The organism is Oceaniovalibus guishaninsula JLT2003, from assembly GCF_000299575.1.
In the GTDB taxonomy this organism is placed as follows: domain Bacteria; phylum Pseudomonadota; class Alphaproteobacteria; order Rhodobacterales; family Rhodobacteraceae; genus Palleronia; species Palleronia guishaninsula.
Map to the genome: position 1 here is coordinate 1 of NZ_AMGO01000010.1, position 45,558 is coordinate 45,558.

At 68.2% G+C, this 45,558-nt stretch carries 43 protein-coding genes, 1 tRNA gene and 1 pseudogene; 20 read left to right on the plus strand and 25 right to left on the minus strand.

Features of this window, described 5'->3' with window-relative positions; genetic code table 11:
* Positions 1-1,734 (minus strand): annotated as a pseudogene (locus tag OCGS_RS14995) (hypothetical protein); the annotation flags it as partial.
* Between the two features lie 513 nt (positions 1,735-2,247).
* Positions 2,248-5,028: an aconitate hydratase AcnA gene (gene acnA, locus OCGS_RS03370; RefSeq protein WP_007425819.1), complete on the minus strand. Its 2,781-nt coding sequence runs from the start codon at positions 5,026-5,028 to the stop codon at positions 2,248-2,250.
* Positions 5,029-5,224: 196 nt separating this feature from the next.
* Between acnA and OCGS_RS03375 the strand changes: the two genes are divergently transcribed.
* Positions 5,225-5,929 (plus strand): DUF1223 domain-containing protein, encoded by a 705-nt coding sequence (locus OCGS_RS03375; RefSeq protein WP_007425820.1) that lies wholly within the window; start codon positions 5,225-5,227, stop codon positions 5,927-5,929.
* A gap of 7 nt (positions 5,930-5,936) precedes the next feature.
* On the opposite strand, the gene OCGS_RS03380 is transcribed toward OCGS_RS03375, so the two are convergent.
* From OCGS_RS03380 to purB, 4 genes are all read right to left on the minus strand, one after another.
* Complete coding sequence (locus OCGS_RS03380; protein WP_052026117.1) at positions 5,937-6,872, minus strand: lysophospholipid acyltransferase family protein; 936 nt, start codon at positions 6,870-6,872, stop codon at positions 5,937-5,939.
* Positions 6,873-7,334: 462 nt separating this feature from the next.
* A complete protein-coding gene (locus OCGS_RS03385) occupies positions 7,335-8,390 on the minus strand; it encodes a flagellar motor switch protein FliG (RefSeq protein WP_007425822.1) in 1,056 nt (351 codons plus the stop codon).
* A 117-nt stretch (positions 8,391-8,507) separates the two neighbouring features.
* Positions 8,508-8,666: a hypothetical protein gene (locus OCGS_RS15000; RefSeq protein ID WP_007425823.1), complete on the minus strand. Its 159-nt coding sequence runs from the start codon at positions 8,664-8,666 to the stop codon at positions 8,508-8,510.
* A gap of 85 nt (positions 8,667-8,751) precedes the next feature.
* A complete protein-coding gene (gene purB, locus OCGS_RS03390; protein ID WP_007425824.1) occupies positions 8,752-10,059 on the minus strand; it encodes an adenylosuccinate lyase in 1,308 nt (435 codons plus the stop codon).
* 136 nt (positions 10,060-10,195) lie between these two features.
* Here purB and OCGS_RS03395 point away from each other — a divergent pair, with 136 nt between their 5' ends.
* Entirely contained in the window at positions 10,196-10,801 is a 606-nt protein-coding gene (locus tag OCGS_RS03395; RefSeq protein WP_007425825.1) for a biotin transporter BioY, read from the plus strand.
* A 57-nt stretch (positions 10,802-10,858) separates the two neighbouring features.
* Here the strand turns inward: OCGS_RS03395 and OCGS_RS15290 are convergent, their stop codons facing one another.
* The 4 genes from OCGS_RS15290 to OCGS_RS03410 form a co-directional block, all read right to left on the minus strand.
* Positions 10,859-11,020: a hypothetical protein gene (locus OCGS_RS15290; protein ID WP_193372849.1), complete on the minus strand. Its 162-nt coding sequence runs from the start codon at positions 11,018-11,020 to the stop codon at positions 10,859-10,861.
* 137 nt (positions 11,021-11,157) lie between these two features.
* Positions 11,158-12,168 (minus strand): type I glyceraldehyde-3-phosphate dehydrogenase, encoded by a 1,011-nt coding sequence (gene gap / locus OCGS_RS03400; RefSeq protein ID WP_040610451.1) that lies wholly within the window; start codon positions 12,166-12,168, stop codon positions 11,158-11,160.
* A 135-nt stretch (positions 12,169-12,303) separates the two neighbouring features.
* Positions 12,304-15,027 (minus strand): methionine synthase, encoded by a 2,724-nt coding sequence (gene metH / locus OCGS_RS03405; protein WP_007425828.1) that lies wholly within the window; start codon positions 15,025-15,027, stop codon positions 12,304-12,306.
* Positions 15,020-16,066 (minus strand): homocysteine S-methyltransferase family protein, encoded by a 1,047-nt coding sequence (locus tag OCGS_RS03410; RefSeq protein ID WP_007425829.1) that lies wholly within the window; start codon positions 16,064-16,066, stop codon positions 15,020-15,022. Before OCGS_RS03410 ends, metH begins: the two co-directional genes overlap by 8 nt.
* 239 nt (positions 16,067-16,305) lie before the next feature.
* Between OCGS_RS03410 and gdhA the strand changes: the two genes are divergently transcribed.
* Positions 16,306-17,655: an NADP-specific glutamate dehydrogenase gene (gene gdhA / locus OCGS_RS03415; protein WP_007425830.1), complete on the plus strand. Its 1,350-nt coding sequence runs from the start codon at positions 16,306-16,308 to the stop codon at positions 17,653-17,655.
* 68 nt (positions 17,656-17,723) lie between these two features.
* Positions 17,724-18,566, plus strand: a complete 843-nt coding sequence (locus OCGS_RS03420) for a fumarylacetoacetate hydrolase family protein (protein WP_007425831.1) — start codon at positions 17,724-17,726, stop codon at positions 18,564-18,566.
* Here OCGS_RS03420 and OCGS_RS03425 read toward each other — a convergent pair whose 3' ends face one another.
* On the minus strand, positions 18,567-19,352 hold the full coding sequence (locus OCGS_RS03425) for an enoyl-CoA hydratase (protein ID WP_007425832.1): 786 nt from the start codon (positions 19,350-19,352) through the stop codon (positions 18,567-18,569).
* 58 nt (positions 19,353-19,410) lie between these two features.
* Between OCGS_RS03425 and OCGS_RS03430 the strand changes: the two genes are divergently transcribed.
* Positions 19,411-19,845: a PaaI family thioesterase gene (locus OCGS_RS03430; protein WP_007425833.1), complete on the plus strand. Its 435-nt coding sequence runs from the start codon at positions 19,411-19,413 to the stop codon at positions 19,843-19,845.
* Here OCGS_RS03430 and OCGS_RS03435 read toward each other — a convergent pair.
* The gene (locus OCGS_RS03435) at positions 19,838-22,141 is read right to left on the minus strand and encodes a DNA topoisomerase IV subunit A (protein WP_040610453.1); all 2,304 of its coding nucleotides are present in this window, start codon (positions 22,139-22,141) and stop codon (positions 19,838-19,840) included. The two genes, OCGS_RS03430 and OCGS_RS03435, sit on opposite strands and share 8 nt — an antisense overlap.
* A 130-nt stretch (positions 22,142-22,271) precedes the next feature.
* Between OCGS_RS03435 and OCGS_RS03440 the strand changes: the two genes are divergently transcribed.
* From OCGS_RS03440 to OCGS_RS03465, 6 genes are all read left to right on the plus strand, one after another.
* Positions 22,272-22,709 carry an SH3 domain-containing protein gene (locus tag OCGS_RS03440; RefSeq protein ID WP_238538215.1) on the plus strand — a complete coding sequence of 146 codons (438 nt, stop codon included), beginning with the start codon at positions 22,272-22,274 and terminating at the stop codon, positions 22,707-22,709.
* Positions 22,710-22,750: 41 nt separating this feature from the next.
* Positions 22,751-23,587: an SDR family oxidoreductase gene (locus OCGS_RS03445; RefSeq protein WP_007425836.1), complete on the plus strand. Its 837-nt coding sequence runs from the start codon at positions 22,751-22,753 to the stop codon at positions 23,585-23,587.
* A gap of 58 nt (positions 23,588-23,645) precedes the next feature.
* Positions 23,646-23,852: a twin transmembrane helix small protein gene (locus tag OCGS_RS03450; RefSeq protein ID WP_007425837.1), complete on the plus strand. Its 207-nt coding sequence runs from the start codon at positions 23,646-23,648 to the stop codon at positions 23,850-23,852.
* Between the two features lie 2 nt (positions 23,853-23,854).
* Positions 23,855-24,427 carry a cob(I)yrinic acid a,c-diamide adenosyltransferase gene (locus tag OCGS_RS03455; protein WP_007425838.1) on the plus strand — a complete coding sequence of 191 codons (573 nt, stop codon included), beginning with the start codon at positions 23,855-23,857 and terminating at the stop codon, positions 24,425-24,427.
* 88 nt (positions 24,428-24,515) lie between these two features.
* The gene (locus OCGS_RS03460; RefSeq protein WP_007425839.1) at positions 24,516-25,277 is read left to right on the plus strand and encodes an electron transfer flavoprotein subunit beta/FixA family protein; all 762 of its coding nucleotides are present in this window, start codon (positions 24,516-24,518) and stop codon (positions 25,275-25,277) included.
* On the plus strand, positions 25,277-26,203 hold the full coding sequence (locus tag OCGS_RS03465; protein WP_007425840.1) for an electron transfer flavoprotein subunit alpha/FixB family protein: 927 nt from the start codon (positions 25,277-25,279) through the stop codon (positions 26,201-26,203). The genes OCGS_RS03460 and OCGS_RS03465 overlap by 1 nt, the downstream gene beginning before the upstream one ends.
* A 653-nt stretch (positions 26,204-26,856) precedes the next feature.
* Here OCGS_RS03465 and OCGS_RS03470 read toward each other — a convergent pair.
* Positions 26,857-27,702: a DUF6473 family protein gene (locus tag OCGS_RS03470; RefSeq protein WP_040610455.1), complete on the minus strand. Its 846-nt coding sequence runs from the start codon at positions 27,700-27,702 to the stop codon at positions 26,857-26,859.
* Positions 27,703-27,863: 161 nt separating this feature from the next.
* Here OCGS_RS03470 and OCGS_RS03475 point away from each other — a divergent pair, with 161 nt between their 5' ends.
* The gene (locus tag OCGS_RS03475) at positions 27,864-28,739 is read left to right on the plus strand and encodes a 3-hydroxybutyryl-CoA dehydrogenase (protein ID WP_007425842.1); all 876 of its coding nucleotides are present in this window, start codon (positions 27,864-27,866) and stop codon (positions 28,737-28,739) included.
* Between the two features lies 1 nt (position 28,740).
* Here OCGS_RS03475 and OCGS_RS14470 read toward each other — a convergent pair whose 3' ends face one another.
* The 3 genes from OCGS_RS14470 to ypfJ all read right to left on the minus strand — a co-directional run bounded on the left by OCGS_RS14470 (position 28,741) and on the right by ypfJ (position 30,295).
* On the minus strand, positions 28,741-29,169 hold the full coding sequence (locus OCGS_RS14470; RefSeq protein ID WP_007425843.1) for a hypothetical protein: 429 nt from the start codon (positions 29,167-29,169) through the stop codon (positions 28,741-28,743).
* Between the two features lie 87 nt (positions 29,170-29,256).
* Positions 29,257-29,340: transfer RNA gene (locus OCGS_RS03485), tRNA-Leu, on the minus strand.
* A gap of 112 nt (positions 29,341-29,452) precedes the next feature.
* Complete coding sequence (gene ypfJ, locus OCGS_RS03490) at positions 29,453-30,295, minus strand: KPN_02809 family neutral zinc metallopeptidase (RefSeq protein ID WP_007425844.1); 843 nt, start codon at positions 30,293-30,295, stop codon at positions 29,453-29,455.
* A 99-nt stretch (positions 30,296-30,394) separates the two neighbouring features.
* Here ypfJ and OCGS_RS03495 point away from each other — a divergent pair, with 99 nt between their 5' ends.
* A complete protein-coding gene (locus tag OCGS_RS03495; RefSeq protein WP_007425845.1) occupies positions 30,395-30,898 on the plus strand; it encodes a disulfide bond formation protein B in 504 nt (167 codons plus the stop codon).
* Here the strand turns inward: OCGS_RS03495 and OCGS_RS03500 are convergent.
* The 7 genes from OCGS_RS03500 to OCGS_RS03530 all read right to left on the minus strand — a co-directional run bounded on the left by OCGS_RS03500 (position 30,895) and on the right by OCGS_RS03530 (position 37,864).
* Positions 30,895-31,491, minus strand: a complete 597-nt coding sequence (locus OCGS_RS03500) for a nucleotidyltransferase family protein (protein WP_007425846.1) — start codon at positions 31,489-31,491, stop codon at positions 30,895-30,897. The genes OCGS_RS03495 and OCGS_RS03500 overlap by 4 nt on opposite strands.
* The gene (locus OCGS_RS03505; protein WP_007425847.1) at positions 31,488-32,780 is read right to left on the minus strand and encodes a branched-chain amino acid ABC transporter permease; all 1,293 of its coding nucleotides are present in this window, start codon (positions 32,778-32,780) and stop codon (positions 31,488-31,490) included. Before OCGS_RS03505 ends, OCGS_RS03500 begins: the two co-directional genes overlap by 4 nt.
* Positions 32,777-33,787, minus strand: a complete 1,011-nt coding sequence (locus OCGS_RS03510) for a branched-chain amino acid ABC transporter permease (protein ID WP_007425848.1) — start codon at positions 33,785-33,787, stop codon at positions 32,777-32,779. The genes OCGS_RS03505 and OCGS_RS03510 overlap by 4 nt, the downstream gene beginning before the upstream one ends.
* 31 nt (positions 33,788-33,818) lie before the next feature.
* Positions 33,819-34,646 carry an ABC transporter ATP-binding protein gene (locus OCGS_RS03515; protein ID WP_007425849.1) on the minus strand — a complete coding sequence of 276 codons (828 nt, stop codon included), beginning with the start codon at positions 34,644-34,646 and terminating at the stop codon, positions 33,819-33,821.
* 57 nt (positions 34,647-34,703) lie between these two features.
* Positions 34,704-35,477 carry an ABC transporter ATP-binding protein gene (locus tag OCGS_RS03520; RefSeq protein ID WP_007425850.1) on the minus strand — a complete coding sequence of 258 codons (774 nt, stop codon included), beginning with the start codon at positions 35,475-35,477 and terminating at the stop codon, positions 34,704-34,706.
* A 102-nt stretch (positions 35,478-35,579) separates the two neighbouring features.
* Positions 35,580-36,770, minus strand: a complete 1,191-nt coding sequence (locus tag OCGS_RS03525) for an ABC transporter substrate-binding protein (protein ID WP_007425851.1) — start codon at positions 36,768-36,770, stop codon at positions 35,580-35,582.
* Between the two features lie 92 nt (positions 36,771-36,862).
* The gene (locus tag OCGS_RS03530) at positions 36,863-37,864 is read right to left on the minus strand and encodes a GlxA family transcriptional regulator (protein ID WP_007425852.1); all 1,002 of its coding nucleotides are present in this window, start codon (positions 37,862-37,864) and stop codon (positions 36,863-36,865) included.
* A gap of 116 nt (positions 37,865-37,980) precedes the next feature.
* Here OCGS_RS03530 and OCGS_RS03535 point away from each other — a divergent pair, with 116 nt between their 5' ends.
* Complete coding sequence (locus OCGS_RS03535; RefSeq protein ID WP_007425853.1) at positions 37,981-39,354, plus strand: class II 3-deoxy-7-phosphoheptulonate synthase; 1,374 nt, start codon at positions 37,981-37,983, stop codon at positions 39,352-39,354.
* Between the two features lie 9 nt (positions 39,355-39,363).
* Here OCGS_RS03535 and OCGS_RS03540 read toward each other — a convergent pair whose 3' ends face one another.
* Positions 39,364-40,032 carry a PAS domain-containing protein gene (locus OCGS_RS03540; RefSeq protein ID WP_007425854.1) on the minus strand — a complete coding sequence of 223 codons (669 nt, stop codon included), beginning with the start codon at positions 40,030-40,032 and terminating at the stop codon, positions 39,364-39,366.
* A gap of 154 nt (positions 40,033-40,186) precedes the next feature.
* On the opposite strand from OCGS_RS03540, the gene OCGS_RS03545 reads away from it, so the two are divergent.
* From OCGS_RS03545 to OCGS_RS03560, 4 genes are read left to right on the plus strand one after another with little or no spacing between them, the layout of a single operon-like run.
* The gene (locus OCGS_RS03545; RefSeq protein WP_007425855.1) at positions 40,187-41,086 is read left to right on the plus strand and encodes a YicC/YloC family endoribonuclease; all 900 of its coding nucleotides are present in this window, start codon (positions 40,187-40,189) and stop codon (positions 41,084-41,086) included.
* Positions 41,076-41,741, plus strand: a complete 666-nt coding sequence (gene gmk / locus OCGS_RS03550) for a guanylate kinase (RefSeq protein ID WP_007425856.1) — start codon at positions 41,076-41,078, stop codon at positions 41,739-41,741. Before OCGS_RS03545 ends, gmk begins: the two co-directional genes overlap by 11 nt.
* The gene (locus OCGS_RS03555) at positions 41,738-42,268 is read left to right on the plus strand and encodes a gamma carbonic anhydrase family protein (protein ID WP_007425857.1); all 531 of its coding nucleotides are present in this window, start codon (positions 41,738-41,740) and stop codon (positions 42,266-42,268) included. The genes gmk and OCGS_RS03555 overlap by 4 nt, the downstream gene beginning before the upstream one ends.
* 7 nt (positions 42,269-42,275) lie before the next feature.
* Complete coding sequence (locus tag OCGS_RS03560; protein WP_007425858.1) at positions 42,276-43,448, plus strand: trans-sulfuration enzyme family protein; 1,173 nt, start codon at positions 42,276-42,278, stop codon at positions 43,446-43,448.
* A gap of 13 nt (positions 43,449-43,461) precedes the next feature.
* Here OCGS_RS03560 and OCGS_RS14730 read toward each other — a convergent pair whose 3' ends face one another.
* Entirely contained in the window at positions 43,462-43,680 is a 219-nt protein-coding gene (locus OCGS_RS14730) for a hypothetical protein (protein ID WP_083848186.1), read from the minus strand.
* A gap of 363 nt (positions 43,681-44,043) precedes the next feature.
* Here OCGS_RS14730 and OCGS_RS03570 point away from each other — a divergent pair, with 363 nt between their 5' ends.
* Positions 44,044-45,075: a substrate-binding domain-containing protein gene (locus tag OCGS_RS03570; protein WP_040610471.1), complete on the plus strand. Its 1,032-nt coding sequence runs from the start codon at positions 44,044-44,046 to the stop codon at positions 45,073-45,075.
* Between the two features lie 54 nt (positions 45,076-45,129).
* Positions 45,130-45,558: phosphate ABC transporter permease family protein (locus OCGS_RS03575; RefSeq protein ID WP_040610459.1), on the plus strand; the 429-nt coding region annotated here is incomplete at its 3' end.

A 45,558-nucleotide genomic window follows, 5' to 3' on the forward strand; every position in this document is an offset into this window, starting at 1 on the left:
TTCATGAAGGTGGAGGTCGACTGAATCGTTGCGTGGATGACCCTGCGGGTTATGGCGGCGCGGAGCTCCGGGTCGTCGATCTCGTCGTCGGTGCCGAGCCGTCGGTAGGCGGCGCGATAGCGCCGCGAAAGGATCGCGAAGCCCACGGTCTTGTCGATCTCGTCGGCCGTCTGGATGGGACTGTTGACCCACAGGCGCGGGAATGCGGCTGAGGCAAGGTTCGGCCGCACCCACGCGATAGGGAGGACTAAGGTTCGCGGAAGTCCAGCTCTGTAGTGCTTCCCGCGGCATCAGGTGAGGGTGCATCCCGCGCCACTCGGTGAAACTCTCCGAAAACTGCGCCTGCTTCTCTCGGATGCGGTCGATCGGCGTATCTTTCCTGAAACCGATGACTGCCCATTCGAACCTGCCGCGAGGATTTCCTCGCGGAAGATGTGCGGCACGACCCGGGCCATCTGCCCCTCCCTCTCGCCTACGAGCGTGAGCTTGCCTCTCGGGATCATCCACCTGAGACAGGCAAGGGACACCGCTTCCGTATAGGTATCGCGTGTCATAACGCCACCGAGGGCGTTCCGGCTGTCGCGCTCGTGCTTCACGAAGTTGAACCAGTGATCGCGCAGGTGCTCGATCTCGTCTGCCCGAGTGCTGGCCGCCTGCGTCGCCATGTAGGCCTCTGGCGATGGCCCTTCTCCGGCAGCATCGAATGCCTAGGCGGTCCGGCCCCACGAAGTGGCGCAGGCGCTTCTTTGCAGCGGAGAAGAGCGCCGGCTCGTTGAACCGCACCGTCGGCCGCTGGAAGTGGAGCAGCGGCGCGGTGAAGGTGCCTTTCGAGTTCCGATACTGCTTGCGAAGCGTCGAGCCCCGAGCGACGCCGAAATAGGCGTCCTCGATGACCTCGAGCGGGTCGACGGTCGGATCGAAATCCACATCGCGGCGGAAGACATGGCCTGACCGGATGTCAGCGCCGACCGGGCAGTTCAGCTGCGTGATCTTTCGGTCGATCTTCGTCTGCCAGTTCACGCCGACGGCGATCTCGTCTTGGGCGATGCGGGTGTGGGTGTATGGCTTGCCGTCCTTGATGCGCTGGCGTTCGACGCGCTTTCGCCAATCCGCGAGGTGCGCCCGTTCGCAGGCCAGGAGGGTCCGCTCCAGCCAGAAGATGCGATCATAGAGCCTTGGCATTCCCGGCACCGTTTCGCCTCTCGGTGTCCGCAGAATGCGGCGGATATCGTGAAGACCGGTGCCGTTGGCCAGCAGGGACAGGATCTCGATCTTCTCGTTGGGCTTCTTCCGGCGACGATGTTCGCTGGAGACCGTGAAACGGGCGCCAGGCAGTCCCTTGCAGGACTTGTGGATCACCCTGATGGAGCGTGCCCGGGGCACCGCCCCCTTCTCGTGTCCGACCTTTCTCGACGGCTTTCCGTTGGCGCCGTTGGAGATGAACTCCTCGGGTTTCTTTAGACAGGCGGTGCCGCAGTAGGGCCCCTCCAAGGCGCCGTTCTGGGCCCATAGTCGATGTCGCTCCTCTTCGTAGGCTTCGTTCGACAGCAGCCTCGTCTGGACGCCACACTCCGAGTTGCCCCGGAGATGCTGACAGATCAGGACACGACCGTCGTTCCAAGCACGAGGATCACCTGCGAACTCGAACGCGTCCGTCTCTCGATGGAGGTTGCTGCCGCTCTCGGCGTCGATCTTGCAGCGACCGACGCCACGCGCGATCGTGCGGTCGGCCATGGCCGCTTTCAGCCGCTTCTCAGCCGCACCACGCCCGATGAAGGCGCGCCTTGTCGGTGCCGGTTCGATTCCGTAGTTCCCGCAATCGGGATCGCCGCAGCAGTTGAGATTTGTATTGCCCCGAGACGCGAGGCTATACTTGCGCGAGCATGAGGTTCTCGAGGCGCTTCACCTTGTCCGGTCCTTTCGTCCGTTTCTGGGTCAAGAGCTCGCGCACCTCCAAGATTGGTCGGTCTGGCCAATGACGAAATCAGGCGGGCGCAAGAGAGCGCTCGCCGCGGGACGTTCGGACTTCCCGCGATTCCGCCTGTGATGGCGGAAAAATCAGACGTGATTAGGGCGGAAAAACAAAAGCCTGCCGACCTATCGGTAGGCAGGCTGACAGGGCGCGTGTCCTACAGTGCGGAATGGCTCCGGTTCTGCCCCGGCCGTTTTCGTTCGCGGCACCGAAAGCGGCAACGAAAAAGGCCCCGGACATCGCTGTCCGGGGCCTTTCGCGGTCGGATAGGCCGGTCAGGCGGCCTTGGCCAGGTTCCGCAGGACGTAGTGCAGCACGCCGCCGTTCTCGACATATTCGATCTCGATCCCGGTATCGATCCGGGACTTCAGCTCGATCTCCTTCGTGCTGCCGTCGGCATAGGTGATCGTGCAGGGCACCAGCGCGCCGGGCCGCATGTCGCCTTCCAGCCCGGCGATGTCGATGGTCTCGTCGCCCGTCAGCTCCAGCGTCTTGCGCGTGTCGCCGCCGGTGAACTCGAACGGGATGACGCCCATGCCGACCAGGTTCGAGCGGTGGATCCGCTCATAGCTTTCGGCGATCACCGCCTTGACGCCCAACAGCGCCGTGCCCTTGGCCGCCCAGTCGCGCGACGATCCGGCGCCGTATTGCTCGCCCGCGACGATCACCAGCGGAACGCCCTTGTCCTGCCACGCCATCGCCGCATCGTAGATCGACGTCTGCTCGCCGTCCGGCCCCTTGGTATAGCCGCCTTCGACCCCGTCCAGCATCTCGTTGCGGATGCGGATGTTGGCGAAGGTGCCGCGCATCATCACCTCGTGGTTGCCGCGGCGCGATCCATAGCTGTTGAATTCACGCGGCTGCACCTGCCGTTCGGTCAGATACTTGCCGGCAGGCGTGGTTTCCTTGAACGAACCGGCCGGGCTGATGTGATCGGTCGTCACCATGTCGCCCAGCAGCGCCAGGATGCGCGCGCCCTTCACGTCGCTGATCGTGCCCGGATCCTTGTCCATGTTCTGAAAATAGGGCGGGTTCTGGACATAGGTGCTGCCCGAGGGCCAGTCATAGGTCTGGCTGTCAGTCGTTTCGACCGCGCGCCACTTCTCGTCGCCCTTGAAGACATCGGCGTATTTCGACTGGAACGCCTCACGCGTGACCGTCGCCTCGACCAGTTCGGCGATCTCGGCCTGGCTGGGCCACAGATCCTTGAGATAGACGTCGTTGCCGTCGCGGTCCTGACCCAGCGGATCGCGGGTGATGTCGACGTTCATGTCGCCCACCAGCGCATAGGCCACGACCAGCGGCGGCGAGGCGAGGTAGTTCGCGCGCACGTCCGGGCTGATGCGGCCCTCGAAGTTGCGGTTGCCCGACAGGACGCTGACCGCGATCAGATCGTTGTCGGCAATGCACTTGCTGATCTCGGGCTCCAGCGGGCCGGAATTGCCGATGCAGGTCGTGCAGCCATAGCCCACAAGGTTGAAGCCGATGGCGTCCAGATCGTCTTGCAGGCCGGCGGCCTCCAGATAGGCGCTGACGACCTGACTGCCGGGTGCCAGCGATGTCTTCACCCACGGCTTGCGGTCCAGCCCGCGTTCGCGCGCCTTTCGGGCCACCAGCCCGGCGCCGATCATCACGTAAGGGTTCGACGTGTTGGTGCAGGACGTGATCGACGCAATCACGATGGACCCGTCATGCATCTGATAGGGCTTGCCGCCGGGCACGGGCACGAAACCGCGGCGATGATGGCCCTCGTCGCCGGGGATTTCCTCGGGTTCGGGCTGTCCGCCCTCGGCCTCCCAGCGATGCTCGGCCCGCGGGCTGGCATCCTTGCCGCTGCGGATGCCTTCGACATACTTGACGAAATCGCTGGCCGCATTGACCAGCGGAATATGGTCCTGCGGGCGCTTCGGGCCGCTGATCGCCGGCACCACCGTCGCCATGTCAAGTTCCAGCGTCGAGGTATAGACAGGCTCGTATCCCGCATCGCGCCACATGCCGTTGGTCTTGGCATAGGCTTCGACCAGCGCCAGCGTCGCCTCGTCCCGGCCGGTCTGCCGCAGATAGCGGATCGTCTCGGCGTCGATCGGGAAGAACCCGCAGGTCGCCCCGTATTCGGGCGCCATGTTGCCGATGGTGGCGCGGTCGGCAAGCGGCACGTTGTCCAGACCGTCGCCGTAGAATTCGACGAACTTGCCCACCACGCCGTGCTTGCGCAGCATCTCGACGACCTTCAGCACCAGATCTGTGGCGGTCGTGCCCTCGGGCATGGCCCCGGTCAGCTTGAAGCCCACGACCTCGGGGATCAGCATGGAAATCGGCTGACCCAGCATCGCCGCCTCGGCCTCGATCCCACCGACGCCCCATCCCAGCACCGCCGCGCCGTTCACCATCGTGGTGTGGCTATCGGTGCCGACCAGCGTGTCGGGATAGGCGACCGTCGCGCCGTTCTGATCGGTGTCCGACCAGACCGTGCGCGCCAGGTATTCAAGGTTCACCTGATGGCAGATGCCGGTGCCGGGCGGCACGACGCGGAAGTTGTTGAACGCCTTCTGCCCCCATTTCAGGAACACATAGCGTTCCATGTTCCGCTCGTATTCGCGATCCACATTGACCTGAAAGGCGCGGGGATTGCCGAATTCGTCGATCATCACCGAATGGTCGATGACCAGATCGACAGGGTTCAGCGGATTGATCTTCTGCGCGTCGCCCCCCAGCGCCACGATCCCGTCGCGCATCGCCGCCAGATCGACCACGGCCGGAACGCCGGTGAAATCCTGCATCAGCACGCGGGCCGGGCGATAGGCGATCTCGCGCGTGGACGTGCCGCCGTCCTGCGCCCATTGCGCGAAGGCCTTGATGTCGTCGCCCGTGACCGTGTTGCCGTCCTCGAACCGCAGCAGATTTTCCAGCACGACCTTCAGCGCGATGGGCAGCCGGTCGAAATCGCCCAGGCCCGCCTCGGTGGCCGCGGCGATGGAATAATAGGCGTAATCCTGCCCCCCGGCGGTCAGCGACCGGCGGGTGCGGGCGGTATCCTGTCCGACCTCGATTGGCATTGCGATCTCCTCGATTGGGTGGCGGCGCTTGTCTGCCATGTGCCCCAAAGACCCGACGTAATCAAGGGGCCGGGGCGCCCTTTGCATGCAACAGTATGCAAATTGCCGGCCCGTGCGCATCGCAAAACCTTGATTGGTCCGCCGGGCGGGGGTTTCGTAGCACGGTCCCGAGCCGACCGTTCCAGCGAGTGCCGAAATGTCCCCTTTCGTCGTCCCGACCGTGCTTTGCGCCGCCCTTCTTGCCGGTGGCGCCCCGGCTGCGGCGGGCGACGACCCGGTGGTGATCGAGCTTTTCACCTCGCAGGGCTGCGCCTCCTGCCCGCCGGCCGACGCGCTTCTGGCGCAGCTTGCCGATCGCGACGATCTGCTGCCGCTGGCCCTGCATGTCGATTACTGGGATTATATCGGCTGGAAGGACCGGTTCGCCGACCCTGCCTTCACCGCCCGACAGAAGGAATACGCGCGATCCATGGGCGCGCGCACGGTCTACACGCCGCAGATGGTCGTCGGCGGCTCGGACCAGATCGTCGGGTCGCAGCCGCTGGACCTTTCTGCCGCGATCAAGGCGCACAAGGGCCGCCCGGATCTGGTGTCGCTGGAAACGGCGCAGGCGGATGGTTCGGTCCGCATCGACGCGGCCCTACGGCCGGGGGTCGGAACGCCGGAACCCATGCTGGTGCATCTGGTCGAATACGCGCCCAGCCGCACCGTTCTGGTACTGGCGGGCGAGAATGCGGGCCATACCCTGACCTATCGCAATATCGTCCAGAGCTGGCGGAAGCTGGCGGAATGGGACGGGCGCGCGCCGCTGACCGTCGACACCGACGTGACGCCGCCCGCCGCGGTGATCGTGCAACTGGCGGGGCAGGGGCGCGTCGTGGCCAGCGCGCGGCTGGACTGACGCCCGATCAACGCGCCGCCTGCAACGCCGCCGCGCGCCGGGTGGCCCCGCGTTCGGGTTTCCAGCGGCGATGGATCCAGAACCACTGGTCCATGTGACCCCGCACCGCCGTCTCGACGCTGTCGTTGATCGCCTGCGTCATCGCCACCGGATCCCCGGCCGGTATCGGCGCTTCCAGCCTCACCTCGAAGCTCAGCCCGTCCGCCTGCCGCAAGCCGTAGCAGGGGATGACGATCGCGCCGTAACGCACCGCCCATTCGCAGGCCGACACGGCGGTCGGGGCGGGCTTGCCGAAGAACGTCACCGGCGCGCCGTTCGACGCATAGACATCCGTGAGAATGCCGATGATCCCGCCCTCCGCCAGATGCCGAACGAAGCCCGTGATCCCCTTGCGCGTTGCGGGGAACAGCGGCTCGCCGATCGCGGCCAGCGCGGCGACGTAATGCGTGTTGAACGCCCGGTTGCGCATCTCGCGGTATAGCCCGCCCAACTCAAAGCCGCTGTAAAGCAGCGCCGCGCGCAGCGCGTCGAAATTGCCCAGATGCGCCGTGACCAGCACCACCGGACGGCCCTCGGCCCGTGCGGCACGCAGCGCGGGCAGGCCGGGACCGGACAGCGGCGATCGCTGGACCCGATCCTTGAACTCGCCGCCCGAATAGATCTCGATCAGCGTCCGGCCCACATTGTCGGGGACACGCCGGACCAGCCGCTCGACCTCGGACCGGGGAAGGTCGGGACAGACATGCGCAAGGTTCGCCCGGATACGTTTGCGCCAGCCCGCAAGCGGCGCGATGCCATAGGCGGCGATCCATCCCATCGCCGGCACCCGCCACGGATAGGGCAGCGCCAGCGCCAGCCCGAGCACGGTTCGGATCGCACGGTCCTGAATCCGGTCGTTAAACGAAGGGCGATCCGCATCGCCAGGGGAATGGTGCGCAGCCATGACGTCACGGGGTCTAGGCGCGCGGCTTGCAGGGATCAAGCCGGCGCGGCGCCAATCCCCTCCGTCGCAGGATCGCGCCGACTGGACGGCGACGAAACGAAGGGCGATCCGCATCGCCAGGGAAATGGTGCGCAGCCATGACGTCACGGGGTCTAGGCGCGCCGCTTGCCGGGATCAAGCCGGCGCAACGCCGATCCCGTCCGTCGCAGGATCGCGCCGACTGGATGGGGGCAAGTCGAGGCGACAGCGATCGGGGCCATCGCAAAATCGCGCGATCACCAGCGCCATCCGCGCCGCCCGATGCAGCAGACGGGCGGCGAAGCGGTGCGCGGGATTGCCCACAGGCGCCCATCGCTGTCTTGCCAGCCGATTTGCGGGCCTCAGACGCCTTCTCGCCAATCGGCGGGAAAGCACCTTTTCACGGGCCGACCCCTTCCTCCAAGCCTCCTGCCCGCTATCGCCTTAAGCCTCGTCGCTGCTGCGCAACGTGATCTCGCCGCGCCCGGCTGCCTCGCGGATGGCCGCGACGATGGCGTTCTGGGCGGCCTCGTTCTCGCGCGCATCGGGCTTCTCGCGCTCGGCGGCTTCCTCGCGCAGCGCATCCGCCAGCCGGGTCGAGATGTTGGCCAGCAGAAATTCCACCGCCGCGGTTGTGCGGTCGTCGGCGCCCGCGATGACGGTGCGCAACATGTCGGGATCCGCCGCTCGGGCGGCGGCGGGGGCGTCCAGCGGGCGCAACCGGTCGGGAATATCCTCGAACGTGAAGATCGCGCGCCGGATTTGGCGGGCAAGGTCCGCGTCGTCGGCGTCCAGCCCCGCCAGCACGTCCTCGCGCGTGACGGCCGGCGATTCGTTGAGGATCGCGCCCAGCCGTTCGACCGCCGCCGCCGGAAAGGCGCGCACCGGCTCGGCCTTCAGTTCGGCGGCCAGCGCCAGACCGATCCGCCGCACGGCATCGGGCGCGATGTCCGACGTTTCGGATACGGCAAGCGTCAGACGCCGCGCCTTCTGGCCGGGCAGACGGCCCAGCAGTTCGGCGGCATGCGCCACCTTCAGTTTCGACAGGATCACCGCGGCGATCTCGGGGCTTTCCCGGTCGATCAGCGGCAGCAGCCGGTCGGCATCCATCGCCGCGATGGCCTCCCAGGGGTCGTCGGTCCAGATGGCGCCGGCCTGACGCCGCAGCCGCGCCGCCATCTCGGGGCTGATCGCGCCTTCCAGAAGTTCCAGCGTCCCCTCGATGCCGCCGGGAAAGGCCAGCCCGATCGAATCGAGCTCCTCGGCGAATTCCTCGACCACGGCGCGCATCGTCACCCGGTCGATATAGCGCATCTGGCACATCTGCGTGGTCAGTTCCGCCTGCAACGGTTCGGGCAGCTTCGACAGCGGCAGTTGCGCGCCTTCGGCCAGCAGCAGCCGCACCACGATGGCGGCCTTCTGGCGCCGCGTCAGCGGTGCGCCCTGCGGCGGCCGGTTTGCAAGCTGGCCGCGCGGGGCCAGGGCGATGTCGGTGGTCATGTCGTCTCCGCTGCCGTGGCGTCCCATCGGGTCTAGCAGCGGGGCGTTAACGGCGGCTTGACGTGCGCCGGACGTTTGCGGACCGGCGGCGGCATTCGCCCCGCCGGTCCATCGGTATCAGCTGTTCACGACCGGCTGGCAGGTGCCGGTGGCGGCATCCAGCGCCGTGCCCTCGGCGCAGGCCTTGGCGGTGGTCTGCTTCATCCAGTTGCACCCTTCGGCCAGCGCCAGCGACGGCGCCAGCATCACGGCGATTGCGAGTATGGTCGATTTCATCGGCTTCTCCTCGTTGGCGTGTGCGTTGGCATCCTAGCATGACCCGAGGGAAAGTCATATGCCCCGGTTGCGTCAAATCGCGCGGTCAGGCCTCGCCGAACACCCGCGCGAAGATCGTGTCGACGTGGCGGGTGTGCTGGTCCAGGTCGAACGCCGCGGCGATCCCGTCCTCGCCCAGCGCCGCGCCCACATCGGGATCGGCCAGCAGCTCGGTGCGGAAATCGGCGTCCTGTTCCCAGACCTTCATCGCGTTGCGCTGCACCATCGCATAGGCATCCTCGCGGCTGATGCCGGCCTGGGTCAGCGCCAGAAGCACCCTCTGCGACATTACCAACCCGCGATAGCGGTCGAGATTTTCGCGCATCCGGTCGGGATAGATCAACAGCTGGTCCACCACCTGCGTCAACCGTGCCAGCGCGAAATCCAGCGTGATCGTCGCATCGGGGGCGATGCCGCGTTCCACCGACGAATGCGAAATGTCGCGCTCGTGCCAGAGCGTCACGTTCTCCAGCGCCGGAATCACCGCCATCCGCACCAGCCGCGCCAGCCCGGTCAGGTTCTCGGTCAGCACCGGATTGCGCTTGTGCGGCATCGCGCTCGACCCTTTCTGGCCGGGCGAGAAATATTCCTCGGCCTCCAGCACCTCGGTCCGCTGCATGTGCCGGATCTCGGTCGCGACGTTCTCGATCCCCGACGCGGTGACGGCCAGCGCGGCGAAGAACGCGGCATGCCGGTCGCGGGGGATGACCTGCGTGCTGATCGGCTCGGGTCGCAGACCCAGCTTCGCGCAGACGTGCTCCTCCACCCGCGGGTCGATATTGGCAAAGGTGCCGACCGCCCCCGACAGCGCGCCGGTCGCCACCTCCTCGCGCGCGGTTCTCAGGCGGCGCAGGTTGCGGTCCATCTCGGCGTAGAAACGCGCGAAGGTCAGGCCCATCGTCGTCGGCTCGGCATGAATGCCGTGGCTGCGCCCGATCCGCAGCGTCGTCCTGTGCTCGAAGGCGCGGCGGCGCAGCGCGGCCAGCAGCCCTTCCATATCGGCGATCAGGATGTCGGCGGCGCGCGTCAACTGCACGTTCAGCGTCGTGTCCAGCACGTCGGAACTGGTCATGCCCTGATGCACGAACCGCGCCGCATCGGCGCCCACGATCTCCGACAGATGCGTCAGGAACGCGATGACGTCGTGCTTCGTCACCGCCTCGATCTCGTCGATGCGCCGGATGTCGAAGGTCGCGTCCTTGGCCTTCCAGACGGCATCGGCGTTTTCGCGCGGGATGGAGCCCAGATCGGCCATCGCGTCGCCGGCATGGGCCTCGATCTCGAACCAGATGCGGAACTTCGTCTCGGGCGACCAGATCGCCACCATGTCGGGCCGGGAATAGCGGGGGATCATCGCGCGCCTCTTTCGTTGGGACGGGTGCCGTCTAGACCGCGCGGGCCGGCGCAACAAGTTCGCCCGCGATCCGCGCTTGCCGTGCGCGCGGCGCTGCGGCACAACATCGGGCGATCAGCAGAAGGATTTGCAGCGCATGAACACGGTGATGACGGACAGGGTATTGGCAGAGACGGTCGCGCCGCGTCTGGGCGCGTCGTCGCGGCTGCGTCAGGCGGCGCTGGTGGCGCTGGGGATCACGGCGCTGGTGGCGACGGCAAAGGTGCAGGTGCCGGTGCCGGGCAGCCCGGTGGCCATCGGCATGGGGACCTTCGCCGTCCTTTGCATCGGCGCGGCCTACGGACCGCGTCTGGGTCTGACGACGATCCTGGGCTACATGCTTCTGGGCCTCGTCGGCATGGACGTGTTCCAGTCGTCCACCGCCGATCTCAACGGCATCGCCTACATGACCGGCAGCACCGGCGGCTATCTGCTGGGCTATGTGCTGGCGACCGCGGTGCTGGGGCTGTTCGCGCGGGCGGGCTGGGATCGCAGCGTCGGCCGGATGGCCGTGGCGATGGTCGCGGGCAACGTGGCGATCTACGTGCCCGGATTGCTGTGGCTCGGCACGCTTTACGGTTGGGACCAGCCGATCATCGCCTGGGGCCTGACGCCGTTCCTTCTGGGCGACGCGATCAAGCTGGCGCTGGCGGCGCTGCTTCTTCCCGCCCTGTGGAAGATGGTCGGCAGCGCCAGGCGGTGAAACGCGAAACGGGCAGGGGGATCCTGCCCGTTTCATCTTCGTCTTGGGCCGTCCCGCTCAGAAGCCATAGACGGCGCGCCGCGCGATCCGGTCGGCGTCGCCGGGATAGATGTCGAGATCCAGCGCGGTATCGACCGGCAGGGATCGCAATTCGTTCAACGTGCGGCGATAGGCGCTGCGCTTGCGCGCGTTCTCGCGGAAACGGGTGATGATGGCCATCATGTCATCCTCTCGAAAGCAGGGGCGCAGGATTCGTCCTGCCGCCCCTACCTGCGCATCCCGTTAGCGCCTTACAATCCCCATGATCGCGGGCCTGCCATGCGGATGCTGCAATGCGGCATCCGCCCAATCCGGCGTCAGATCAGCTTGCCCATCGCCACGGCCGTGTCGGCCATGCGGTTCGAGAAGCCCCATTCGTTGTCGTACCAGGTCAGGATGCGGCACATCGTCCCTTCCATCACCTTGGTCTGGTCGGTGGCGAAGATCGACGAATGTGGGTCGTGGTTGAAATCGCTGCTGACCAGCTTTTCGTCGGTATAACCCAGAATGCCCTTCAGCTTGCCGTTCGCGGCATCGCGGATCAGGCCGTTGATCTCGTCCACGCTGGTGTCGCGCGCGGCGGTGAAGGTCAGATCCACCACCGACACGTTCGGCGTCGGCACCCGGATCGCCACGCCGTCCAGCTTGCCGTTCAGGTCGGGCAGCACCAGACCCACCGCCTTGGCCGCCCCGGTCGAGGTCGGGATCATCGACAGCGCCGCGGCCCGCGCGCGATAGAGATCCTTGTGCATCGTGTCCAGCGTCGGCTGGTCGCCGGTATAGGAATGGATCGTGGTCATGAAACCGCGCACGATGCCGATGCCTTCGTGCAGGACCGATGCCACCGGCGCCAGGCAGTTGGTCGTGCAGGACGCGTTCGACACGATGACATCGTCCGCCGTCAGCGTGTCGTCGTTGACGCCATAGACGATGGTCTTCTCGGCGCCCGACGCAGCGGACAGCGGGGCCGAGATCAGCACGCGGCTGGCGCCGTTGTCCAGATGCGCGCGCGCCTTGTCGGGCGAGGTGAAGATGCCGGTGCATTCCAGCACGATGTCCACATCGCCCCAGGGCAGGTCGGCGGGGTTCCGCTCGGCGCTGACCTTGATGGGGCCGCGGCCCACGTCGATCGTGTCGCCGCTGACCTTCACCTCGGCCGGAAAGCGGCCGTGCACGCTGTCATAACGCAGCAGATGGGCGTTCGTCTCGACCGGGCCCAGATCGTTGATCGCGATCACCTCGATATCGGTGCGGCCCGATTCCACGATACCGCGCAGGACGTTGCGTCCGATCCGGCCGAACCCGTTGATGGCAACCTTGACTGTCATGACGAAACCCTTTCCACCGCGCCCCGGCGGGGCGCTTCCGCCCGCTTGAAAGACAATTCCGCCCACGGCGTCAACAGACGGAACGCAGGTTAGCGCCAGCACCGCCCCCGGACGGCCCCCGACGGACGGCGTGCGCTATTCCGCCGCGACCGCCGCGTCGCCGCCCGGCACATAGTTCAGGATCGGCGCCAGCCAGCGTTCCGCCTCTGCCGGGTCCATGCCCTTGCGCGCGGCGTAATCCACGACCTGATCGCGCTCCACCTTGCCGACCCCGAAATAATAGCTTTCGGGATGCCCGATATAGAGGCCCGATACCGTGCTGCCGGGCCACATCGCCATGCTTTCGGTCAGCCGCACGCCGGTGGCGGCTTCGGCATCCAGCAGCGCGAACAGCGTCCGCTTCTCGGTATGATCGGGCTGCGCGGGATAGCCCGGCGCGGGGCGGATCCCCTTGTAGGGTTCGGCGGTCAGATCGTCGGGCGCGAAATCCTCGTCGGGCGAAGTGCCCCACAGCTCGCGCCGCACGCGGGCATGCAGCATCTCGGCCATCGCCTCGGCGATGCGGTCGGCCAGCGCCTTGACCAGAATGGCGGAATAATCGTCCCCCGCCTCCTCGAAGCGGCGCGCGACGGCGGCTTCCTCGGGCCCGGCGGTTACGACAAACCCGCCGATCCAGTCCGGCGCCGCGCCCACCGGCGCCACGAAATCCGACAGCGCCAGATTGGGGCGCGGCCCGCGCTTGACGGTCTGCTGGCGCAACGTGTGCAATACCGCCAGTTCCGCGTCGCGGCCGTCATCGGCAAAGACCCGGATGTCGTCGCCCACCGCGTTGGCGGGCCAGAACCCGACCACCGCGCGCGGCCCGAACCAGCGTTCTGCCACGATCCGGTCCAGCATGGCGCGGGCATCGGCGAACAGCGCGCGCGCCGCCTCGCCCTGCGCCTCGTCCTCCAGGATGCGGGGATAGACGCCCTTCAGCTCCCAGGCACGGAAGAACGGCGTCCAGTCGATATACGTCGCAATCTCGGCCAGATCCCAGTCGTCGATGACCCGCGTTCCGGCGAATGTCGGACGGGCGGGCGCATAGGCGTCCCAGTCGAGCTTCAGCGCGTTGTCGCGCGCGGCCTGCAAGGGCAGGCGGGACTTCGCCGCCTCGCCGCGCGCGTGCTTGTCGGCTACATCCGCGTATTCGGCCCGGATCGCGGCGACGAAACCGGCCTTGTTGTCTGGGCTCAGCAGGTTCGACACCACGCCCACCGCGCGGCTGGCATCGTTGACATGCACCGTCTGTCCCCGGCCATAGCCGGGCGCGATCTTGACGGCGGTATGCACCTTCGACGTTGTGGCCCCGCCGATCAGCAGCGGAATGTCGAAGCCCTCGCGCTCCATCTCGGCGGCCAGATGCACCATCTCAACCAGGGACGGCGTGATGAGGCCCGACAGCCCGATCGCATCCACCTTCTCGCGCCGCGCGGTTTCCAGGATCTTCTGCGGCGGCACCATCACGCCCAGATCGATGATCTCGTAATTGTTGCAGGCCAGAACGACGCCGACGATGTTCTTGCCGATATCGTGCACGTCGCCCTTGACCGTCGCCATCAGGATCCGGCCCGCATTCTCGCGGGCGGCGGCCCCCGACAGGCGCTTTTCTTCTTCCATGTAGGGCAGCAGCAGCGCCACGGCCTGCTTCATCACCCGCGCCGACTTGACCACCTGCGGCAGAAACATCTTGCCCGCGCCGAACAGGTCGCCGACCACGTTCATCCCCGCCATCAGCGGGCCCTCGATCACGTCCAGCGGGCGGCGCGCCGCCTGCCGCGCGGCTTCGGTATCGGCGTCGATGAACTCGGTGATGCCGTTGACCAGCGCGTGTTCGATCCGCTTCTCGACGGGCCAGTCGCGCCAGGCCAGATCGCGCACGCGCTCCTCGCGCTTGCCGTCGCCGCGAAACCGCTCGGCCAGATCCAGCAGCCGTTCGGTCGCGTCGGCGCGGCGGTTCAGCACCACGTCCTCGCAGGCCTCGCGCAATTCGGGGTCGATCTGGTCATAGACCGCCAGTTGCCCGGCATTGACGATGCCCATATCCATCCCCGCCGCGATGGCGTAATACAGGAATACCGCGTGCATCGCCTCGCGCACCGGCTCGTTGCCGCGGAAGCTGAAGGACAGGTTCGACACCCCGCCCGACACGTGGACATGCGGCAGGTTCGCCCGGATCCAGCGCGTGGCCTCGATGAAATCGACGCCGTAATTGTCGTGCTCGGGGATGCCGGTCGCGACGGCAAAGATGTTGGGATCGAAGATGATGTCCTGCGGCGGAAAGCCCACCTCGTCCACCAGGATGCGATAGGCGCGCGCGCAGATCTCGGTCTTGCGGGCGCAGGTATCGGCCTGGCCCTGCTCGTCGAAGGCCATCACGACCACGGCGGCGCCATAGGCCAGGCACAGCTCGGCCTGCTCGCGGAACTGCGCCTCGCCTTCCTTCATGCTGATGGAATTGACCACCGGCTTGCCCTGCACGCATTGCAGGCCCGCCTCGATTACCTCCCACTTGGAACTGTCGATCATCACCGGAACGCGGGCGATGTCGGGTTCGGCCGCCAGCAGGTTCAGGAACTCGATCATCACCGCCTTCGAATCGATCAGCCCCTCGTCCATGTTGATGTCGATGATCTGGGCGCCGTTCTCGACCTGATCGCGCGCCACTTCCAGCGCGGCGGCATAGTCGCGGTTGGTGATCAGCTTGCGAAACCGCGCCGATCCGGTGACGTTCGTCCGCTCGCCGATATTCACGAACGGGATCTCGGGCGTCAGGACGAACGGCTCCAGCCCCGACAGACGCAGCAGGCGGTCAGTCATGGCCGGGCACCTTTCTCGGGGCATGGCCGGCGACGGCCTCGGCCATGGCGCGGATATGGTCGGGCGTCGTGCCGCAGCAACCGCCGACGATGTTGACCAGCCCCGCCTGCGCGAAATCGCCGATCTGCGCGGCCGTCTCGTCGGGGCCCTCGTCGTATTGACCGAAGGCGTTGGGCAGGCCCGCATTGGGATAGGCGCAGGTCAGCGTCTCGGCGATGCCCGAAATCTCGGCCATGTGGGGGCGCATCGCCGCCGCGCCCAGCGCGCAGTTCAGGCCGATGGAAAATGGCCGCGCATGGCGCACCGAATGCCAGAAGGCCGTCGGCGTCTGCCCCGACAGCGTGCGTCCCGACGCGTCCGTGATGGTGCCGGAAATCATCACCGGCAGCCGCCTGCCATGCGCCGCGAACGCCTCGAAACAGGCGAAGATCGCGGCCTTGGCGTTCAGCGTGTCGAAGATCGTCTCGATCAGGATCAGATCCGCCCCGCCCGCGATCAGCGCGGCGATCTGCTGGCCGTAGGCGGCGCGCAGATCGTCGAAGCTGACGGCGCGAAAGCCCGGATCGTTCACGTCGGGGCTCAGCGACGCGGTGCGGTTGGTCGGCCCCACCGCCCCTGCGACAAAGCGCGGCCGCCCGTCGATGGCGGTCGCGCGGTCTACGGCGCGGCGGGCCGCGCGCACGGCCGCCACGTTCAGATCCTCCACCGCCGCGCCCAGCCCGTAATCGGCCTGCGCGATGGTCGTGGACGAAAAGGTGTTCGTCTCGACGATATCCGCCCCGGCCATGGCGAACTCGAAATGGATGGCCTCGATCGCGTCGGGCTGGGTCAGCGACAGCAGGTCGTTGTTGCCCTTCTGCGGCAGGTCGGTCGGATGCGGGCAGGCGACGCCGCCCGACCGCCCGGCATAGGCATCCTCGTCCAGCCCCAGCCGCTGAATCATCGTCCCCATCGCGCCGTCCAGCAGCACGATCCGCTGCCGCGCCAGCGTCTCGATGGCCGCGAACGTGTCGGAACGGGGCAGGCGGAAGGTCTTCATGGCAGCTCCTTGCGCGTCGGACGGTGACTGCCGCACTTAACGCGCCCGGCACCCGATATCAAACTCATATCCCGCACCAGGATCATGAGGATCGCTCATCACACGCCAGGACAATACCGCAGCGCCTGAAGGTCCTGTTCGCCGCTGCCCGCCAATTCGCGCTTGCCATTCCGCCGTCACGCGGGTTCCTTCCGCGCGATGCCGGGGGTCGTCCCGCAAGCCTGAAAAGAAGTGGACCCATGAAGTCGATCGACGAAAAGCTGCAACCGATCCTGCGCACCGTTCTGCACCGCAACGCCGGCGAGACCGAGTTTCACCAGGCCGTCCACGAGGTGCTGGAAAGCCTGGGCCGCGTCGTCACCAAGCATCCCGAATATGCCGACGAGGCGCTTATCGAACGCATCTGCGAGCCCGAACGGCAGATCATCTTCCGCGTGCCGTGGATCGACGACAACGGCGACGTGCAAATCAACCGCGGCTTTAGGGTGCAGTTCAACTCGGCGCTCGGTCCCTACAAGGGCGGGCTGCGCTTCCATCCGTCGGTCAATGTCGGGATCATCAAGTTCCTGGGCTTCGAGCAGACGTTCAAGAACGCGCTGACCGGCCTGCCCATCGGCGGCGGCAAGGGCGGGTCCGACTTCAATCCGCGCGGCCGGTCGGATCGCGAGATCATGCGCTTCTGCCAGTCCTTCATGGTCGAGCTTCACCGCCATATCGGCGAATATATCGACGTGCCCGCGGGCGATATCGGCGTCGGCGGGCGCGAGATCGGCTATATGTTCGGCATGTACAAGCGCCTGACCAACAAGTACGAGGCGGGCGTGCTGACCGGCAAGGGGCTGTCCTATGGCGGATCGCGCGCCCGCAAGGAGGCGACGGGCTTCGGCTGCGCCTATTTCGTGCAGCGTATGCTGGAAACGCGCGGCCAGTCGTTCGATGGCAAGCGCTGCGTCGTGTCGGGGTCGGGCAACGTCGCCATCTACGCCATGCAGAAGGTGCTGTCCTTCGGCGGCACCGTCGTCGCCTTCTCGGATTCGGACGGCTATGTGGTGGACGAGGCCGGCATCGACCTCGACCTGCTGAAGGACGTCAAGGAACAGCGCCGCGAACGCGTGTCCGAATACGTCGCCCGGCGCGGCAACGGCGCGCGCTATGTCAAGGACGGCTCGATCTGGGACGTGCCCTGCGACGTGGCCCTGCCTTGCGCCACGCAGAACGAACTGTCCGGCCCGGACGCGGAAACGCTGGTCGCCAACGGCGTGCTCGCCGTGGGCGAGGGGGCCAACATGCCCTGCAAGCCCGAAGCCGTCCGCGTCTTTCAAAAGGCGGGCGTCCTTTTCGCGCCGGGCAAGGCCGCCAATGCCGGCGGCGTCGCCACCTCGGCGCTGGAAATGCAGCAGAACGCCAGCCGCGACAGCTGGTCGTTCGAAAAGACCGAGGACCGGCTGGCGGGCATCATGCACAACATCCACGACGCCTGCGCCGACACCGCCGTCGAATACGGCGCGCCGGGCGACTACGTTCTTGGCGCCAACATCGCCGGTTTCGTCCGCGTGGCCGAGGCGATGCGCGCCATGGGCGTCATCTGACCCGCCGCTTACCGGCACGGGGCAGGCCGTGCTAGGCTTGCCCGGACATAACGCGGAAAGGACACCGGATGAAGCTGATGCGCGTGGGCGACAGGGGGGCCGAACGTCCCGCCATGCTGGACGGGGCGGGGCGCATCCGCGACCTGTCAGATATCGTGGACGACATCGCCGGCGACGTGCTGGGCAAGGCGGGGCTGGACCGACTGCGCTCGGTCGATCCGGCCGGCCTGCCCGAGATCGCCGCCGACACCCGCATCGGCCCCTGCGTCGCGCGGACCGGCAAGATGGTCTGCATCGGCCTCAACTATTCCGACCATGCCGCCGAAACGGGCGCCGAGGTGCCGCGCGAACCCATCCTGTTCATGAAGGCCACATCTGCCATCTGCGGGCCGAACGACACCGTGCTCATCCCGCGCAATTCCGCCAAGACCGATTGGGAGGTCGAGCTTGGCGTCGTCATCGGCACACGCGCGGCCTACGTGGACGAGGACGCGGCGATGGATCACGTCGCGGGCTATTGCATCGTCAACGATGTCAGCGAACGTGCCTTCCAGACCGAACGCGGCGGCCAGTGGACCAAGGGCAAAAGCGCTGATACATTCGGCCCTGTCGGTCCCTGGCTGGTCACGCGCGACGAGGTGGCGGATCCGCAGGCGCTGGCCCTCTGGCTGGACGTGGATGGACAGCGGATGCAGGACGGCACGACCGCCACGATGGTCTTCGGCGTGCGCCATCTGGTGCATTACGTCAGCCAATTCATGACGCTGGAACCGGGCGACATCCTCTCGACCGGCACGCCGCCGGGCGTCGGCATGGGCAAGAACCCCCCCGTCTATCTGCGCGCCGGCCAGACGATGCGGCTGGGCGTCGAGGGGCTGGGCGAACAGCGACAGACGGTCGGGCAGGCCTGACTACTGCTCCCACCGGGGGTCGCGCTTGTCCAGAAAGGCAGCGATCCCCTCGGCCGTGTCCGTATCCTGCATGTTCGCCACCATCACCGCACCCGTATGGGCATAGGCATCGGCCAGCCCCATCTGGGCCTGTTCGTAGAAGGCGCGCTTGCCGATCCGCACCGCGCTGGACAGTTTCGCCGCAACCTGCCGCGCCAGATCCAGCGCCGCTTCGTCCAGTTCGTCCTCGCGGGCGACGCGGTTGACCAGCCCCAAAGCCTGCGCCTCGACCGCGCTGATCAGCCGTCCGGTCGTCAGCATCTCGAACGCGGCCTTGCGCGGCATCGCGCGCGTCAGCGCCACCATCGGCGTCGAGCAGAACAGCCCGATATTCACCCCGTTCACCCCGAACCGCGCGCTGTCGGCCGCCACCGCCATGTCGCAGCTCGCGACAAGCTGACAGCCCGCCGCCACGGCGACGCCGTGGACCTGCGCGATCACCGGCTGCGGCAGGCGCTGAAGGCGCTGCATCACGTCCGCGCAGCGGTCGAACAGATCGCGCCACGCGGCCGTGCCGCCATCCGGCGCCTGCCGCGCGGCCTGCATCTGCCGCAGGTCGTGCCCCGCGCAAAACGCCCGCCCCGCGCCGCGCAGCACCACCGCGCGGATGGTCCGGTCCGCTTCCAGCGCGTCCAGCGCCTGCGCCAGCGCGGCCAGCATCTCGTCGCTCAGCGCGTTCAGCCTTTCGGGCGCGTTCAGCGTCAGCACCGCCACCGCGCCGTCGTCGCTACGTTCCAGGATTGCCATCTTGCCCCCGCCTGCCGCCTTTGCCAAACCCTAGCGGGCGCAGGGCAGGGGGACCAGCATGACGATGGCGATGGACGAAGCCGCGCTGACGGCGTTCCTGCGCGACCAGTTTCCGCAGGTCGCCGACGATTTCGCGATCGAACGGACGGACGGCGAAGCGCTGGTCGTGCGGCTGGCCGTGTCCGACAAGCACCTGCGCCCCGGCGGCACCGTGTCGGGACCGACGATGTTCGCGCTGGCCGATGTGGCGATCTATCTGGCGATCCTGGCGCGGATCGGTCCGGTCGCGCTGGCGGTGACGACGAATTGCAGCATCGACTTCATGCGCAAGCCCCGCAACGGCGCCGACCTGCGCGCCACGGCGCGGCTGCTGAAACTGGGGCGCGTGCTGGCCGTGGGCGACGTGCTGCTGCATTCGGACGGTCTGGCCGATCCCGTCGCGCGCGCCTCGCTGACCTACTCCATCCCCGCCGACCGACCCGCCGTCAGGTGAAGCGGTTGTCGCGCGGAAATCCGCGCGGCGCCATCCGCCCGGCGCTCGCCCGCTTGCCGATCCAGTCGGAAAGGTCGGTCTCGGTCCGGGTGCGTCCGGCGGGATCCTTCCACGACAGCCCCTCGGCCAGAACGAAGGTCGTGGCATCCGACAGGCCGCCATCCTTGTAGGATTGCAGCCTCACCCCCTTGCCGCGTCCCAGCTCGGGCAGATCCGACAGCGCAAAGACCAGCACCTTGCGGTTCTCGCCCACCACCGCGACGTGATCGCCTCGCACGGGCCGCGCCAGTGCCGCGACGGCAGGCGCGCGCACGTTCAGCACCTGACGGCCGGTCCGCGTCTGCGCCACCGCCTCGTCCTCGGGCAGCACGAACCCGTCCCCGGCGCTCGACGCGACCAGCAGCCTGCCGCCCGGACGATGCACCCGCAGATCGACGATCTGCGCCTCGTTGGGCAGATCGACCATCAGGCGCACCGGCTCGCCCATACCGCGCCCGCCGGGCAGGGAACTGGCCGCGATGGTATAGAACCGCCCCGTGCTGCCCATCAGCAACAGCCGGTCGGTCGTCTCGGCGTGAAAGGCGAAGCGCGGGCCGTCGCCGCCCTTGAACTTCAGCTCGCGGGTCAGGTCGATATGGCCGGTCATCGCCCGGATCCAGCCCATCGCCGAACAGATGACGGTGATCGGCTCGCGGTCGATCATCGCCTCGATGGGCAGGTCGGGCGTGTCGGCGGCATCCGCAAAGGCGGTCAGCCGCTCGCCGCGCGGATGGGCGCGGCCGAACTGGCGCCGCGTCTCCGTCAGTTGCGCGGCGATGGCGCGCCATTGCAGGCCGTTGTCTCCCAGCAGCTCCAGCAGCGCGCGGCGCTCGTCGGCCAGCGCGTCGCGTTCGCGGCGCAGCTCCATCTCCTCCAACCGGCGCAGGGCGCGCAAGCGCATGTTCAGGATCGCCTCGGCCTGAACCTCGCTCAGGCCCGAAGGGGCGGGGCGGGGCGGCTGGTAATCGGCCTCGGTCGCGGCGCGGGGCGGCACGGCCTCCCAGTCCTGCGCCATCAGCGCGGCCTTGGGATCGTCGTCGTAGCGGATGATCTCGATCACCCGGTCGAGGTTCAGGAATGCGACGATGAAGCCTTCCAGAACCTCCAGCCGGTGATCGATTCGCCCCAGCCGGAACCGCGAGCGACGCAGCAGAACCTCGCGCCGATGGTCGAGGAAGGCGCGCAGCACCTCTTTCAGCGAACAGACGCGCGGTGTGCGGCCGTCGATCAGCACGTTCATGTTCATGGCGAACCGCGTTTCCAGATCGGTCTGGCGGAACAGCATGTTCATCAGCACCTGCGGATCGACGCTGCGCGCGCGCGGCTCCAGGATCAGGCGCACGTCCTCGGCGCTTTCGTCGCGCACATCGGCCAGGATCGGCAGCTTCTTCGATTGCACGATCTCGGCGATCTTCTCGATCAGGCGGGATTTGGGCACCTGATAGGGGATCTCGGTCACGACGATCTGCCACTGGCCGCGTCCCAGATCCTCCACCTCCCATTTCGCGCGCAGCCGGAAACTGCCGCGCCCGGTGCGATAGGTCTCGGCCATGCTCTGCGCGTCCTCGACCACGACGCCGCCGGTGGGGAAATCCGGGCCCTTGACGAAATCCAGCAACTTGTCGTCGGGACAATCCGGCTTGCGGATCATCAGCAGGCAGGCATCGACCAGCTCGGCGATGTTGTGGGGCGGGATGTTGGTGGCCATGCCCACCGCGATGCCCGACGATCCGTTGGCCAGCAGGTTGGGGAACGCCGCGGGCAGCACGACAGGCTCGGTCAGGGTGCCGTCGTAATTGTCGCGGAAATCCACCGCGTCTTCCGACAGGCCGTCCAGCAGCGCCTCGGCGGCGGCCGTCATGCGCGCTTCGGTGTATCGGCTGGCGGCGGGGTTGTCGCCGTCGATATTGCCAAAATTGCCCTGACCGTCCACCAGCGGATAGCGGACGTTGAAATCCTGCGCCAGCCGCGCCATCGCGTCATAGATCGCGGCGTCGCCGTGCGGGTGGTAATTGCCCATCACGTCGCCGGAAATCTTGGCCGACTTGCGAAACCCCCCCGTCGATCCCAGCCGCAATTCCCGCATCGCGTAAAGGATGCGCCGATGCACCGGCTTCAGCCCGTCGCGCGCGTCGGGCAGGGCGCGGTGCATGATCGTGGACAGCGCATAGGTCAGATACCGCTCGCCGATGGCGCGGCGCAGGGACTCGGTGAACTCGCCGGGGGCGGCGTCCGTCGCGTCGGGATTGTCGGTCATGCCGCCCCGATACCGCCCCGCGCCGCACGGGTAAATGCCGCAAATCGGACTTGTGTTGAACTTTTCCGGCACTTGAGCGGTTTTTCCGCCGACACATCCCACGCCCCCTTGACGGAGCACGACCGAAATGATGATCCGACTGACCTCCCTGCTGGTTGCAGGTCTCGGCCTGACGATGCTGATCGCGGGCGAAAACCCGGCCGAGGGCGATCCCCCCGCCGCCACCCGCACCGCCTTCGATCCCGCCGGCGTGCGCATCGGCACCGAAGCCGCCGATGCCGTGCTGTTCGACGATCCGGCCGCCATCGAACGCGCCGTTGCCGCCGTGACAGTCCCGGCGGCAGCCGTCCCTTCGCAGGCCGCGACGCCCGATTACTGGGTGGTCACGGGCAACCGCGTCAACCTGCGCGGCGGCCCGTCCACGTCGGACGCCATCGTCGGACAGGTCGGCGAAGGCCAGCGCGCCGAGGTTCTGGAACGCACCGACAGCGGGTGGCTGCGCATCCGCACCGAAGGCAGCGCGACCGACGCCTGGATCTTCGGCCGCTTCCTTCAGCGTCAGGTCTGACCCCGCCTTGCCAAAGCCACAGCCGCGCGACATGACGGCGCATGGCGGGACGCTCGATCCTCATCACCGGCTGTTCGTCGGGCATCGGCTATGACGCGGCCCATGCGCTGCATCGTCGCGGCTGGCGCGTCTTCGCCGCCTGCCGGTCCGCTGCCGATTGCGCGCGTCTGGCGGGCGAGGGACTGCATTCCGTCCGCCTCGACTATGCCAACCACGCGACCATCGACGCGGCCCTCGGTCACGTCCTGACGCAGACCGGCGGCACGCTTGACGCGCTGTTCAACAACGGCGCCTTCGCCTGTCCGGGCGCGGTCGAGGATCTGCCGGTCGAGGCGCTGCGCGCGGTGTTCGAAACTAATTTCTTCGGCTGGCACGCCCTGACCCGCGCCGTCATCCCGGTGATGCGCGCGCAGGGGCACGGACGCATCGTCAACTGCTCGTCGGTGCTGGGCTTCGTGCCGATGCGCTGGCGCGGCGCCTATGTGGCCAGCAAATACGCGCTGGAAGGGCTGACCGACACGCTGCGGCTGGAAATGCGCGACACGCCCATCCGCATCGTGTCGCTGCAACCGGGGCCGATCACGACGCGCATCCGCCAGAACTCGATCCCGCATTTCGAACGCTGGATCGACTGGCGCGCATCGCCCCGCCGCGCGCAATACGAATCGTCCCTCCTGGCGCGGCTCTATACCGACCGCGACAAGCCCGACCGCTTCGAACTGCCGCCCTCGGCGGTCACGGCGGCGCTGGTCCATGCGCTGGAGTCGCGCCGCCCCCGGCCGCGCTACCGCATCACCACGCCCACGCGCTTCATCGCCTTCTGGCGCCGCGTCCTGCCGGCCAGCACGCTCGACCGGTTTCTCGCCCGCGCGCCCTGACCCCTCGCCTTTCCGCGCCCGTCTGCTATGTCGGCCGTGACAACCCGAAAGGAGCGGCATGGCCAGCGATCCCCTGTTCATCGTCGTCGCGCTCGCCGTGCTGGGCGTCGCGGCGATCCTGCTGTTCGGCATCGGCAGCTTCGGCCGGGGGGGCGAATTCAACCGCCGCAACGCCAACCGGATCATGCGCTGGCGCATTTACGCGCAGGCGGGCGCGGTGGCGCTGATCCTTCTGTTCGTCTTTCTGCGCCGCGCCGGAGGCTGATCATGGTCGTGCTCAACCGCATCTATACCCGCACCGGCGATGCCGGGCAGACGGCGCTCGGTAACGGCGCGCGCGTGGACAAGCACGCCCCCCGCGTCGCGGCCTACGGCACCGTGGACGAAGCCAACGCCACCTTCGGCATGGCCCGCCTGCATGCCACGGGCGACATGGCCGGGCGCATCGCCGCGATCCAGAACGACATGTTCGATCTGGGCGCCGACCTCTGCCGCCCCGACATGGACCGCGACGCCGATGCGGACTACCCGCCGCTGCGCATGGCGGGCGCGCAGGTGGACCGGCTGGAAGCGGAAATCGACGCGATGAACGACGCGCTGAAACCCCTGCGCAGCTTCATCCTGCCCGGCGGATCGGCGCTGGCCGCGCATCTGCACCTTTGCCGCACGGTGGTGCGCCGCGCCGAACGCCTGACGGTCGAACTGGCCGGGACCGAACCCGTGAACGAGGCCGCGATCCGCTATCTCAACCGCCTGTCCGACTGGTGCTTCTGCGCCGCGCGCATCGCCAACGACGACGGCGGCGCCGACGTGCTGTGGGTGCCGGGCGCGAACCGTTAGGGCAGGGACCGCGCGCACCGGCAGATTGCCCCTGTTTTCCCGCAAACGACCGCGCTAGGTCTGTGCGGACAGCAAAGGAGAAGTCCGCATGAAGGTGCTCGTACCCGTCAAGCGCGTCATCGACTACAACGTGAAGGTCCGCGTCAAGGCGGATGGCAGCGGTGTCGATCTGGCGAACGTCAAGATGTCCATGAACCCCTTCGACGAGATCGCCGTCGAGGAAGCGATCCGCCTGCGCGAAAAGGGCGCCGCCGACGAGGTCGTCGCCGTCAGCATCGGCGTCAAGCAGGCGACCGAGACGTTGCGCACCGCGCTGGCGATGGGCGCCGACCGCGCCGTCCTGATCGTCGCCGCCGACGACCCTGCGACCGACATCGAACCGCTGGCCGTGGCCAAGCTGCTCAAGGCCGTGATCGACGCCGAGGCGCCGGGCTTGGTGCTGTGCGGCAAGCAGGCCATCGACAACGACATGAACGCCACCGGCCAGATGCTGTCGGCGCTTCTGGGCTGGTCGCAGGCCACCTTCGCCAGCAAGGTCGAGATCGAGGGCGACCATGCCCTCGTCACGCGCGAGGTCGATGGCGGCCTGCAAACGATCCGCGTCAGGATGCCCGCCGTGGTCAGCGTCGATCTGCGCCTGAACGAGCCGCGCTATGCGTCGCTGCCCAACATCATGAAGGCCAAGAAGAAGCCGCTGGAAGAAAAGACGCCCGCCGATTACGGCGTCGATGTCTCGCCCCGGCTGGAAGTGGTCAAGACGGTGGAACCGGCCGCGCGCAAGGCGGGCATCATGGTGAAATCGGTCGATGAACTGGTCGACAAGCTGAAAAACGAAGCGGGGGTGATCTGATGGCTGTGCTGCTTCTGGCCGAGGTGACGGACGGCGAACTGAACATGGACGCGACCGCCAAGGCGGTGACGGCTGCCGCCATGCTGGGCGATGTGACGCTGCTTTGCGCGGGTGCGTCGGCCGCGGACGCCGCGCAGGCGGCCGCGACGATCGAGGGCGTGACGACCGTGCTGGTGGCCGAGGATCCGTCGCTGGGCCATCGTCTGGCCGAACCCGTCGCCGCGCTGATGGCCGGTCTGGCGGGCGATTACACCCACATCTCCGCCCCCGCCACCACCGACGCCAAAAACATCCTGCCGCGTGTGGCGGCCCTGCTCGACGTGATGATCCTGACCGACGTGTCGGGCATCGTGGACGCCGACACGTTCGAGCGTCCGATCTATGCCGGCAACGCCGTCCAGACGGTGAAATCGCGCGACGCCACCAAGGTGCTGACCATCCGCACCTCGACCTTCGACGCCGCCGGCACCGGCGGATCCGCCGAGATCCGGCAGATCGACGTGCCCGCGCCGCAGGGCCTGTCCGAATGGGTCGAGGACAAGGTGGCCGCCAGCGACCGCCCCGAACTGACCAGCGCCGGGCGCGTCGTCTCGGGCGGCCGCGGCATCGGCAGCCAGGAGGATTTCGCCATCATCGAGAAGCTGGCCGACAAGCTGGGCGCCGCCATCGGCGCCAGCCGCGCCGCGGTCGATTCGGGCTATGCCCCCAACGACTGGCAGGTCGGCCAGACCGGCAAGGTCGTGGCGCCCGAACTCTATGTCGCCGTCGGCATCTCGGGCGCGATCCAGCACCTCGCGGGGATGAAGGACAGCAAGATCATCGTCGCCATCAACAAGGACGAGGAAGCGCCGATCTTCCAGGTCGCCGATTACGGCCTGGTCGGCGACCTGTTCCAGCTTGTGCCCGAACTGACCGAAAAGCTCTGACCCCTTCCCGGCGGCGCTTCGGTGCCGCCGGTCGCCACCCGGTCGGCGCCGGTCCGCCCTGCGGATAAACGCCCCATTTCTCGACCGTCCCCCGTATGCCGGAACGCAGCGCCGCCAAGACGGCTACCCCGACCGACCGCTTTGCACGCGTTACGCTTTGGTCGAGCGGTCAGCGAACATAGCCAAGCCGCTCGTCACGGCAATCACGGCCGCACCCATCCAAGGCCGCTGCCCCCACCGACCATTTTGAACGCGTTGCGCTCCAATCGGGCGGTCAGCGGACGTAGCCAAGCCGTTCGCCAGGGCGCTCACGCAAACACCGCCGCACCCACCCGTGGCGACATCGGGTTCGGGGTCCACCGCCACCCTTCTCAACAGCCAAGGCCGGCAGCGCCGACTGGCGGGCCCGGTCATCCGGCCCGGTCCCGGTCCGCAGGGATCGCCTCGCCCGCATTGGGCGGCATTGTGACCGACAATCCGCCAGCCCGCCTCCGACCGAACGGCCAAAGCACCTCCGTCACGCCACCTTGGCAAAGCCCCCGACACGAACCCGCCGCCGCACACGCCCCGATCCAAGACCGGCCCCCACAAGCGGCCGCCTCCCCGCGTCGACCTGCGCCGCTTCCCCCTGCAACCGTCCGCCTTGGACCGGCTCACCCCGCCCGCTGCACCCCCATCGCATCCTCGCGCGCCAGGATCGGCGCCACGACCCCTGCCAGCGCGTCCGCCGCGCGGTCGTGCAGATCCGCGCCGGGCAGGGCATTGCGGGCCCGCGTGGTGCCGTCGGCATGCACTTGTCCACGCAGGTCGCGCCGTCCGAAAGGATCGTCCCAGACCTCGGCCAGCCCGGCCGTTCCGCGCCGCACCGTGTCCAGCATCGCGCGCGTCACGAACAGCGGATCGCCCTCGACCGCGTCGCCGCCATCGTCAGGCGGGCGGCTGCCCATCCACAACAGCACCGCAGGCCGTCCCAGTGCCGCGCAAAGCGCCAGCATCCGCGCCGGCCACAGGCTCTGCAACTCGTCCCGCACCGCCGAAAAGCGCCGGGGCGATTCCGCGTGCAGCGCCTTCAGCATGTGCCGCACGAAGACATGTCCCGAAAAGTCGGTGCGCGGATAAAGCCGGCGCAGCGCGTCGGTCTGCCGGATCACCCGGTCGTTGCGCCGCGCATGCAGGCTGTAGAGCCCGTTCGACAGCAGATGCGCGCCGGTGATCTGCACCACGACCAGCCGCGCGGTCCGCGCTATCGCCAGCACCGCCTCGTCCGCCGCCAGCGCGTCGATCCCCGCATGCGCGGCACCCAGATTGACCACCGGCACGCCGATCCGCCGTTCCAGCAGTTCGGGCCAGGGCAGGGCGACGTTGGCGCCGAACGTCTCGGACCCGCCCAATGCCGCGACATGGCCGCCGACGACGACCCGCGCCGGTCCCCGGAAGGTCAGCCGCGACGCGCCATAGCGGCAGGGCACGATTTCCGCCGTGCCGCCCTTTCTTCGCACTCGTTCCAAAGCCCGACCGCCCGTTGCCCTCGACAGCCGCCACCCTGGCAAAAGGAAGTTCCCGATTCGCTAAAGCGCCAATTCGTCGAACATTGTCGGCGCCGCGGCTTGCATCGGCGAAGGCGCGGCGCATAAGGTCGCGCGGCAATCGGGGGACAGAAATGGATATCAGAACCGTCGGAATCATCGGCGCGGGCCAGATGGGCAACGGCATCGCCCATGTCTTCGCGCTGTCGGGCTACGACGTTCTGCTGACCGACGTGAACGAGGCCGCGCTGAAGCGCGCGGTCGAGCTGGTCGAGGGCAATCTCGGCCGCCAGGTCACGCGCGAAAAGATCAGCGCCGAGGATCGCGATGCCGCCCTGGCGCGCATCAGGACCACTTCGCAACTGGCCGATCTCGGTCAGAGCGATCTGGTGATCGAGGCCGCGACCGAGCGCGAATCCGTCAAGGACGCCATCTTCGCCGAGCTTGTGCCCCATCTCAAACCCGACACGATCCTGACCTCCAACACCTCGTCCATCTCGATCACGCGGCTGGCCAGCCGCACCGACCGGCCCGAGAAATTCATGGGCTTCCACTTCATGAACCCCGTCCCGGTGATGAGTCTGGTCGAGCTGATCCGCGGCATCGCCACCGACGAGGAAACCTATCGCCTGCTGCTCGACGTGGTCGAACGGCTGGGCAAGACCGCCGCCGTGGCCGAGGATTTTCCCGCCTTCATCGTCAACCGCGTGCTGATGCCGATGATCAACGAAGCGGTCTATGTCCTTTACGAAGGCGTCGGCAACGTGCTGTCCATCGACAAGGCGATGAAGCTCGGCACCAATCACCCGATGGGGCCGCTGGAACTGGCCGATTTCATCGGGCTGGACACCTGTCTCGCCATCATGAACGTGCTGCATGACGGGCTGGCCGACACCAAATATCGCCCGTGCCCCCTGTTGACCAAGTATGTCGAGGCGGGGTGGCTCGGCCGCAAGACGCAGCGCGGCTTTTACGATTACCGCGGCGACGTCCCCAAACCCACCCGCTAGGTCAGTCGATGACGCCCGTGCGGCGCATCCGGCGGGCATAGAGCCACAGCAGGATCGCCGCGACGCAGGCCCCCAGCATGACCGCGATGCCGCCCTGTCCCGCGACCGCGCCCAGCGACGGGATCGAGAACGCGATCATCCACACCGTCAACACGACCGTCGCGATGGCCGACACCGCCAGCAGCAGCGGCGCGAAGGCGGCGCGCGCCGCCATCAGGACGATGCCCAGCAGCCCGCCCCAGACGGCGATGCCCCAGGCGCCCTCGACCCAGGCCGGCAGCGTCTCGACGAACATCCGCTCGCCTGCATCCAGCGGGCCGGTCCAGAACCCCGCGCCGTATTGCGTCACCAGATAATCGAAGCATCCGAACAGATGCCACAGCCCGCCCAGAAACACGACAGGCCAGAAATGCCACGGGGGTTGCCGCATCGTCCTCTCCTTCGTCACGGCCTGCAATCTGGCCCGGATCGGGCCGGGGTTCCAGTGCAATCGCATGTCTTTGCAGGGTTGCAAGGCTGGTGCGGGTGGTCGGACTCGAACCGACACTCCTTGCGGAAAGGGTGTTTGAGACCCTCGCGTCTACCATTCCGCCACACCCGCCCGTCGCCGTCAGGCAGCCGCCCGCCGGTAGCGCGGATCGGCCGACCGGGGATCCAGCCCCGGACGGCGGCGGTCTAGCGCCCCGCGCGCCCAAGGGAAAGACCCAATCGCGTCAGAGGGCGGGCGTTCCGAACGTATCGCACCGGCGCAAGTCGCCGCTGTCATAGCCGCGGGCGAACCAGCGCTGGCGCTGCGCGCTGGTGCCGTGGGTGAACGTCTCGGGGCGCGGCACCCGGCCCGCCTGCTGCTGAAGCCGGTCGTCCCCGATCTGCCGCGCCGCGTTCATCGCCTCGCCCACGTCGCCGGGGTCCAGCGTGCCGAACCTGTCCTGCTGGTGGCGCGCCCAGATGCCCGCATAGCAATCGGCCTGCAACTCGACCCGGACGGATACCGCATTGGCGTCGCCGCCGCGCGCGCCCGACGCCTCGGTCCGCGACAGCGTGCCCAGCACGTTCTGCACGTGATGGCCCACCTCGTGCGCGACGACATAGGCCTGCGCGAAATCGCCCCCGGCCCCCAATTGCCGCTGCATCACCGCAAAGAACTGCGTGTCCAGATACACCTTGCCGTCCGCCGGGCAATAGAACGGCCCCGTCGCCATCGACGCCCCGCCGCAGGCGCTGCTTGTCGCGCCGCTGAACAGCACCAGCACCGGGGCGGGATATTCGGCGCCCAGCTGGTCGGCGAAGACGACCGACCAGACCCGTTCGGTGTCGCGCAGCACGACCGACACGAACTGCGCGGCCTCCTCGTCGGCGGGGCCGATCGGGCGCTGCGCCTGCGGTCCCGCATCGTCCAGCAGCGGCGTCAGATCGACGCCCAGGAACCAGCCCACCGCCACGACGGCCAGCACCGCCAGACCGCCGCCACCGCCCAGCGCGACGCCGCCCCGGCCGCGCCCGCCGCGGCGGCGATCCTCGATGTTGCGGCTGCCCTGCCGCCCGCGCCATTGCATCCCGGTTGTCCTCTCGTCCTTGTGCACGCCGCTGCCGCCGGTCCGCTTGACCCCGCGCGCCGCCCATGCTGCATGACCCCGTCAGCGAACGGAGCCGCCATGATCCTCGCCACAACGAACCCGCCGTCAAGCGATGCCCGCGAAGCCGCCCGCCGCCTGATGCTGCTGGCCGCGACCGGATCGGTGGCGCTGCTGGCGGGGGCCTACACGTTTCAGGCGATGGGCTATGCGCCCTGCGCCATCTGCTATTGGCAACGCTGGCCGCACATGCTGGCGGCCCTGCTGGGGATCGTCGCCATCTTCCGTCCCGCCCGCCTCGTCGCGGCGGCGGGCGGGCTGGCGGCGGCGGCGACGGGCGGCATCGGCGTCTATCACACCGGCGTCGAACGCGGCTGGTGGGCCGGACCGTCCTCGTGCACGGGGGGCGGTTCGCTTTCGGGCCTCAGCGGCGCGGACCTGCTGGCGACCGACATCGCGGGCCGGGTCGTCATGTGCGATCAGGCCGCATGGACCTTCGCCGGCCTGTCGATGGCATCGTGGAACGCGGTCTTCTCGTTCGCGCTGGCCGCGCTCTGGGTTCTCGCCGCCCGCCGCGCCGCCTAGGACGCGATGCCGCTGCGGCGACGCCACGCCGCCCAGTCTTCGGGCGTGTCCAGATCCAGCACCGCCCGCGCGTCCGCCAGCGGCAGCAGCCCGACCCGTTCGTTGCGCAACAGCCCGCGCGCGCCCGTGTCGCCCCGCAGCGCCGCGATGGCGGGATACAGCCTGCGCGGCAGCACCACCGGCTGACCGGGCCGCCCGTCGCACGTCGCCGCGCGCATCGCCGCGTCGGGCGGTCCCGCCATCCACGCATCGGCCAAAGCGCGCAGATCGTCGGCGGCGATCTCGGGCATGTCGGCGGGCAGCACCATCAGCGCCGGGAACGCTTGGGCGGCGGCGACAGCCGCGCGCAGCGACGCCGCCATCCCCTCGGACGCATCGACCCCGATGCAGCGGATCGCCGATCCGCGCAGGGCCGCGCGGCGCGGCGGCGCGTCAGGGGGCAGGGTGGCGATGCCCGCCAGCCCCGCCGCGGCGATCCGGTCCGCCAGCACCCGCAGCAGCGGCACGCCGCCGACCGTCTCCAGCAGCTTGTCGCGCCCGCCCATGCGCGACGACGCGCCCGCCGCCAGCAGCGCGACCAGCGGCGCGGTCACTTCTCGGGCAACAGCCCGCGCGGCGCGAAGCGCAGCACCAGCAACAGCACGACCCCCATCGTCAGCAGCCGCATATGCGCCGCCGCGTCCTGAAGATGCGTCCGCAGCGCGCTGGTCTCGGGCAGGCCGGCGGTGATCGTCTGCATCAGCCACAGGCCCACGGGTTCAACCTGCACCCACAGGAACCAGATCAGGAACCCGCCCAGCACCGCGCCGTAATTGTTGCCCGACCCGCCGACGATCACCATCACCCAGACCAGGAAGGTGAACCGCAGCGGCTGATAGGCGGTCGGCACAAGCTGGCCGTCCAGCGTCGTCATCATCGCGCCCGCCAGCCCCAGCACCGCGCTGCCCAGGATAAAGATCTGCAAATGCCGGCGCGTCACGTCCTTGCCCATCGCCTCGGCCGCGACCTCGTTGTCGCGGATGGCGCGCATCATCCGCCCCCAGGGCGATTTCAGCGCCATCTGCGACAGCCACAGAAGGATCCCCAGCACCGCCAGGAACAGCGCCATGTATCCCAGCTTGACGGCGATGGACGACGCGATCACCGGATCGGCGCCCAGCGCGCCCACGCCTTCGACGAACGCGGCGGATTCCTGCAAGTCGATCTCGTAGGGGACGGGGCGGGGCAGGCCGATCACGTTCTTCACGCCGCGCGACAGCCAGTCCTCGTTCTTCAGCACCGCGATGATGATCTCGGCGATGCCCAGCGTGGCGATCGCCAGATAGTCCGACCGCAGCCCCAAGGCCACCTTGCCGATGGCCCAGGCCGCCGCCGCCGCCAGCAGCCCGCCCACCGGCCAGGCCAGCAAAATCGGCAGCCCCAGTCCGCCGAGGTATCCGCTGACCGCCGGATCGACCGCCTCGATCGCGCTTGCGGCCGGGTCATAGACGGCGCGGAACGCGAAGAACCCGCCGATCAGCAGTACCGTCATCGCCAGCGTCCGCGCGGTGCCCGGCGCCATCCGCTTCCAGACCAGCGCCGCCGCCGCGATGACGCCCGCGCCCAGCGCCAGGGCCGCCAGCAGACGCGCGCCGCCCGCTTGCCACGCCTCGGCCACGGGCGGCATGCCGATCAGCACGGCGGCCAGCCCGCCCAAGGCCACGAACCCCATCACCCCGATGTTGAACAGCCCGGCATAGCCCCACTGCATGTTCACGCCCAGCGCCATGATCGCGCTGACCAGCCCCATATTGACGATGCCCAGGGCGACGTTCCAGCTTTGCATCACGCCGCTCAGCACGATCAGCGCGGCCACCAGCGCGAAAAGCCAAACCCCCCTCATCCCGATTTCCCCCTGAACAACCCCGTCGGCCGGAACAGCAGCACGATCACCAGGATGGCGAAGCTGACCGCGAACTTGTAGTCGGTGCCCAGCAACTGCACCAACCCGTCCGGCCCCCACCCGTCGGGCAGCAGATAGACCAGCACCTTCTTGAACGCATAGGTCACGGTCACTTCGGAAAACGCGATGACGAAGCCGCCGACGATGGCGCCCACCGGGCTACCCAGGCCGCCGACGATGGCGCTGGCGAAGATCGGCAGCAGAAGCTGGAAATAGGTGAAAGGCTTGAACGACTTGTCCAGCCCGTAAAGCGTGCCCGCCACCGTCGCCAGTGCCGCCACGATGATCCAGGTGATGGCGACGACGCGCTCGGGGCTGATGCCCGACAGCAGCGCCAGATCCTCGTTGTCGGCAAAGGCGCGCATCGACTTGCCGGTGCGCGTGCGGTTGAGGAACCAGAACAGCAGCGCCACCACGATCACCGCCGTGATCAGCGTGATCGCCTGCGAGGTGCGCAGCGTCAGCGCCTCCTGCAATCCGGTCGCCTCGCGGAACTCGCGCGCCGACAGCACGAAGCGCGCGCCGTCGTCGAAACTCTGGTCGTCCACCCCGATGATGAACCGCACCACGCCGTTATAGATGAACATCAGGCCCGTGCTGACGATGACCAGGATCACCGGCGCCGCCTTCTGCCGCCGGTAGAACCGATAGACCGCCCGATCCGTCAGCAGCACCAGCGCCGCCGCCCCGAAGATGCCGACCGGCATCGCCAGCAGCGCCGTCGGCACCGGACCCAGCGACAGCCCCGCGCCCTGCAATGCCCATGTGACCAGGATCGTCACCATCGTGCCGAACGCCATCGTGTCGCCATGCGCGAAGTTGGAGAACCGCAGGATCGCATAGATCAGCGTCACCCCCAACGCCCCCAGCGCCAGTTGCGCGCCATAGGCGCTGGCCGGAATGACCACGAAGTTCATCAGCGCCACGAAGGCGTTCAGCAGGTCCATAGGGCCGTCCGTCCTGTCGCGATCCTGTCCATCATCCCCCCAGGAAACTCCGCCGCACGTCGTCGTCGGCCAGCAGGTCCGCGCCGGTGCCGGTGAAGGCGTTCGATCCCTGCACCAGCACATAGCCCTTGTCGGCGATCTCCAGCGCCTGACGGGCGTTCTGCTCGACCATCAGGATGCTGATGCCGGTGCGGGCGACCTCAATGATGCGGTCGAACAGCTCGTCCATGACGATGGGCGACACACCCGCGGTCGGCTCGTCCAGCATCAGCACGCGCGGCTGCGTCATCAGCGCGCGGCCCACGGCGACCTGCTGGCGCTGCCCGCCCGAAAGCTCGCCCGCCGCCTGCCGGCGCTTGTCCTTCAGGATCGGGAACAGGTCATAGACCTGCGCCATCGTCCCCCGGATGTCGTCGCGTCGCAGGAACGCGCCCATCTCCAGGTTCTCCTCGACCGTCATCGAGGTGAAGATGTTGCTGGTCTGCGGCACGAAGGCCATGCCGCGCGCCACCCGGTCCTGCGGGCTCAGCGCGGTGATGTCCTCGCCCTCCAGCCGCACGGCGCCGCCGCGAAGATCCAGCATCCCGAACACCGCCTTCATCGCCGTGGACTTCCCCGCGCCGTTCGGCCCGACGATCACCGCGATCTCGCCCGGATCGACGCCGATGGTGCAGTCGTGCAGGATGTCGGCGCCCTTGCCATAGCCACCGGTCATCCGCTCGCCGATCAGGAACGGCGCGGTATCGTCGCGGGGCAGAGGATGCACGCCCGAGGCGGTCCCGACCCGCATCGTGCCGCCGCCCGGACGGGTGATCGACCGGTCCTTGTTGCCGCGATCCCCGTAACCCGAGCCGCTCATGCGGGCCTCCGTCGCGACTTGTACGTTTGGGGGCCTGAACTGGACATCTTGTACATCTCAGGACGCCTTGTTCTTCAGTCCGGTGCCCAGATAGGCCTCGATCACGCGCTCGTCGGCCTTGATCTCGTCGATGGTGCCCTGGGTCAGGACGCGCCCCTCGGCCATGACGATGACCGTCTCGCACAGCCGCCCGATGAAATCCATGTCATGCTCGATCATGCAGAAGGTATAGCCCCGCTCGCGGTTCAGCCGCAGGATCGCGTCGCCGACCGTGCCCAGCAACGTGCGGTTCACGCCCGCGCCCACCTCGTCCAGAAACACCACCTTGGCGTCCACCATCATCGTGCGGCCCAGTTCCAGCAGCTTCTTCTGCCCGCCCGAAAGATTACCGGCGCGTTCCTCTTTCAGGTGATCTATGGTCAGGAATTCAAGGACTTCATCGGCCTTCTTCAACAACGCCGCTTCTTCCTGGCGGATCCGCGCGCGATGGAACCAGGCGTTCCAAAGCGTCTCGCCCGACTGGCGGGCGGGCACCATCATCAGGTTCTCGCGCACCGTCATCGACGCGAATTCATGCGCGATCTGAAAGGTCCGCAGCAACCCGCGGTGGAAAAGATCATGCGGCGGCAAGCCGGTAATATCCTCGCCGTCCATCGTCACGCGGCCGCTGGTCGGGGAAAGAACGCCGGCTATGACGTTGAAAAGCGTCGTCTTTCCCGCACCGTTGGGTCCGACGAGTCCGGTGATGGAACCGGTTGCAATTTCAAGGGTTGCGCCATCGACGGCACGGAAACCGCCAAAGTGCTTGTGAACGTCCGAAACGACGATCATGTCCCTAACTCCCAGGCACGGAACGACCTGTCCCCGGTCGGCAGCGGCCAAAACGTCGTCAAAGGCAGCCCGGTGGATCCTTCCGCCGGGCTGTTTTTCATGTCAGCGGAAGGTGACGGTCTCGTACTCGCCGTCCTTCACGACATATTCGCGATAGTTTCCAGCGGCTTCGCCCGCGCCGATCAGCTCGACATTGGTGGCGCCGACATAATCCACGTCGCCCCCGTCGGCTAGGATCTGCATCGCCTTGCCCAGCTCGCCCGGCAGGATCGGCTCGCCCGGCGCGTTGGCCACTTCCATCACCTTGGACTTGTATTCGTTGGCATCCGTGGATCCCGCCGCCTGCATCGCCATCGCCAGCAACGCCATCGCGTCATAGCTTTCGCGGGTATAGGTGCTTTCGGCGTCGATCTGGGCTTCGTCCGCGAGGGTTTGGAATGCACTGGTGCCTTCCCCTTCCGACCACGGCACCGCGCCGAAGCTGCCGTCCATGGCCGCGCCGACATCGTCCAGCAGCGACTGCATGTACATCCCGTCCGCCAGCATGAAGCGGTCGAAGCTGCCCGCATCCAGCGCCGAGCGGATGATTCCCTTGCCGCCCTGGTCGCCATAGCCCAGCACCACCAGAACGTCGCCGCCCGCGCTGTCCAGCGCGCCGATCTCGGCCGAGTAATCCGCCTTGCCGTCCTCGTGCGGCGCGTTCAGCGTCACGGTGCCGCCCTGCGCCTCGAACGACTGGATGAAGGCATCGGACAGGCCCTTGCCGTAATCGTTGTTGGTATAGGTCACGGCGACCGTATCGATGTCCTGATCGGCCAGAATCTGCGCCAGAACCTCGCCCTGGCGGGCGTCGCTGGGCGACGTGCGGAAGAACAGGTCGTTGTCGTCCGCGCTGCTCAGCCCCGGCGAGGTGGCCGAGGGCGAGATCATCGCGATGCCGTTCGGAACCGCCACATTGGCCAGGACGGCGCCCGTCACGCCCGAACAATCGGCGCCCATGATCGCGGCGACACCGTCCGACGTGACCATCCGCTCGGCGGCGGCGGTGGCGGCGGCGCTGTCGATGCAGGTGCTGTCGGCGCGTACCGCTTCCAGCATCCGGCCGCCCAGAATGCCGCCCGCCTCGTTGATCTGGGAAATCGCCATCTCGGCGCTGGCCGTCATGCCGGGCACGATGGATTCGATCGGTCCGGTATAGCCCAGCAGGATGCCGATCTTGACCGGCCCCGCATCCTGCGCGGCGGCGGCGGTCGCGATGGCGGAAATGGCGGTCGCGGATAGCAGCTTCTTCATTGTCGTCTCCCTGTCGCCCGGTTCGGGTCATCTTCTTCGATCCGAACTCTAGGCAGCGCGCAATCAAAAGAAAAGACCTGCATTAACGGCGCTCACCCGTCCGCGCGCGTCCGCGACAGGCGTGTGCCGAACGGCGTGGTGCCGAAGGCCACCCTGTAGCAGCGCGAGAAATGCGAGGGCGAGGCGAAACCGCAGGCGAGCCCCACATTGATGACGCTCAAATCCGTCTGCGCCAGCAGGTTGCGCGCCCGTTCCAGCCGCAGGTCCAGATAATACCGCGCGGGCGAGCGTCCCAGATGCCGCCGGAACAGCCGTTCGATTTGCCGCGCGCTCAGCCCCGCCTGCTGCGCCAGCAGGGCGGGGCTGACCGGCTCCTCGATCCGGGCCTCCATCGCGGCGATTACCGCCGCCAGGCGCGGGGGCATGCCGCCGGGCCGTCGTGTCGCCGCCCGCGCCTCATTTCCGCTGGCTTCGGGCAGCGCCAGACGGCCTGCGACCGCGCGTGCCAGATCCTCGCCGTGATCCTGTGCCAGAAGGCGCAGCATCAGATGCGCCGCCGCCGCGCCGGCCCCCGCGCTCAGCCGGTTGCCGTCCTGCACGAAAGGCGCGCGCGCCAGCGTGACATCGGCGAATTCCTCGGCGAAGGCATCGGCGAGAGCAGGGTCGATGGCCGCCTCGCGCCCCTCCAGCAGCCCGGCGCGCGCCAGCACCCAGACACCTGTTCCCAGACCGCCCATTCGCAGACCGCGCCGCGCCTCGCGCCGCAGCCAGCTGATCATGCGCCGCCCCGTCGCCCGTGCGATGCCGGGGCCGCCGCAGATCAGCACCGTTTCGCCGCGCGCAAGATCGCGCAGATCGCCGTCCGGCGTCACCGTCACGCCTTCGCTCGATACCACGGCCCCGCCTTCGCCGATCAGCGTCCAGCCCGGCGCATCGGCGCGGATCGCCGCCGCCAGCCGCAGCACCTCCAGCGCGGCGGCAAGGGTCAGCAGCGAAAACCCCGGCATCGGGACAAGGACGAACCGCACCGTCCGCGGCAGGCCATCCGCACTCGCCCCCTTTCGGACATCGCCCATCGCCGCACACCCCCGCACCGACACGATCCTCCGATTACCCCATCGCCGCGCGGTCCGCATCGGCGGTTTTCATCGGCGGTTTTCATCGGCTGGGGGCGCCCCTATAAGAATACGGCACAAGAAGGAGCGCGGACATGGCACAATGGCAGAAAACCGGATGGCGCGACCGTCCGCGCGTGCAGATGCCCGACTATACCGATGCGGACGCCCTGCATGCCGTCGAAAGCCGCCTGTCGCGCTTTCCGCCGCTGGTCTTCGCCGGCGAGGCGCGGCGCCTGCGGCGCGAACTGGCCGCCGTCAGCCGGGGCGAGGCGTTCTTGCTTCAGGGCGGCGATTGCGCCGAAAGTTTCGCCGAATTCAGCGCCGACACCATCCGCGACACGTTCAAGGTGATGCTTCAGATGGCGATGGTGCTGACCTATGGCGCCAAGGTTCCGACCGTGAAGGTCGGGCGCATGGCCGGCCAGTTCGCCAAGCCGCGCAGCGCGCCCACCGAAACCGTCGGCGACGTCGAATTGCCCAGCTATCGCGGCGACATCGTGAACGGCTTCGACTTCACGGCCAAGGCGCGCATCCCCGATCCCGCCCGCATGCTCGAAGCCTATACGCAGGCCGCCGCCACGCTGAACCTGCTGCGCGCTTTTTCCACCGGCGGTTTCGCCGATGTCGCGCGCGTCCATGCCTGGACGCTGGGCTTCACCGATGACGACGAGGCGGAAAAATACCGCGACATCGCCAACCGCATTCAGGATTCGCTCGATTTCATGGCGGCGGCGGGGCTGACGGCCGAAACCGCGCACGAACTCGGCAAGGTCGATTTCTATACCAGCCACGAGGCGCTGCTGCTGGAATACGAGGAGGCGCTGTGCCGCGTCGACAGCACCAGCGGCCAGACCATCGCCGGCAGCGGCCACCTGATCTGGATCGGCGACCGCACCCGCCAGCCCGACGGCGCGCATGTCGAATTCTGCCGCGGCGTCGCCAATCCCATCGGCCTGAAATGCGGCCCCTCGATCACGACGGACGATCTGCGGCGGTTGATCGACATTCTGAACCCCGCGAACGAACCCGGCCGGCTGACGCTGATCGCCCGGTTCGGCGCTGGCAAGGTCGGCGATCATCTGCCGCGCCTCATCCGCTGCGTCGAGGAGGCGGGCGCCGATGTCGTCTGGTCCTGCGATCCGATGCACGGCAACACGATCAAGTCCGCGTCGGGCTACAAGACCCGGCCGTTCGATTCGGTGCTGCGCGAGGTGCAGGAGTTTTTCGCCGTGCATGCCGCCGAAGGCACCGTGCCGGGCGGCGTTCATTTCGAGATGACGGGCAAGGACGTGACCGAATGCACCGGCGGCGTCCGCGCGGTCAGCGACGAGGATCTGTCGGACCGCTATCACACCGCCTGCGATCCGCGCCTCAATGCCAGCCAGGCGCTGGAACTGGCCTTCCTCGTGGCCGAGGAACTGGGCAGCCGCCGCACATCGCGCCCGCAGCTCGCCTCGGCGCTTTGACGGCGGCGCTCAGGCGCTGTGAACCAGATGCAGCGACGCGCGCCGGCGGGCCACGGCGCGGGCTGCATCCGCTTCGGCGAACGGATCGCCGTCCGTCGATTCGGCTTCGTCGCGGTCGCCATAGCCGATTAGCGTGCGCCGGTCCTGCGCCGAGATCGTGAACCGCTGCGGCGCCCGGCCCGGCGCCGCGTCGCTGTCGAGGCAGCCGATGGCGCTGACCACCGCGCCGTCGCGCCCCCGCAGCGGCAGCATCAGCAACCGGCCCTTGACCCGGCCGAACAGCCCCGCCCGCGGCCCCGTCAGCGTCAGTTCGATCCGCGCCGGTTCGGCAAAGACCGCCTCGACCGCGTCGGCCAGCGCGGCGCGCGCATCGGGCACGAAGAACGCGCTCAGCGGCATGCCGCGCACGTCCATCCCCATCAGGTCGGCCAGATGCGCGCCGCCCAGCCGCAACCGGCACACGCCCGGCGCGATCCGTTCCACCATGAACACCCGGTCGAGGATGGCGGCGATGCCGCGCGGATCCATGTCGGCCCGCTGCGGCATGATGCGGCCGTCGCAGCGCGCCTGCCAGAAGCGCGACAGCAGCGCCAGCGGATCGCCCGTCGGGGCCAGATGCCCGTCGACCAGCGATACGACATGACCCGCGCCGGCCACCGTGTCGGAACCGATATTCATCTCGCCTGTCTCCGTCTCTCCGCCGGCCCACGCGGTTGTGAGCGGTCCGGGCCTCTGCTAACCGACGCCATGCCGGGGCAGGGGCCGTCGTCGAACAGGATATAGCACGACGGATATCCGAATTCCGTAGCATTTGAAACGAAGGGTTAACCTGATGATTCAAGGCGGGGATCCGGGCGGTCCTGTCTCGATGACCGGATTCGCCACGCGGCAGGGCGAAAACGATGGCTGGCGTTGGGTCTGGGACATGCGCGGCGTGAACGGCCGCGGGCTCGACCTGCGCTTCCGCCTTCCCGACTGGATCGAGGGGCTGGAAGCGGTCCTGCGTCCGCTGGCGCAGGGGGCACTGGCGCGCGGCAACGTCCAGATCGCCCTGCGCATCCACCCCCAGGCCGATTCGGACGGCCCCGATACCGGGACGATCCAGCGCGCGCTGGACCGGATCGCGGCGGTGGAGGACGCGGCCATGGCGCGCGGCGTGGCGCTGGCCCCCTGCCGCGCGATCGACGTGCTGAACCTGCGCACCGCGACAGCGCCCGACGCCGCCGATCCCGCGCCGCTTCGGGACGCCTTGGCGGCGCAGTTCCGGGACGACGTTCTGCCCGCCTTCGCGCAGGCCCGCCGCGCCGAGGGGCGGGCGCTGGCGGCGGTCCTGTCGGGCCAGATCGACGCCATCGCCGCGCTGGTCGAACGGGCCGGCACCCTTGCCGCGTCCCGTTTGGCGCGCGCCCCCGCCGAGATGCAGGCGGCGCTGGACCGGATCGGCGCCGCGGCGCCCGATCCCGACCGTCTGGCGCAGGAGCTGGCGCTGCTGGCCGTCAAGGCCGACGTGACCGAGGAGATCGACCGCCTGCGCGCCCATGTCGATGCCGCGCGCCTGCTTCTGGCCGAATCCGGGCCGGTCGGCCGCAAGCTGGATTTCCTGACCCAGGAACTCAACCGCGAGGCCAACACCCTGTGCGCCAAGGCGCAGGATGCGGAACTCGCCACGGTCGGGCTGGACCTGAAGACGGTCATCGACCGGATGCGCGAACAGGTGCAGAATGTCGAATGATCCCGTCCCGCCGACCCCCGCCCGGCGCGGGCTGCTCATCATCCTCAGCTCGCCCTCGGGGGCGGGCAAGACGACGCTGGCGCGTCGGCTGATGGCCTGGGATCCGGGGCTGCGCTTTTCCGTCTCGGCCACCACCCGCCCCCCGCGCGCGGGCGAGGTCGAGGGTCGCGAATATTTCTTCCGCGACCGCGCCGCCTTCATGGCGATGGTCGCCGCCGGGCAGATGCTGGAACATGCCGAGGTTTTCGGCGAACTCTACGGCTCGCCCGCGCTGCCGGTCGAGGAGGCGACGCTGGCGGGCCGGGACGTGCTGTTCGACGTGGACTGGCAGGGCGGGCAGCAGATCCGCAACTCGATGCTGGGCAAGCATACACTGTCGATCTTCATCCTGCCGCCCTCGATCCCCGAACTGGAACGCCGCCTGCGCGCGCGCGGTCAGGACAGCGACGCCGTCATCGCCGCCCGCATGCGCAAAAGCCGCGACGAGATCAGCCATTGGCCCGAATACGATTACGTCCTCGTGAACGACGATCTGGACAGGACCGAGAAAAAGCTGAAAACAATCGTCAGCGCCGAACGGATGCGCATTTCCCAGCAGCCCGGCCTCGTCGAGGTCGTCCGCCACCTCAACCGCGAATTCGAGGCCAGACAATGACCGTTTATGCCCTTGGCGACCTGACCCCCATGCTCGACCCCGGCGGCACGACCTGGGTGGCGCCCGGCGCCCATGTCATCGGCAAGGTGATCCTGGGCGCGCGTGTGTCGATCTGGTTCGGCGCGGCGCTGCGCGGCGACAACGAACCGATCGAGGTGGGCGAAGGCACGAACATCCAGGAAAACTGCGTCCTGCATACCGATATGGGCTTTCCGCTGACCATCGGCCCCGATTGCACCATCGGCCACAAGGCGATGCTGCACGGCTGCACCATCGGGCGCGCGTCGCTGGTCGGCATGGGCGCCACCGTGCTGAACGGCGCGGTCATCGGCGACAAATGCCTGATCGGCGCGGGGGCGCTGGTGACGGAAGGCAAGCGCATCCCCGACGGATCGCTGGTCGTCGGCGCGCCGGGCAAGGTGGTGCGTCAGCTCGACGATGCGGCGATCGAGGCGCTGCATGCCTCGGCCCTGCATTACCAGCAGGCCGCCGCGCGTTTCCGCGACACCCTGACCGCGCTGGACTGAGGCACTGATGACCGACACCCTCGTCCGCCGCACGCCATGGCCCGAAAGCGCCAGCCGGGCCGTCGTGACCCCGCTGCAACCGTCCGTCGTCTATGCCGCCGAAAGCCCCGACGCGCTGGACGACCAGTATGAAGGCCGCGCGCCGGGCTATGCCTATGCGCGCGAAGGGCATCCCAACGCCGATGTCCTGGCCGCCAAGATCGACGCGATGGAGGGGCTGTCGGGCGGCTTCGTCACCGGCTCGGGCATGGCGGCGGTCGCGGCGGCGGCGATGGGCATTCTTCGGGCCGGCGATCACATCCTGGGCGCGAATCAGCTTTACGGCCGGTCGCTGCGGATGATGTCCACCGAATTGCCGCGCATGGGCGTGATGACCGGCCTCGCCGATCCGACCGACGCCGCCGCGATGGCCGCCGCGATCCGCCCCGAGACGCGCATGATCCTGATCGAGATCGTGTCGAACCCGACCCTGCGCGTCGCCGATCTGCACGGCATCGCCGCGCTGGCCCGAGACCGGGGCATCCTGCTGGCGGTGGACAACACCTTCACCACGCCCCGCGCGATCCGCCCGGCGGATCACGGCGCCGATATCGTCATCCATTCGGTGACGAAGCTGCTGGCGGGCCATTCGGACGCCACGCTGGGCTATGTCGCGGCGCGCGATCCCGCGACCAACGACCGGATGCGCGGCTTCGCCACCACGCTGGGTCTGACGGCCAGTCCTTTCGATTGCTGGCTGGCCGAACGCGGGCTCTATTCCTTCGATCTGCGCTATGACCGGGCCGAGGAAAACGCCCGCATCCTCGCCGACCGTCTGGACGGCCTGCCGGGGATGCGCCGCGTGCTTTATCCCGGCCGCGCCGACCATCCCGACCGCGACCGCGCCGCCGCCCTGCTGGGCACGCGCACCGGTAACATGGTCACGTTCGAGATCGACGGCGGGCGAGACGCGGCGAACCGCCTCGTGCGGGCGGCGCGCAACATCGCCTTCGCGCCGACACTGGGGGATATCGGCACCACGCTCAGCCATCCGGCCACTTCTTCGCACCGCGCGCTGTCGCCCGAGGACCGCGCCGCCCTGGGCCTGTCCGAAGGATCGTTCCGCGTCTCGGTCGGGGTGGAACCTGCCGATCTGCTCTGCGCCGAGTTCGAGGCCGCGATCCGCGCCGCGGCGTCCTGACGGCGCGGGCGGATCAGGCCACGCGCACCGCCTGCGCGGCGGTCACGGTGACGATGTCCATGCGCAGCCCCGGAAAGGCCAGCCGCAATTCGCTCAGCACCATGTCGGGCCGGGGCAGGGGCGCCGAGACGATCCGCAGCATCCCGCGATACCCCCGATGATGCAGGAACCGCGCGACATCGAACGAATCGAATCCCCTGGAAAACAGGGGGGCCACCACGATGTCGGGCATGTCGTCCGACCAGATATCGCAGATGCCGGGAAAATCCGCCTCGCTTATGTCGGCGCGGGCGGAACAGGTTCTGGCGCCCGCATGCCGATCCTCCGCAGTTCCGACCAGAAGGACGGCTGGCAGACGATCTGAATGGCAAATGCGACAGTCCATGCTGTTCCCCACATCTTCGGCAACAATCCGCTTACAGAAGATCGCGCGCCGCCGTCAAATGTTTCCCCGCAAGATGACGTCGCGTCCACCCGACAAAGACCGGCGGCGGTTCGATTTCACCCCGAATTTACGGTCCGTCGCGCGGCGGTTGCGATGCGTGGGGCGCAGGGGCAGAGTGTGCGCATGACCGACAGTCGCCCCGGACGCCCGATGACCCCTGCCACGTTACTCGCCGCGCTCGCCCTGACGGCGGCCGCCACCGGCGCGGCCATCGCGCAGGGCCGCGATCAGGTGCAGATCGCCGGATCCTCGACCGTGCTGCCCTATGCCACCATCGTCGCCGAGGCGTTCGGCGAGAATTTCGACTTTCCCACCCCCGTCGTCCAATCGGGCGGATCGTCCGCGGGGCTCAAGCTGTTCTGCGAGGGGCTGGGCGAACACACCGTCGACATCGCCAATGCCAGCCGCCCGATCCGCCCGGCGGAAATCGCCGCCTGCGCCGCCAACGGCGTGACCGACATCATCGAGGTCCGCTTCGGCTATGACGGCATCGTTCTGGCCAGCCTGACGGACGGCCCCGACTTCACCGCGTTCCAGCCCGCCGACTGGTATCGCGCGCTGGCCGAAACGGTGCCGGTGGACGGGCGGCTTGTCCCGAACCCGAACGCGCGCTGGTCGCAGGTCGATCCGGGCCTGCCCGACGTGCCGATCACCGCCTTCATCCCCGGCACCAAGCACGGCACGCGCGAGGTGTTCGAGGAAAAGCTGATCCTTCAGGGCTGCCGCGACAGCGGCGCGCTGGCGGACATGCTGGCCGCCGGGATGGACGAGGATGCCGCCGAATCGGCCTGCATGGCGATCCGCAAGGACGGTCGCGCCGTTGACATCGACGGCGACTATACCGAAACGCTGGCCCGCATCCAGTCGAACCCCGAAGGCATCGGCGTCTTCGGCCTGTCGTTCTTCGAAAACAACGCCGACAAGCTGAAGGTCGCGACCATAGGCGGCGTCGAACCCACCGCGCGATCCGTGGCCGAAGGCGCCTATCCAGTGTCGCGCCCGCTGTTCTTCTACGTCAAGAAGGCGCATGTCGGCGCCATTCCGGGCCTCAGGGAATACACCGAATTCTTCCTGTCGGATCAAGTCGCGGGGCCGGGCGGGCCGCTGGCGCGCTATGGCCTGGTGCCCGACCCAGAACTGGCCGCGACGCGCCGCGCGGTGCAGGACGAGAAGACGATGTGACATCCGCCCGCCGGTCGTGCTAGGGGCCGCGCGAATGGCACCGCGAACGACATCATGCCGCTGATCTGGCTTCTGGTCCTGCTGGGCCTTCTGGCGGCGGCGGGCTTCGTGGCCGGGCGCCGGCGCGCGCTGGCTTCGGCGGGCGGCGACGGGCGGGGCCTGCATTCCTTGCCGGTCTATTACGGCGCCAACGTAGTGCTGTCGGCGCTGATCCCGTCCTTGACCCTGCTGGCGGTGTGGACGCTGCTGCAACCGCCGCTGCTGGAGGCGTGGATCGCCCCCTCGATCCCCGACAGCGCCATCCCCCCCGCCTCGGATCGCGCGCTGATCATGAACGACGTGCGCCGCATCGCCGGCGGGCTCGACGCGCTGGCGGCCCAGGGGCGGCCCGTCGCCGCGCCTTCGGACCTGCGCGCCGAACTGGGGCGCGTCGGCGTGCCGGTGATCGGCGACATCGCCCCCCCGGTGCTGGCCGCCGCCGAA

Coding starts and splice junctions, on each gene's coding strand:
- acnA (WP_007425819.1), bottom strand. CDS start 5,028: ATGCCAATCGAGGTCGGACAGGATACCGCCCGCACCCGCCGGTCGCTG.
- OCGS_RS03375 (WP_007425820.1), top strand. CDS start 5,225: ATGTCCCCTTTCGTCGTCCCGACCGTGCTTTGCGCCGCCCTTCTTGCC.
- OCGS_RS03380 (WP_052026117.1), bottom strand. CDS start 6,872: ATGGCTGCGCACCATTCCCCTGGCGATGCGGATCGCCCTTCGTTTAAC.
- OCGS_RS03385 (WP_007425822.1), bottom strand. CDS start 8,390: ATGACCACCGACATCGCCCTGGCCCCGCGCGGCCAGCTTGCAAACCGG.
- OCGS_RS15000 (WP_007425823.1), bottom strand. CDS start 8,666: ATGAAATCGACCATACTCGCAATCGCCGTGATGCTGGCGCCGTCGCTG.
- purB (WP_007425824.1), bottom strand. CDS start 10,059: ATGATCCCCCGCTATTCCCGGCCCGACATGGTGGCGATCTGGTCGCCC.
- OCGS_RS03395 (WP_007425825.1), top strand. CDS start 10,196: ATGAACACGGTGATGACGGACAGGGTATTGGCAGAGACGGTCGCGCCG.
- OCGS_RS15290 (WP_193372849.1), bottom strand. CDS start 11,020: ATGGCCATCATCACCCGTTTCCGCGAGAACGCGCGCAAGCGCAGCGCC.
- gap (WP_040610451.1), bottom strand. CDS start 12,168: ATGACAGTCAAGGTTGCCATCAACGGGTTCGGCCGGATCGGACGCAAC.
- metH (WP_007425828.1), bottom strand. CDS start 15,027: ATGACTGACCGCCTGCTGCGTCTGTCGGGGCTGGAGCCGTTCGTCCTG.
- OCGS_RS03410 (WP_007425829.1), bottom strand. CDS start 16,066: ATGAAGACCTTCCGCCTGCCCCGTTCCGACACGTTCGCGGCCATCGAG.
- gdhA (WP_007425830.1), top strand. CDS start 16,306: ATGAAGTCGATCGACGAAAAGCTGCAACCGATCCTGCGCACCGTTCTG.
- OCGS_RS03420 (WP_007425831.1), top strand. CDS start 17,724: ATGAAGCTGATGCGCGTGGGCGACAGGGGGGCCGAACGTCCCGCCATG.
- OCGS_RS03425 (WP_007425832.1), bottom strand. CDS start 19,352: ATGGCAATCCTGGAACGTAGCGACGACGGCGCGGTGGCGGTGCTGACG.
- OCGS_RS03430 (WP_007425833.1), top strand. CDS start 19,411: ATGACGATGGCGATGGACGAAGCCGCGCTGACGGCGTTCCTGCGCGAC.
- OCGS_RS03435 (WP_040610453.1), bottom strand. CDS start 22,141: ATGACCGACAATCCCGACGCGACGGACGCCGCCCCCGGCGAGTTCACC.
- OCGS_RS03440 (WP_238538215.1), top strand. CDS start 22,272: ATGATCCGACTGACCTCCCTGCTGGTTGCAGGTCTCGGCCTGACGATG.
- OCGS_RS03445 (WP_007425836.1), top strand. CDS start 22,751: ATGGCGGGACGCTCGATCCTCATCACCGGCTGTTCGTCGGGCATCGGC.
- OCGS_RS03450 (WP_007425837.1), top strand. CDS start 23,646: ATGGCCAGCGATCCCCTGTTCATCGTCGTCGCGCTCGCCGTGCTGGGC.
- OCGS_RS03455 (WP_007425838.1), top strand. CDS start 23,855: ATGGTCGTGCTCAACCGCATCTATACCCGCACCGGCGATGCCGGGCAG.
- OCGS_RS03460 (WP_007425839.1), top strand. CDS start 24,516: ATGAAGGTGCTCGTACCCGTCAAGCGCGTCATCGACTACAACGTGAAG.
- OCGS_RS03465 (WP_007425840.1), top strand. CDS start 25,277: ATGGCTGTGCTGCTTCTGGCCGAGGTGACGGACGGCGAACTGAACATG.
- OCGS_RS03475 (WP_007425842.1), top strand. CDS start 27,864: ATGGATATCAGAACCGTCGGAATCATCGGCGCGGGCCAGATGGGCAAC.
- OCGS_RS14470 (WP_007425843.1), bottom strand. CDS start 29,169: ATGCGGCAACCCCCGTGGCATTTCTGGCCTGTCGTGTTTCTGGGCGGG.
- ypfJ (WP_007425844.1), bottom strand. CDS start 30,295: ATGCAATGGCGCGGGCGGCAGGGCAGCCGCAACATCGAGGATCGCCGC.
- OCGS_RS03495 (WP_007425845.1), top strand. CDS start 30,395: ATGATCCTCGCCACAACGAACCCGCCGTCAAGCGATGCCCGCGAAGCC.
- OCGS_RS03505 (WP_007425847.1), bottom strand. CDS start 32,780: ATGAGGGGGGTTTGGCTTTTCGCGCTGGTGGCCGCGCTGATCGTGCTG.
- OCGS_RS03510 (WP_007425848.1), bottom strand. CDS start 33,787: ATGGACCTGCTGAACGCCTTCGTGGCGCTGATGAACTTCGTGGTCATT.
- OCGS_RS03515 (WP_007425849.1), bottom strand. CDS start 34,646: ATGAGCGGCTCGGGTTACGGGGATCGCGGCAACAAGGACCGGTCGATC.
- OCGS_RS03520 (WP_007425850.1), bottom strand. CDS start 35,477: ATGATCGTCGTTTCGGACGTTCACAAGCACTTTGGCGGTTTCCGTGCC.
- OCGS_RS03525 (WP_007425851.1), bottom strand. CDS start 36,770: ATGAAGAAGCTGCTATCCGCGACCGCCATTTCCGCCATCGCGACCGCC.
- OCGS_RS03535 (WP_007425853.1), top strand. CDS start 37,981: ATGGCACAATGGCAGAAAACCGGATGGCGCGACCGTCCGCGCGTGCAG.
- OCGS_RS03540 (WP_007425854.1), bottom strand. CDS start 40,032: ATGAATATCGGTTCCGACACGGTGGCCGGCGCGGGTCATGTCGTATCG.
- OCGS_RS03545 (WP_007425855.1), top strand. CDS start 40,187: ATGATTCAAGGCGGGGATCCGGGCGGTCCTGTCTCGATGACCGGATTC.
- gmk (WP_007425856.1), top strand. CDS start 41,076: ATGTCGAATGATCCCGTCCCGCCGACCCCCGCCCGGCGCGGGCTGCTC.
- OCGS_RS03555 (WP_007425857.1), top strand. CDS start 41,738: ATGACCGTTTATGCCCTTGGCGACCTGACCCCCATGCTCGACCCCGGC.
- OCGS_RS03560 (WP_007425858.1), top strand. CDS start 42,276: ATGACCGACACCCTCGTCCGCCGCACGCCATGGCCCGAAAGCGCCAGC.
- OCGS_RS14730 (WP_083848186.1), bottom strand. CDS start 43,680: ATGCCCGACATCGTGGTGGCCCCCCTGTTTTCCAGGGGATTCGATTCG.
- OCGS_RS03570 (WP_040610471.1), top strand. CDS start 44,044: ATGACCCCTGCCACGTTACTCGCCGCGCTCGCCCTGACGGCGGCCGCC.